Source organism: Bacillus sp. OTU530 (assembly GCF_038440375.1).
Map to the genome: position 1 here is coordinate 1 of NZ_JASATP010000018.1, position 57,671 is coordinate 57,671.

General features: G+C 38.0%; 59 protein-coding genes, 1 pseudogene and 2 riboswitches. Of the genes and pseudogenes, 43 read left to right on the forward strand and 17 right to left on the reverse strand.

Translation table 11 applies throughout. The features are described from left to right. Window positions 1-937 (forward strand): zinc-dependent alcohol dehydrogenase (locus AAHB12_RS14630; RefSeq protein ID WP_342045763.1); only part of this gene is annotated, 937 nt, incomplete at its 5' end. A 98-nt stretch (window positions 938-1,035) separates the two neighbouring features. Continuing rightward, a complete protein-coding gene (locus AAHB12_RS14635) occupies window positions 1,036-1,875 on the forward strand; it encodes a sugar phosphate isomerase/epimerase family protein (RefSeq protein WP_342045764.1) in 840 nt (279 codons plus the stop codon). A 154-nt stretch (window positions 1,876-2,029) separates the two neighbouring features. On the opposite strand, the gene AAHB12_RS14640 is transcribed toward AAHB12_RS14635, so the two are convergent. Continuing rightward, window positions 2,030-2,929 (reverse strand): AraC family transcriptional regulator, encoded by a 900-nt coding sequence (locus tag AAHB12_RS14640; protein ID WP_342045765.1) that lies wholly within the window; start codon window positions 2,927-2,929, stop codon window positions 2,030-2,032. A gap of 277 nt (window positions 2,930-3,206) precedes the next feature. Between AAHB12_RS14640 and AAHB12_RS14645 the strand changes: the two genes are divergently transcribed. From AAHB12_RS14645 to AAHB12_RS14665, 5 genes are all read left to right on the forward strand, one after another. Continuing rightward, window positions 3,207-4,223 (forward strand): Gfo/Idh/MocA family oxidoreductase, encoded by a 1,017-nt coding sequence (locus tag AAHB12_RS14645; RefSeq protein ID WP_342045766.1) that lies wholly within the window; start codon window positions 3,207-3,209, stop codon window positions 4,221-4,223. Window positions 4,224-4,325: 102 nt separating this feature from the next. After that, window positions 4,326-5,330: a Gfo/Idh/MocA family protein gene (locus AAHB12_RS14650; protein WP_342045767.1), complete on the forward strand. Its 1,005-nt coding sequence runs from the start codon at window positions 4,326-4,328 to the stop codon at window positions 5,328-5,330. A 66-nt stretch (window positions 5,331-5,396) separates the two neighbouring features. Continuing rightward, window positions 5,397-6,554 carry a Gfo/Idh/MocA family protein gene (locus AAHB12_RS14655; RefSeq protein ID WP_342045768.1) on the forward strand — a complete coding sequence of 386 codons (1,158 nt, stop codon included), beginning with the start codon at window positions 5,397-5,399 and terminating at the stop codon, window positions 6,552-6,554. Window positions 6,555-6,573: 19 nt separating this feature from the next. After that, window positions 6,574-7,455, forward strand: coding sequence for a sugar phosphate isomerase/epimerase family protein (locus AAHB12_RS14660; protein ID WP_342045769.1), 882 nt, complete (start codon window positions 6,574-6,576; stop codon window positions 7,453-7,455). Window positions 7,456-7,731: 276 nt separating this feature from the next. After that, window positions 7,732-8,793: an alkene reductase gene (locus AAHB12_RS14665; RefSeq protein WP_446715561.1), complete on the forward strand. Its 1,062-nt coding sequence runs from the start codon at window positions 7,732-7,734 to the stop codon at window positions 8,791-8,793. Window positions 8,794-9,041: 248 nt separating this feature from the next. Here AAHB12_RS14665 and AAHB12_RS14670 read toward each other — a convergent pair whose 3' ends face one another. From AAHB12_RS14670 to AAHB12_RS14690, 5 genes are all read right to left on the reverse strand, one after another. Next, window positions 9,042-9,704 carry an O-methyltransferase gene (locus AAHB12_RS14670; RefSeq protein WP_342045770.1) on the reverse strand — a complete coding sequence of 221 codons (663 nt, stop codon included), beginning with the start codon at window positions 9,702-9,704 and terminating at the stop codon, window positions 9,042-9,044. A 288-nt stretch (window positions 9,705-9,992) separates the two neighbouring features. Then, entirely contained in the window at window positions 9,993-10,742 is a 750-nt protein-coding gene (locus AAHB12_RS14675) for a formylglycine-generating enzyme family protein (RefSeq protein ID WP_342045771.1), read from the reverse strand. 567 nt (window positions 10,743-11,309) lie between these two features. Then, window positions 11,310-11,915 carry an aldo/keto reductase gene (locus tag AAHB12_RS14680; protein ID WP_342045772.1) on the reverse strand — a complete coding sequence of 202 codons (606 nt, stop codon included), beginning with the start codon at window positions 11,913-11,915 and terminating at the stop codon, window positions 11,310-11,312. Between the two features lie 53 nt (window positions 11,916-11,968). Further along, window positions 11,969-13,141, reverse strand: coding sequence for an MFS transporter (locus tag AAHB12_RS14685; protein WP_342045773.1), 1,173 nt, complete (start codon window positions 13,139-13,141; stop codon window positions 11,969-11,971). Between the two features lie 20 nt (window positions 13,142-13,161). Then, entirely contained in the window at window positions 13,162-13,941 is a 780-nt protein-coding gene (locus AAHB12_RS14690) for a carboxymuconolactone decarboxylase family protein (protein WP_342045774.1), read from the reverse strand. Window positions 13,942-14,165: 224 nt separating this feature from the next. On the opposite strand from AAHB12_RS14690, the gene AAHB12_RS14695 reads away from it, so the two are divergent. The 3 genes from AAHB12_RS14695 to AAHB12_RS14705 all read left to right on the forward strand — a co-directional run bounded on the left by AAHB12_RS14695 (window position 14,166) and on the right by AAHB12_RS14705 (window position 16,590). After that, window positions 14,166-14,711 (forward strand): TetR/AcrR family transcriptional regulator, encoded by a 546-nt coding sequence (locus AAHB12_RS14695; protein WP_342045775.1) that lies wholly within the window; start codon window positions 14,166-14,168, stop codon window positions 14,709-14,711. A 311-nt stretch (window positions 14,712-15,022) separates the two neighbouring features. Then, the gene (locus AAHB12_RS14700) at window positions 15,023-15,679 is read left to right on the forward strand and encodes a nitroreductase family protein (RefSeq protein ID WP_342045776.1); all 657 of its coding nucleotides are present in this window, start codon (window positions 15,023-15,025) and stop codon (window positions 15,677-15,679) included. 362 nt (window positions 15,680-16,041) lie between these two features. Further along, the gene (locus AAHB12_RS14705) at window positions 16,042-16,590 is read left to right on the forward strand and encodes an NADPH-dependent FMN reductase (RefSeq protein WP_342045777.1); all 549 of its coding nucleotides are present in this window, start codon (window positions 16,042-16,044) and stop codon (window positions 16,588-16,590) included. A gap of 147 nt (window positions 16,591-16,737) precedes the next feature. Here the strand turns inward: AAHB12_RS14705 and AAHB12_RS14710 are convergent, their stop codons facing one another. Beyond that, a complete protein-coding gene (locus AAHB12_RS14710; protein ID WP_446715562.1) occupies window positions 16,738-16,977 on the reverse strand; it encodes an aldo/keto reductase in 240 nt (79 codons plus the stop codon). A 69-nt stretch (window positions 16,978-17,046) separates the two neighbouring features. Here AAHB12_RS14710 and AAHB12_RS14715 point away from each other — a divergent pair, with 69 nt between their 5' ends. Continuing rightward, a complete protein-coding gene (locus tag AAHB12_RS14715) occupies window positions 17,047-17,475 on the forward strand; it encodes a YkvA family protein (RefSeq protein WP_342045778.1) in 429 nt (142 codons plus the stop codon). A gap of 174 nt (window positions 17,476-17,649) precedes the next feature. On the opposite strand, the gene AAHB12_RS14720 is transcribed toward AAHB12_RS14715, so the two are convergent. Next, window positions 17,650-18,156 (reverse strand): hypothetical protein, encoded by a 507-nt coding sequence (locus AAHB12_RS14720; RefSeq protein WP_342045779.1) that lies wholly within the window; start codon window positions 18,154-18,156, stop codon window positions 17,650-17,652. Window positions 18,157-18,387: 231 nt separating this feature from the next. Continuing rightward, the gene (locus AAHB12_RS14725; protein WP_342045780.1) at window positions 18,388-19,011 is read right to left on the reverse strand and encodes a YdhK family protein; all 624 of its coding nucleotides are present in this window, start codon (window positions 19,009-19,011) and stop codon (window positions 18,388-18,390) included. A 364-nt stretch (window positions 19,012-19,375) separates the two neighbouring features. Between AAHB12_RS14725 and AAHB12_RS14730 the strand changes: the two genes are divergently transcribed. Further along, window positions 19,376-20,050, forward strand: coding sequence for a response regulator transcription factor (locus AAHB12_RS14730; protein ID WP_342045781.1), 675 nt, complete (start codon window positions 19,376-19,378; stop codon window positions 20,048-20,050). 29 nt (window positions 20,051-20,079) lie between these two features. Then, window positions 20,080-21,450: a sensor histidine kinase gene (locus AAHB12_RS14735; RefSeq protein ID WP_342045782.1), complete on the forward strand. Its 1,371-nt coding sequence runs from the start codon at window positions 20,080-20,082 to the stop codon at window positions 21,448-21,450. 166 nt (window positions 21,451-21,616) lie between these two features. Here AAHB12_RS14735 and AAHB12_RS14740 read toward each other — a convergent pair whose 3' ends face one another. The 3 genes from AAHB12_RS14740 to AAHB12_RS14750 form a co-directional block, all read right to left on the reverse strand. Beyond that, window positions 21,617-22,165, reverse strand: a complete 549-nt coding sequence (locus AAHB12_RS14740; RefSeq protein WP_342045783.1) for a hypothetical protein — start codon at window positions 22,163-22,165, stop codon at window positions 21,617-21,619. Window positions 22,166-22,478: 313 nt separating this feature from the next. Then, window positions 22,479-23,579 (reverse strand): IS200/IS605 family element RNA-guided endonuclease TnpB, encoded by a 1,101-nt coding sequence (gene tnpB / locus AAHB12_RS14745; RefSeq protein ID WP_342045784.1) that lies wholly within the window; start codon window positions 23,577-23,579, stop codon window positions 22,479-22,481. Between the two features lie 213 nt (window positions 23,580-23,792). Next, window positions 23,793-25,598 carry a chloride channel protein gene (locus tag AAHB12_RS14750; protein ID WP_342045785.1) on the reverse strand — a complete coding sequence of 602 codons (1,806 nt, stop codon included), beginning with the start codon at window positions 25,596-25,598 and terminating at the stop codon, window positions 23,793-23,795. A 119-nt stretch (window positions 25,599-25,717) separates the two neighbouring features. On the opposite strand from AAHB12_RS14750, the gene AAHB12_RS14755 reads away from it, so the two are divergent. From AAHB12_RS14755 to AAHB12_RS14770, 4 genes are all read left to right on the forward strand, one after another. Further along, complete coding sequence (locus AAHB12_RS14755; RefSeq protein ID WP_129728944.1) at window positions 25,718-26,113, forward strand: MarR family winged helix-turn-helix transcriptional regulator; 396 nt, start codon at window positions 25,718-25,720, stop codon at window positions 26,111-26,113. Between the two features lie 241 nt (window positions 26,114-26,354). Further along, the gene (locus AAHB12_RS14760) at window positions 26,355-26,576 is read left to right on the forward strand and encodes a helix-turn-helix domain-containing protein (protein ID WP_129728945.1); all 222 of its coding nucleotides are present in this window, start codon (window positions 26,355-26,357) and stop codon (window positions 26,574-26,576) included. Window positions 26,577-26,885: 309 nt separating this feature from the next. Further along, the gene (locus tag AAHB12_RS14765) at window positions 26,886-27,341 is read left to right on the forward strand and encodes a DinB family protein (protein WP_342045786.1); all 456 of its coding nucleotides are present in this window, start codon (window positions 26,886-26,888) and stop codon (window positions 27,339-27,341) included. A 230-nt stretch (window positions 27,342-27,571) separates the two neighbouring features. Further along, window positions 27,572-27,871: a hypothetical protein gene (locus AAHB12_RS14770; protein WP_342045787.1), complete on the forward strand. Its 300-nt coding sequence runs from the start codon at window positions 27,572-27,574 to the stop codon at window positions 27,869-27,871. Window positions 27,872-28,044: 173 nt separating this feature from the next. Here the strand turns inward: AAHB12_RS14770 and AAHB12_RS14775 are convergent, their stop codons facing one another. Further along, window positions 28,045-28,200: a hypothetical protein gene (locus AAHB12_RS14775; RefSeq protein ID WP_342045788.1), complete on the reverse strand. Its 156-nt coding sequence runs from the start codon at window positions 28,198-28,200 to the stop codon at window positions 28,045-28,047. A 126-nt stretch (window positions 28,201-28,326) separates the two neighbouring features. Here AAHB12_RS14775 and AAHB12_RS14780 point away from each other — a divergent pair, with 126 nt between their 5' ends. The 4 genes from AAHB12_RS14780 (at window position 28,327) to crcB (AAHB12_RS14795) (ending at window position 32,390) form a co-directional block, all read left to right on the forward strand. Next, a complete protein-coding gene (locus AAHB12_RS14780) occupies window positions 28,327-28,683 on the forward strand; it encodes an ArsR/SmtB family transcription factor (protein WP_342045789.1) in 357 nt (118 codons plus the stop codon). Beyond that, window positions 28,640-31,276, forward strand: coding sequence for a heavy metal translocating P-type ATPase (locus tag AAHB12_RS14785; RefSeq protein WP_446715564.1), 2,637 nt, complete (start codon window positions 28,640-28,642; stop codon window positions 31,274-31,276). The genes AAHB12_RS14780 and AAHB12_RS14785 overlap by 44 nt, the downstream gene beginning before the upstream one ends. A gap of 215 nt (window positions 31,277-31,491) precedes the next feature. Continuing rightward, a riboswitch (Fluoride riboswitch) is annotated at window positions 31,492-31,551 on the forward strand. 54 nt (window positions 31,552-31,605) lie between these two features. After that, window positions 31,606-32,028, forward strand: a complete 423-nt coding sequence (gene crcB / locus AAHB12_RS14790) for a fluoride efflux transporter CrcB (RefSeq protein ID WP_342045849.1) — start codon at window positions 31,606-31,608, stop codon at window positions 32,026-32,028. Further along, complete coding sequence (crcB, locus tag AAHB12_RS14795; RefSeq protein WP_342045791.1) at window positions 32,025-32,390, forward strand: fluoride efflux transporter CrcB; 366 nt, start codon at window positions 32,025-32,027, stop codon at window positions 32,388-32,390. Before crcB (AAHB12_RS14790) ends, crcB (AAHB12_RS14795) begins: the two co-directional genes overlap by 4 nt. Window positions 32,391-32,643: 253 nt before the next feature. Here the strand turns inward: crcB (AAHB12_RS14795) and AAHB12_RS14800 are convergent, their stop codons facing one another. Continuing rightward, window positions 32,644-33,564: a LysR family transcriptional regulator gene (locus AAHB12_RS14800; RefSeq protein WP_342045792.1), complete on the reverse strand. Its 921-nt coding sequence runs from the start codon at window positions 33,562-33,564 to the stop codon at window positions 32,644-32,646. 148 nt (window positions 33,565-33,712) lie between these two features. On the opposite strand from AAHB12_RS14800, the gene AAHB12_RS14805 reads away from it, so the two are divergent. The 5 genes from AAHB12_RS14805 (at window position 33,713) to AAHB12_RS14820 (ending at window position 37,349) form a co-directional block, all read left to right on the forward strand. Continuing rightward, window positions 33,713-34,225 (forward strand): GNAT family N-acetyltransferase, encoded by a 513-nt coding sequence (locus tag AAHB12_RS14805; protein ID WP_342045793.1) that lies wholly within the window; start codon window positions 33,713-33,715, stop codon window positions 34,223-34,225. A 44-nt stretch (window positions 34,226-34,269) separates the two neighbouring features. Next, window positions 34,270-34,605 (forward strand): GlpM family protein, encoded by a 336-nt coding sequence (locus AAHB12_RS31785; protein WP_446715563.1) that lies wholly within the window; start codon window positions 34,270-34,272, stop codon window positions 34,603-34,605. 305 nt (window positions 34,606-34,910) lie between these two features. Beyond that, window positions 34,911-35,010, forward strand: a riboswitch (purine riboswitch). Between the two features lie 54 nt (window positions 35,011-35,064). Beyond that, the gene (locus AAHB12_RS14810) at window positions 35,065-35,646 is read left to right on the forward strand and encodes a hypothetical protein (protein WP_342045794.1); all 582 of its coding nucleotides are present in this window, start codon (window positions 35,065-35,067) and stop codon (window positions 35,644-35,646) included. Window positions 35,647-36,254: 608 nt separating this feature from the next. Further along, the gene (locus AAHB12_RS14815; RefSeq protein ID WP_342045795.1) at window positions 36,255-36,440 is read left to right on the forward strand and encodes a hypothetical protein; all 186 of its coding nucleotides are present in this window, start codon (window positions 36,255-36,257) and stop codon (window positions 36,438-36,440) included. Window positions 36,441-36,995: 555 nt separating this feature from the next. Beyond that, window positions 36,996-37,349: a hypothetical protein gene (locus tag AAHB12_RS14820; RefSeq protein ID WP_342045796.1), complete on the forward strand. Its 354-nt coding sequence runs from the start codon at window positions 36,996-36,998 to the stop codon at window positions 37,347-37,349. A gap of 584 nt (window positions 37,350-37,933) precedes the next feature. On the opposite strand, the gene melA is transcribed toward AAHB12_RS14820, so the two are convergent. Further along, on the reverse strand, window positions 37,934-39,259 hold the full coding sequence (melA, locus tag AAHB12_RS14825; protein WP_342045797.1) for an alpha-glucosidase/alpha-galactosidase: 1,326 nt from the start codon (window positions 39,257-39,259) through the stop codon (window positions 37,934-37,936). Window positions 39,260-39,720: 461 nt separating this feature from the next. Between melA and AAHB12_RS14830 the strand changes: the two genes are divergently transcribed. Beyond that, a complete protein-coding gene (locus AAHB12_RS14830) occupies window positions 39,721-40,227 on the forward strand; it encodes a DUF6843 domain-containing protein (protein ID WP_129728969.1) in 507 nt (168 codons plus the stop codon). Window positions 40,228-40,275: 48 nt separating this feature from the next. Here AAHB12_RS14830 and AAHB12_RS14835 read toward each other — a convergent pair whose 3' ends face one another. After that, complete coding sequence (locus AAHB12_RS14835; RefSeq protein ID WP_129728970.1) at window positions 40,276-40,500, reverse strand: hypothetical protein; 225 nt, start codon at window positions 40,498-40,500, stop codon at window positions 40,276-40,278. A gap of 230 nt (window positions 40,501-40,730) precedes the next feature. Beyond that, the gene (iolE, locus tag AAHB12_RS14840) at window positions 40,731-41,657 is read right to left on the reverse strand and encodes a myo-inosose-2 dehydratase (RefSeq protein WP_342045798.1); all 927 of its coding nucleotides are present in this window, start codon (window positions 41,655-41,657) and stop codon (window positions 40,731-40,733) included. 382 nt (window positions 41,658-42,039) lie between these two features. Here iolE and iolG point away from each other — a divergent pair, with 382 nt between their 5' ends. From iolG to AAHB12_RS14920, 16 genes and pseudogenes are all read left to right on the forward strand, one after another. Then, a complete protein-coding gene (gene iolG / locus AAHB12_RS14845) occupies window positions 42,040-43,065 on the forward strand; it encodes an inositol 2-dehydrogenase (RefSeq protein ID WP_342045799.1) in 1,026 nt (341 codons plus the stop codon). Window positions 43,066-43,179: 114 nt separating this feature from the next. Further along, the gene (locus AAHB12_RS14850; RefSeq protein ID WP_342045800.1) at window positions 43,180-44,031 is read left to right on the forward strand and encodes a transketolase; all 852 of its coding nucleotides are present in this window, start codon (window positions 43,180-43,182) and stop codon (window positions 44,029-44,031) included. A gap of 5 nt (window positions 44,032-44,036) precedes the next feature. Next, a complete protein-coding gene (locus AAHB12_RS14855) occupies window positions 44,037-44,990 on the forward strand; it encodes a transketolase family protein (RefSeq protein ID WP_342045801.1) in 954 nt (317 codons plus the stop codon). Between the two features lie 94 nt (window positions 44,991-45,084). Beyond that, on the forward strand, window positions 45,085-46,512 hold the full coding sequence (locus tag AAHB12_RS14860; RefSeq protein ID WP_342045802.1) for an aldehyde dehydrogenase family protein: 1,428 nt from the start codon (window positions 45,085-45,087) through the stop codon (window positions 46,510-46,512). Between the two features lie 156 nt (window positions 46,513-46,668). Next, window positions 46,669-47,739: a tartrate dehydrogenase gene (locus tag AAHB12_RS14865; protein ID WP_342045803.1), complete on the forward strand. Its 1,071-nt coding sequence runs from the start codon at window positions 46,669-46,671 to the stop codon at window positions 47,737-47,739. Window positions 47,740-47,919: 180 nt separating this feature from the next. Next, window positions 47,920-48,927 (forward strand): LacI family DNA-binding transcriptional regulator, encoded by a 1,008-nt coding sequence (locus tag AAHB12_RS14870; protein WP_342045804.1) that lies wholly within the window; start codon window positions 47,920-47,922, stop codon window positions 48,925-48,927. A 235-nt stretch (window positions 48,928-49,162) separates the two neighbouring features. Then, a complete protein-coding gene (locus AAHB12_RS14875) occupies window positions 49,163-50,176 on the forward strand; it encodes a LacI family DNA-binding transcriptional regulator (protein ID WP_342045805.1) in 1,014 nt (337 codons plus the stop codon). Window positions 50,177-50,331: 155 nt separating this feature from the next. After that, window positions 50,332-51,534 carry a 6-phosphofructokinase gene (locus AAHB12_RS14880; protein WP_342045806.1) on the forward strand — a complete coding sequence of 401 codons (1,203 nt, stop codon included), beginning with the start codon at window positions 50,332-50,334 and terminating at the stop codon, window positions 51,532-51,534. 90 nt (window positions 51,535-51,624) lie between these two features. Continuing rightward, window positions 51,625-52,299, forward strand: a complete 675-nt coding sequence (locus AAHB12_RS14885) for an HAD family hydrolase (RefSeq protein WP_342045807.1) — start codon at window positions 51,625-51,627, stop codon at window positions 52,297-52,299. Window positions 52,300-52,531: 232 nt separating this feature from the next. Next, window positions 52,532-52,708, forward strand: coding sequence for an aspartyl-phosphate phosphatase Spo0E family protein (locus AAHB12_RS14890; protein ID WP_342045808.1), 177 nt, complete (start codon window positions 52,532-52,534; stop codon window positions 52,706-52,708). A gap of 174 nt (window positions 52,709-52,882) precedes the next feature. Beyond that, window positions 52,883-53,035 (forward strand): hypothetical protein, encoded by a 153-nt coding sequence (locus AAHB12_RS14895; RefSeq protein ID WP_342045809.1) that lies wholly within the window; start codon window positions 52,883-52,885, stop codon window positions 53,033-53,035. Window positions 53,036-53,079: 44 nt separating this feature from the next. Beyond that, a complete protein-coding gene (rpiB, locus tag AAHB12_RS14900) occupies window positions 53,080-53,526 on the forward strand; it encodes a ribose 5-phosphate isomerase B (protein WP_342045810.1) in 447 nt (148 codons plus the stop codon). 176 nt (window positions 53,527-53,702) lie between these two features. After that, window positions 53,703-53,899 (forward strand): annotated as a pseudogene (locus AAHB12_RS31790) (DDE-type integrase/transposase/recombinase); the annotation flags it as partial. Window positions 53,900-54,329: 430 nt separating this feature from the next. After that, on the forward strand, window positions 54,330-55,397 hold the full coding sequence (locus AAHB12_RS14910; RefSeq protein WP_342045811.1) for a Gfo/Idh/MocA family protein: 1,068 nt from the start codon (window positions 54,330-54,332) through the stop codon (window positions 55,395-55,397). Between the two features lie 15 nt (window positions 55,398-55,412). Then, window positions 55,413-56,441 carry a Gfo/Idh/MocA family protein gene (locus tag AAHB12_RS14915; protein ID WP_342045812.1) on the forward strand — a complete coding sequence of 343 codons (1,029 nt, stop codon included), beginning with the start codon at window positions 55,413-55,415 and terminating at the stop codon, window positions 56,439-56,441. A 5-nt stretch (window positions 56,442-56,446) separates the two neighbouring features. Next, on the forward strand, window positions 56,447-57,547 hold the full coding sequence (locus tag AAHB12_RS14920) for a Gfo/Idh/MocA family protein (RefSeq protein ID WP_342045813.1): 1,101 nt from the start codon (window positions 56,447-56,449) through the stop codon (window positions 57,545-57,547). The last annotated feature ends 124 nt before the right edge of the window (window positions 57,548-57,671 follow it).

The window sequence follows — 57,671 nt, forward strand, 5'->3', positions numbered from 1 at the left end:
AGATGTAAAAGTTAAGGTACTAGCAGCTAGTATTTGTGGAACGGATGTCCATATTTTATCAGATCCGCCAGGTCATCCAGCTGCAGCTGGTATTATTCAAGGGCATGAATATATGGGAGAAGTAGTTGAGATCGGAAAAAATGTAAAAAATGTAAGTGTTGGCAATCGGGTAATTATTGATCCTACTACTACTTGCGGCTCTTGTTACTTTTGTGAAATCGGTAAACCGAACATGTGTGAACATAGTTCTGCTCTTGGAATTTTTCTTGATGGCGGTTGGGCCCCATATAGTGTTGTTCCTTCAAAAAATGTGTTTAAAATTTCAAACGAAGTAGCACCTGAAATAGCTGTGTTAGCGGAACCTTTATCATGTGTGATTCATGGCAGTGAAAGGGTAAATGTTCAGCCTGGTGATAGTGTTGTTATTGTGGGGGCGGGTCCAATGGGGCAGTTGTTTACACAGGTATTAAAAGCTGCGGGTGCAGCAAAAATCATCTGTGTTGATTTTTCAGACTACCGTCTCAACTATTCGAAAAATTCTGGAGCTACTCATATTGTTAATCCAAAGAACGAAGATCTCGTAAAAGCTGTCAAAGAAATAACCAAGGTTGGTGCAGATGTTGTCGTGGACTGTGTTGGCACATTACTTGACCAATGTATGTCTCTAGTTCGTCATGGGGGGCAGATTCTTTTAGTTGGAATGAATGAACATGCTAATCCACAAATTAAACAATACGATCTTGTAAGAAATGAAATCACTATTAAAGGAACATATATCCAAAGCTACGATTTTCCAAAAGTGGTTAAAATTCTTGAATCAAGCTTATTGAATTTAGAAAGCCTTATAACTCATAAAATTTCTTTAAGTAAAATAAATGATGGAATTGATACAATGAGAAAGGGAGAGGCGATTAAAATAATCGTATATCCGGACTGATAATGTATCCAGAAAAACTAGGTGGAAATAGCGATTGATCGGTCGAAATTTATTAATTCAGTTTTAGAAAAATTATGTAGTAAAAGGTGGTTAAACATATGAAAATAGCATTTAATCAGACGCTTAAGCAATCTACATTGGAAAAGGATCTAGAGCTTTGTGAAAAATATGGTTTTGATGCAATTGAATTACGTTTGGATAAACTAAAAGATTATTTGACAAGACATTCAATTAACGAGCTTGCAACTTATTTTAAAACTCATCATTTAAAGCCATATTCATTAAATTCGCTTGAATTCGTAACATTTTGTGATGATCAAAGCTATAGCACAATTAAAGAGGAGCTAGCCTTTTTATGTGAGGTAGGGAATAAGATTGACTGTGACACAATCGTTGTTGTTCCATCGTTCAATGTAGGTGATTACACAATTGAGGAAATTAAGAAAGAGTCCATTCGAGTATTAAACAATCTAGCGGATCAAGCAGAGCAAGCAAATATGAGGCTGGCCTATGAATTTGTCGGTCATCCGGACTGCTGTGTAAATACGTTCCATCAGTGTACTGAGATTTTAGAAGAATTGAACCGGGAAAGTGTCGGAATGGTGTTAGATTTTTTCCATTTCCATTCATTAGGCTCTAATATTGAAGACCTTAGGAAAATAGATGCCAAAAAAATATTCGTTATTCATATTGATGATGCAGATCATTTTCCACGTGGCTATTTAGAACAGAGTCGTCATCGCTTATTTCCAGGAGATGGTGCAATCAATTTAGATGAAATTCTCCTTGCATTAAAGGAAATTGGATACGATGATACTGTATCTGTTGAGCTGTTTCGAGAAGAATACTCCGAATGGGATGTAGAAGAGTTTATTAAGACTGCAAAGGAAAAGACAGCTTCAGTTGTAGGAAAACATTTCAATTTAACCGTTTGTTAAATCGTTGGAAGAACAAACTGAATATTTCCTAGTACTCGGTAAATACAAGATATGCTTTTTCAGGCTGTGGAGACAACCTTCTCTACAGCCTGCTTTTGCACTTTAAGAAAGTATAAATTTCTAGCTGAAGGCCAATTCAACGTAGTGAGAAATTTTAGGAATCTTGCTGCTTTGAGCGGTTCCGGAACTTTAATGGAGTCTGTCCAACAGCCTTAAGAAAAGTTTTACTGAAGTGTGCAGAAGATGAGAAATCAAGCTCACGAGCGATTTTTTCAATACTCCATTGCGTATCTACTAACAGGTTTTTTGCCTTTCGAATTCGAACATTTGTCAGGTAAACATGAGGCGGCATGCCATAAACATTTTTGAAACATCTGCTCAAGTAGGAGCGGTCTACATTTAATGTATTGGCTAATTCATTAATTTGTAAATTATCTTTAGCTTGTGTTTCGATTAGGTAAGCTGCTTCATGGGCTAGATTTATATGGGAAGGGTGAATAGATGTAGATTCCATTCTGTCTATTTTATGATAAAAGTAGTTTGAAATAAGACTAATGAGATGTAGAATGCATGACTGTATCTCCAGCAAAATGATAGCTGAGTACATCGAATCCGGATTTTTGATTGTTTCCTGTTCTTCTGTCTTTTTAAGAAAGTCTCCATATTTGTGAATGAATTCTTTGATAAAGTTTGCAATATCTATTTCAGGGGCTAAGTTGTTTTTTGTATGAATAACAGGATAGTGTATCATTTGGAGGAGTTCATGAATTCTTTTGTCTTCTACCTCAAAATGAAAGATAAGTAAGTCAGTGTCTTCCATAATTGGGGGCGTATGATGGTATATACCAGGTTTGATAAGAATCGCGTCTTCACTACGTAAGGTATAGGGAGATTGATTCACTAATTCTTCCATACCTCCTGATATAACATAAACAAATTCAAACATAACATGACGATGGGAATCGTATGACCAGCCTTTCGGTACTTTGATGTACTGAAAGTCAATAACGCGGATAGAATTAATGAGAGTTGGTATCCAAAATTTTTGTTCCATGCAACTTTTTAACTTCCTTTTTGTAATATTATAACACAATATCAGTCACAAAAGTATAAAAAAAGCACACAATTTGAAGTGTTTGTATGATTTGTTAAATGTTACTATTTAATTACCAACAAAGCAGTTTAGGAAAAGGAGATGATATTTTCTAAATGAATCTATTTTGACTGTGAGAGATTCCGGTAATCATAAAGTGTCTATTATCCTAGATTCTTTTGTTAGCGCTTTCAATAGGTAACAGGGGAATATTCTTATTTTAAAGGAGTGGTAGGAAATGAAGAATAAAATTCGTTGTGCAGCCATTGGAGTAGGGCATTTAGGTTATTTGCATGCTGAAAATTTGCATCAAAAAATTGACTCAGTAGAAATTACCAAAGTCGTTTCTTCTAGACTAGAGACTGCAGAAAAAGCAGCTAGGAAACTGGGGATTAGCGATTGGACAATAAATCCTGATGAAGTATTTAATGATCCAGATATCGATGCCGTCATCATTACTACACCTAATAATACGCACTCTCAATTAATCAAGGCTGCTGCCCGAGGTAAAAAACATATATTTGTAGAGAAGCCAATTACTCAAACGATTGAGGAAGCTCATGACATTGTTCAGACTATTAGAAAAAACGGTGTTTTTTGTCAGGTTGGTTTTATGAGAAGATTTGATCCAGCATATGCAGAAGCAAAAAGAAGGATTGAGGCTGGGGATATTGGAAAACCATTATACTTCAAAGGTGTAAGTAGAGACCCTGATTCTCCACCGGCATCCTATATTAGAAATAGTGGAAGTATTTTCTCAGACTTTACCATTCATGATTACGATATTGCTAGATACCTAATTGGTTCGGAAGTAAATTCTGTCAGGGCTATGGGCGGCATATTAATGAACCCCTATTTAGCGGAATTTAATGATCTTGACCAAGCAATGACGTATTTAACGTTTGAATCAGGAGCTGCAGGAGATATTGAAAGCAGTCGTAATGCAGGATACGGCTATGATATTAGAGGGGAAGTTATTGGTACGGAAGGTGTGATTCAGATTCGCTCCTTAAAGCACCATGATATCCAGGTATTAACTGCTAAAGGTAGTACACATGATATCATCCCGGAATATCAAAGTAGATTTAAGGATGCTTTTGTATTGGAGATGGAGCACTTTGTTGGTTGCTTAATTAGAGGTGTGAAACCGTCATGTAATGAATTGGATGGGTTACGTTCCTTGGAAATTGCACAGTCAGCAAGAGATTCCTTTCAATCTAATAGAGAAGTTTCTCTTGTGCATGCTACTGTATGAGATAGTGACAGTCTAAAATAGTTTAAGTTTCACACTATATAAACTTATTAATTGACTATAATAATTTATTGGTTTTTAAAAGATTTAGAATAAGGAGCGATCATGTTGGCTGATATAAAAGTTGGAATTTTGGGCGCTGGCGGTATTGCTAAATTGCATACTTCTATTCTGAAAAGGGATCCAAGGGTGGAGATTATTGGCGTAGCTGATATTGATGAAGGTAGAAGTGCTTCTCTAGCCAATGAGGCAGGGAATGCCAAGCCTGTTAAAACATTAGAGGAATTATTTGAGCTTGGGGTTGAAGCGGTTTATGTAACATTGCCAAATACCTTGCATGTAGAGTCTGTATTAAAATGCCTTGAGAATAATGTGAATGTATTCTCCGAAAAGCCAATGGCTACCTCTTCGATAGATGCAGCAAAAATTAAGGAGGCAGCATCTAAATCAAAAGGTGTATACAACCTTGGTATGAATCAAAGATATGCGTATGTTTTTAAAAAGGTGAAAGATGTAATGGTTTCAGGTGAATTTACTCCATTTTTGGCTAACATTAAACTGAACCGGGGGGAATTGTTAAACCCATCTTGGACGGCTAACCCACAGGTAACAGGTGGTTTTCTAAATGAAACTCCAATTCATCTCCTGGACCTCAGCAGATATCTATTTGGAGAAGTTCAAACTGTTAAATGTGAAGGAAGACAAAATATTTCTGAAACTGAAATGGATACCTTTGCAATTATGCTTACTTATGAATCAGGTATAATTGCCAATTTTGTAACGTATGCGCATGCTGGTTGGAGTTTTCCTTTTGAAAGTATGGAAGTATACGGAAAATATTCAACGATTACTACTCATGAGTTTGATAGAGTGATGTACTCACCCGGTTTACATCAGCCTGCTCAGGTTAGTGAGTTTTTTCAAGTAGGGGTTGATCATAAGTGGGGCTATGTAGAAGAGAACCGCCTCTATATTGATGCCATTCTTAACAGTACACAACCACCAGTAACGGCAGAAGACGGTTACTTGACAACCCGCTTAGTTGAAGCGGTATATGAAAGCGCTAAAACAGGAGAAGTAATTGATTTTCGTCAAACATTAAGTAAATAACCGTTGTCTGGTTGTCGGTATTATACGGCATTGTATATGAAAAATAGTAAAAAGGGAGTGTCTGGAATGAGAGAAGTAAGAATCGGTTTAGTTGGTGCTGGATGGATGGGTAAGGCACATACAAGTGCATTTATGAATGCATTAATGATGTTTGGCTCTGAATACGGGAAGCCAGTTTTTGAAGTAGTATCGGATGTTAATATAGACGCTGCAAAAGTAGCACAAAAGCAATTGGGCTATAAGCGGTGGGCAGAATGCTGGGAAGATGTTGTTATTGATAAACACGTGGATGTTGTCGATATTGCCACACCAAATGCCTTTCATTATGAGGTTGCGAAGGCGGCTTTGTTGAACGGTAAGCATGTTTATTGTGAGAAACCGCTCAGTCTTTCAGCCGAGCAATCTAAGGAACTTTCTGAATTAGCAAAGCAAGAAGGTGTTGTTAATTATGTTGGTTTCAACAATGTAATGAATCCTGCTAGTGCTTATATAAAGGAACTGGTCAGTTCAGGAAAATTAGGTGAAATCACGAGGTTTTCTGGAACGTATGATCAAGATGCACTGCTAGATCCTACTCTTCCAATTACATGGAGACATATAAACAAATTATCAGGGAGTGGAGCTCTAGGCGACCTCGGTTCTCATCTACTTAGTATTTCACAATTCATTCTTGGCGATATAAAAAGCGTTAACGCAATATCAAAAACTATTATTGAAAAGAGACCAAAAGATTCACATTCTAATGAATTAGCTACGGTAGAAAATGAAGATTTAATAGTTGTTCTTGCTGAATATGAAAATGGGGCAGTTGGTACACTCGGTTCAAGTCGAATAGCAACTGGAAGAAAAAATTATCTGTCGTATGAAATTCAAGGTACGGAAGGTTCCGTTTATTATTCCTTAGAAAATCTAAATGAAGTGCATGTGTATTTTACATCTGATAAAAGTGAGGACAGAGGGTTTAGAAGGGTTTTATTAGGTACGGATCATAAGGGTTATAGTGCTTTTCAACCACAATCTGGTATTGCAATTGGCTTTAATGATATGAAAATTTTAGAGGTGCATGAGTTATTATCTAGCATTACCTGTGGTACAGCTTACCATTGCGATTTCAATTTCGGATGGAAAATTGATCGTACGATTGGAGCAATTTTAAAATCTGCTGAACAAAAGCAGTGGGTTCAAGTAGATACAGCTGATGAAAAAATGATTGGTGTCAATTAACAGGAAAGGGGAATTCACCTTGCACGTTAAAATAGGTACAGCACCTACTTCATGGGGAGTATGGTTTCCTGAAAGTGATAAACAGATATCTTGGGAAAAATGTATGGATGAGATGGCTGAAGCAGGATATTCAGGTATTGAATTAGGACCGTGGGGATATTTTCCTAAAGAATATAATAGATTAAAGGACGAACTACAACAAAGAAATCTAGAGCTTGTTGCTACTACCTTAATGGATGATCTTACTTCTGATAGTACCACTAATGCAATGATTTCATTGCTTGATCAACTGGCATCCGTACAAGTTCAATTCGAAAGTGCGAAGTATATTGTATTAATTGATGCTTGCTACACAGATTTAGTAACTGGCAAATTAATAAGACCACAATATTTAAATGATGCTGAATGGGAAAATTTCGTTAAAAATATTATTAGGATAAGGGACTATGCGAAAGTAAACTATGATTTAGAAGTTGTTTTTCATCCTCACGCTCAAACTCATGTTGAAACAGAGACTCAAATGGAGCGGCTTCTAGAAGATACCGATATTAATCTTTGTTTTGATATAGGTCATCATGCTTATGTGGGTGGTGACCCAGTTGCATTTATGCGAAAACATTACAAACGTATCTCGTATCTGCATCTTAAAAACTGTGACATGAAGGTTCGGGAAAAGATGCTTCAGGAAAACTGGTCATTTGCAAAAGCCGTTAGTGAAGATATTATGGTGGAGCCTGAATTAGGAGTTATTGACATGGTCCAATTTTCAGAAGTACTAAAGGAAGTGGATTTTAACGGTTGGGTCATTGTGGAACAAGATATGTATCCAGCACCGATTGATAAACCTTTTCCGATATTAAAAAGAACGCGAGGATACTTGGAGAAAATTGGTTTAGGTTAGAATAGGGGGAGTTTCAAGGGTCGTAAGTTCATATGGTGACTTACGACCCTTTTTCTAAGAAGAGGCCGTCTCAGGAATGACTCCTGAAGAATGGATGCAACATACATAACAGTAAATGCAAAAATCTTACAATAAATATTTTTTAAATAAGCATCAGCTTTTTTGAGTGAGTATATAATTTGTAATTTTTTCTAAATATCGTTATCCTATGTAACATAGCTATTACTTAAAGTTAGCTGATGAAGATAAATAAGAAACAATCAGGAGGAGATCATAATGGCACATACAACGATCAATAAGCTTTTTGAACCTGTAACCATAGGTGCGTGGAAGTTGCGTACAAGAACAGCCATGGCACCGATGACACGCTGCTTTGCTGATGTTCAAACAGGAGTTGTTGGTGAAGATGTCGTGGAATATTACCGTCGACGTGCAGCGGATGGAATTGGTCTAATTATTACTGAAGGTATTGTCATTAGTCCTCGCGCAAAAGGTAACCCTGGTGTTCCGGGGCTGTATACTCAAAATCAAATTAATGCCTGGAAGAAGGTAACTGAAGCAGTGCACCAAGAAGGTGGAACGATCATCGCACAAATTTGGCATGTTGGAAGAGCAAGTCATCATGAGATTGCTGACAATCTACCACCACAGGCACCATCAGCTATACGAGCGGAAGGAAAAGTATCAAGATTTGGAAAACCTTTTGATATACCTGAAGAAATGAGTATCGACGATATTAAAGAAGTCATCGGCCAATATGCACAAGCTGCAAGAAATGCAATTGAAGCAGGTTTTGACGGGGTTGAAGTGCATGGTGCCCACGGATATTTAATTGATCAATTCAATTCAGATGTTTCCAATCACCGTACAGATAGATACGGAGGAGATCTTGCAGGCAGACTAACATTTATGAAAGAAGTCTTAAAGGAAGTTATTGATGCAGTGGGAGCTAATCGTACACTCATTCGATTTTCAGCACTAAAAATCGACCAGCCGAATTACATGTGGGAAGATCCGGAGGAAGCGATTCAAACTTTTATTGAAGCTTTCAAAGAGGTTGGTATGACAATGATTCATCCGTCAACTATGGAATTTACTAAAACAATTGCCGATGGAAAAACAATGCATCAGCTCGTCCGTAAATATTGGGATGGAGTTATTGTCGGAGTCGGAGATTTAGATGCTGAAATAGCCGAACAAGCAATAACAGAAGGAACGATTGATATTGCCGCTTTTGGACGTCCATTACTTTCCAATCCAAACTTTCTTCATCGAGTGGAAAAAGGAGAAGAAATTATTCCGTATGATGCGAAAACTCATCTGCAGGAATTAATTTAGTCCTGTTGGTTTCTTAAAAGCGGTTGTTTCATAAATCGTATCGTATAACAGGTGCCATTCCTAAATAAGAAGTGCGTCTTATGATAAGACAACGCTTGTTTTTTATTTAAGAATAGAGCGCTTTTCTGAAGTAATGAAAAAAGCCCAATTTCTCAGCATTAAATTGAGAAATTGGGCTTTTTAATATATTTTTTCCACAAACGTGCTCGATTATAGAAGAACCCTTGAGCTTTTATTAGTTGGTTCAGCTATTTTACAACCCCCAGAGCAAACCCATCATAGCCTTTTACACCTACAGTTTGAATGGCTGTTGAATCAATGCGTGACTCCTCTGATAACAAGTTAATAAATTGATGAATCCCTTGCACATTTGAGTCTTCAGGGTCATCTTCAATTACTTTTCCATTACGTACTACGTTATCTGTAATGATAACTGTTCCAGGTTTTGATAGTTCTAGCGCCCATTTCAAATATTCTGGGTTGTTTGGTTTATCTGCATCAATAAAAATGAGATCGAAGCTTAAGAGTCTCTTTTTTAGGATTGGAAGAGTTCCAAGCGCTGGACCTACCATGATTTCAATTTGATTCTCTAATCCTGCGTTTTTTATATTCTCATTTGCCACTTTTGCATGTTTTTCACTAAATTCAAGTGTTACGAGATGTCCATCCTCTGGTAATGCACGTGCGAGCCAAACACTGCTATAGCCGCCAAGAGTACCAATTTCAAGGATATTCTTTGCTCCTTTAAGCTTGGCAAGCAAGTAAAGTAACTTTCCCTGATTAGGTGACACATCAATAGCTGGTAATCCTGCTTCTGCATTTGCTTTCAGAATTGAATTCATAATTGGATCTGACTTTTGAAGTTTGCTGCTAAAATAAATATCTACATCATTCCATAAAGAAATATTCAAAGCGTTCCCTCCCTTTTTGGTAATAGCATCTATCTCCAATTGTAATTATTCTATTATTCCAGTTATTAGTTCAGTACTCTTTATCTTTTCAAAAAAGGACGTGTTCTTAAAGAGCAGCGTTCTTTAATGGAAGATCGTTAAACATTATTAAGAGCCTACGTAAGATATTGCAGAAAAGTACTCAGATACTTTAAACGAAATTATCCTCTCACACCGTCTTTTGGATTCCATGAACCATGTAAACTTCCTTATATTCCTAATAATATATCAATTCAGAATTTCAAATTATTAAACGATTGATCTAGCAATTCTAAAGCCGATATCATCGATATAAAAATCAGGCATACTCTTTCGACGACAAGTAGCTCCACATCCACGTTCTTCTTCTGCCCAACTTCCTCCGCGAATTATTCTGTAGTTACCAAATGTCGCTTCATCGTATAAGTCCCAGCACCATTCCCAAACATTTCCGATCATGTCATAAAAGCCCCAATCATTAGGCTTTTTCTCACCAACTTCGTGTACTCGTTCGTTAGAATTATCTTTATACCAAGCGATTTCATCAATTTCACCATACCGATATCCTGTTGATTTTGCCTTACATGCGTATTGCCATTCAGCATCTGTCGGTAAACGAAAACCATTAGTAGTAGTATAATTGCAAATAACTAATTTACTTTCATTATCAAAATCATAAAACTTGTCATAACCGAGCGCATCAGATAGTAAATTACAAAAATTCACTGCATCTATCCATGAAACATTAACAACTGGTTTTCGAGCCTCAGTTGTTGTTAAAAATTTCTTCTCCATAATAATGGCATAAAGTTCTTCTGTCACCGTATATTTGGCAAGATAAAATGGCTTAATCTCAACATTCCAACTAACTGCCTTTAAATTTTTTCTCATACCCGGCATTCCAAATTTATAGTTTGAACTCATCCATTTTTGCTCGTTTCGAAAATCTCGTAGGCGGATTTCTCCTTCAGGAATATACATCATTAAATCTTTTAAGTAGTCATTTAAGTTAGCTAACATTGTCCTCTCCTAGTCTTGAATTAATGATATTAGACACGACCTTTATATTAAGGTAGCTTTTAAGGATTATTGTTTAAGTATTTCTTTACAATCTCATACCAATATTAACATAAATATCCAGTTATGTTTGGATGTCTATTCAGGAATATGGCTCGTTTGTTGGATAACGAATAAGACATGATCTTCTCTCCTTAAACTCTCCGTTCAAGGATTATTACCGACATATGTGTTCAGAAAGTCATTATTTTCTGAACACATGAATTTCATTCTTAGCTTCGTATGTGACTTTAAGAGATAAATTGCATTCAAATGGATGTTAAGTGACAATAAAGTTGGCTAAAAAATAATACATTCCTTTAAAAACGCCAATCATATTATTCCATTAAAGGAGGCAGGTTGTGGAAGATTAACTTGAAGATGATGAAAATATTTTATTTGAATGTAAAGTATTACACTTAAACTAATGGATCAGATTAGTGAAAGGGAGATAAAAAGAGAAGGGTGCAGTTTGTACACCCTCTAGTTCTCCCACGATATTAATAGAACAAGGAACTCAGTTTGTTAGTCCTACGACCATTTACCAGTTAATACTTCTCCTCGGTCAGTTGCTGGAGCTGGTGTTCTTGACAAACGTGAAATTTCACTATACATTTCAGGTGTCAATTTAAAATCGGCAGCTGCTAACGAATCTTCCAACTGGTTTAAATTACGTGCACCAATGATAGGGGCAGTAACAGCGGGATTAGCCATTACCCAAGCAACTGCTAAAGTTGCAGGTTTTACATCATGTTTTTGTGCATATTTGGTGAACTGTTCAGCCGTAACAAAATCTTCATCGGCACCGTAACGGTCACCATAGCGGGCCTCATCTACAATCCTGCCATGTTCAGGACGTTTGTTGACTCCATATTTACCTGTAAGAAGTCCAGCTCCTAGAGGACTGTAAGTAATTACCCCAATTTGTTCGGAAGCAGCCATCGGCAAAATTTCCACCTCGGCTTGACGTTTAACTAGATTATACATCGGTTGGATTAATTCAAAGCGGGCAAGTTGTTCTTTTGCAGAAATGCCTAATGCTTTAGTTATTTGCCATGCCGCCCAGTTACTCACAGCAGGGTAGAGAATCTTTCCTTGCCGTTGCAAGTCGTCAAGTGCACGAAGGGTTTCTTCCATTGGCGTATTATGATCAAAGTCATGAACAAAATAAAAATCAATATAATCCGTTTTTAAACGACATTCTTATACTTTGCCACTTTTTTATTAATGCTAAATGAAATCGCAGCAATAATGGCAGCAATTGCGACTGATGTAGCCCCGATCCAGCTGATTGCAAGAATTGATGTACTTTTCACTGCAATACCTCCAATTCCAGCAGCCGCAGCTATGCCCAACTGTATGAAGGAGCCATATAGGCTAAGCATGATTCCTGAAGCTTCTGGAGCAAGCCAGACCAGGTTATACTGGAGACCTGGGCCAGACGACCATGCCGAGAAAGACCATAGCATAAGCAGCGGAATGACGACAAAGGTTGAATTAGCGATAGTAGATAGCAACACTAAAGCTATAACGTGGACAACCAAACCGCCGACAAGAGTTCTGGGGTTACCAATCCGATCCGTCATGAATCCACCAAACTTGGAACCTATTAAGGTAGCGATACCGAAGGCAAACAAAGCGCCGCTCACTTCTCGTTCACTCATTGCTGTTACGGTTAGCAGAAAGGGGGCAATATAGGAATACATTACCCCATATCCTAACTGCCAAAAGAACGTTACACCAAGACCCATTAAGATTTTTGGGTTCTTTAAAAAAGAGAGTTGCTTGCTTAGAGGGACTACCTCCTTGTTATTTGTGGCAGGAATCGTACGCATGATAACGAAGATTGCTAGTAGACTAAGAACACCGATGCCCACGAAGATTATCTTCCAATCGTAATCGGTAGCTATAACACGGCCAAGTGGTACGCCGATGATGATGGCAGCACTAAACCCAAGTATAACTGTGCCGATAGCCCCTGCTTGTTTTTCTGGGGGAGCTAATTTGGCTGCTGCAGTCTTGGCAGCAATGGCAAAAACGCCACTTCCTAGAGCAAGTACAATGCGCGAGACGATTAGAAAACCGAAGCCAGGAAGGGTGATTGTCATAAGGCTACCGAGTACCATTAAAACAAGCGAAAGCATTAATAACTTTCGCTGATTCATTTTTGTCGTCGCCATCACGACAAGTGGCGATCCGAATGCATTGGCAAGAGCAAATACGGTGATTAATTGCCCTGCCACCGATACCGAAATATTATTCGAGGCAGCAACTTTATCCAAAATACCTGCAATAACGTACTCCGATGTACTCACCATGAAGGTAATCAAGGCCAGCATGTATATTTTCCAGGTGTTTTTCATATTTATTTCTTTTCACCCCTCTATAAATTTCCATAAACAACTCCTTTATTATCAGGAATAACTTCGTTTACGCAATTTAATGCGTTTAGTGTTCTTGGAAAGCCCATATAGGGAAGACAATGAGTGATCACGGTAATCAATGTTTCCTTGTCATTGCCCACATTTAAGTTTCCTTGTACATGTGCCTTTACTTGGCCTTCAGCACCACCCAACGCACTTATGATGCAGAGTGTCAACAACTCCCGTGTTTTTAAATCCAGTCCACCACGGGTATAGAAGTCTCCAAAACAAAAAGAGGAAAGGTAATCCTGTATGTGTTTTAGGTTTGCCGGAGCACTTTCGTGCATTTTTGCAATGACATCACCAAATATCTCTACCTGCACTGCAAGTCCCTTATCAAAACGATTTTCTTCTTCAACCTGTTTTTGGCTTTCAACCGGTAAAGCAATATTCTTGGATTTGAAAACCTCATTTATCTCTGCGATGGCACTCAGCGTTTTGGGAAATCCAATGTATGGAGCACACTGGTAAACTGCCTCTTTAATTTCTACAGGTGTCAGCCCAACATTCAGAGCAGCACTAACATGTGCCTTGAGCTGGGGCAACGTCTGGTTTGTGGCAAGCACTACCAAAGTGATAAGCTCACGTTGTTTGTCATCCAGATTACCTTGATAAAAAACTTCCCCAAAAATGAAGCGGCTCAGGATGTCCTGAAAATCAGGGTCGGTAGCGTATGCGGCTGATACTCCATCGCCAAATAGCTGTTTGTATTTTTCTTTGCTCTTTTCAACGCGATCCATAAATAAGCCCCCTGTTTGAATTCAATTTACTCTTCTATTATGCTGAAGGCAGTTAAATTGATGTCCGTAGAAAATTTACATATTGATGCGATATCGCGCATCTGTGTATAATTTAAAACAGAAATAGAATATCTACAATGACCAAATAACCATGATTTGTGCCTTAAGGCACAAATTAATGAAATTTGTGTCATTATTTTTTAGAAAGCTTGGTGATGTTCACAATGGCTACAGAGGATAGAAGAGTACTCAAATCGCAAGAAGCGATAAAAAACGCTCTTATTGAGCTAATGCTTGAAAAAAACTTTGATCAAATTACACTACAGGATATTTCCGACAGAGCAAATGTTGGCCGAAGAACTATTTATCATCACTACATGGATAAATATGACCTGCTGGATAAGCTGATGGAAGAACATATAAACAAGCTTAGGGAAACAAGGGAATGGGCATGTGAAAAGGAATGGGTAGATGCAACCCAGATTTTTTTCGAATACTTTGAGAGTAATTATTTATTCTTCTCCACCATGTTAGCGAGTAAAGGAGCTCCTTCTTTTCGCAGTAAGTTCCTTGAGTTTCTTATCGAAGCGTTCAAGGATGAAGCGGACATAACAAAAGGAAAAAATTGCGGTCTAAATGAAGATATTATTGTTAAATTCGCCGCAAATGCTTACGTAGGGGTATTGGAATCGTGGTTAAAGGATGGAATGCCTTCTCCGACTCATGTTATGGCAAAAGAATTGGGCATTTTGTTAGAGAGGATTGTATAGATTTCTCCTATGAAAAATCTCTTTTATTTTATTGAGGAAGGAGGTTACTACTTAAAGTAATGTAAGCAGGTTCATTCAATAAGATGTAATAAAAGACAAGGATATTATCAGGTTAATGATTAAGAAACCTTTGTATTGGACAATTCGTTTCAATTTGTGTAAGTTAACTTTGTAAGCCACGAACATGAGTGGTAAAACGATCTTTTATCACATTTTTCATGCTAATGTAACGAACCCTTTCTACGTAAGAAATTTCCTAAAAATGTTCGTAGTAGGGATGAAGTAACCGATCATTACTAGGGGGAATTATTATGACAAACTCACAAAATATTCATACGCTCGAGCAACAATTGTTCTTGGATGTTATTACGGAACGTCGTTCTGTTCGTACATATGATCCAGCCGTGCACATTTCACGTGAAGAAATGACCGAAATATTAAAGCTAGCAACATTGGCTCCTTCATCTTCAAACCTGCAACCATGGCGTTTTCTAGTCATCGATAAGCCGGAGTTAAAGCAAAAGCTTCTACCAATTGCATATAATCAACAACAGGTAGTTGAGGCTTCTGCTGTTATTGCTGTGCTTGGCGACGTGGAAAGCTACAAGAAGGCTGAAAAAATTTATGGGCAGGCAGTTGAAGCAGGCTTTATGCCGGCGGATACCGCTAAATCATTCATCGAGCGTACGGTTGGAATGTACTCAAGCTTGCCGGCTGAAAAGGCTCGCCAAATCGTATATACGGATGGGGGTCTTATCTCGATGCAGCTCATGCTTGTTGCCCGATCTAAAGGTTACGACACCGTTCCAATGGGAGGGTACGATCAAGCAAAGTTCATTGAAGCGTTCGGAATCTCTGAACAGTATGTGCCGGTTATGCTTATTGCTATCGGAAAAGCAGCGAAACCAGGACATCCGACTACACGTCTTCCTATTGAGGATGTAGTGTTCTTTAACGAAATGTCTTAAGACATCATGCAAAAGAAACGACATTTATACCTGAATTACTCCGACGCTTGAAAGTCTTTAATAGGCTTTGATATTGAAGTAAATGGTGCTGTTAGTTCAACAAGAAAAAGTAGTTAAGATCTTCAACAATTGGGCGCAGGAATTGAACAAAGATGGACTGTTTGAGCAGTCCATTTTTCTTACTCTGTAAGAAAGTATAAATTCCCAGCTGCAAGTTCATTCGACGTAGTGGAGAATTTTAGGAATACACTATAAGTGCAACTACGCCTCTGTCTTCGCCCAAGGGCAGGGATCGCCAGTCGGCTAGTTTTCTTTAGCTCTTAATCGGTTAAATAGCAGTTTAGTTTAATGGAGGGTTATATATGGAAAACTTAAAATCAGAATTACATATCGTGGGAATATGCGGCAGTTTACGTAAAGAATCGTTTAATCGTGGCCTATTACGAGCATTTGAACAGCAGCTGCCAGATAAAATTAAATTCACAGAAGCTGATATTTCAGAACTCCCGTTTTTTAGTGAAGAGAGAGAACAGAACTTGCCAGAAACAGTATTGAAGCTTAAAGAATTAGTGGAGTCTGCTGATGCTTTAATAGTTAGTACACCCGAATACAATTTGTCCTATACAGCTGTACTGAAAAATGCTCTAGAATGGTTATCACGTAGTTCTTTACAAAGACCATTAACAGGCAAACCAGTTGCCGTTATGGGTGCTGCTTCCGTTCAGGTTGGGGTGTCTCTAAGTCATTTACGGGATGTTATGTATGCTTTAAATATGAAGTTGATCAATAGACCTATTATCCAGGTGGGAAATGCCCGTGAAAAGTTTGATGAGAAGGGAAATCTCATTGATAGTGGTGTAAAAGAGCTTTTGGGAAATTTAAAAGATGAATTAATAAACGCTTTAAAATAATACGCTGCAATCATTTTAGAATAAAGAAGCCGATTTCCATAGTTAAAATCGGCTTCTTTAAAGAATAAATCAATAGCTACACGAGCAATTGCCCCATTTAATTGAGAGTGGGCTGCAAATATACAGCCCACACAAAACCATATTAATCTAAACCAAGCGGTACATACGGCTCTTCCATAATGCAATTGCTTCAGGCGATAACCGAATTGAAAGGGAAGCTGCTGAATCTTCAAGGTGAGATGCTTTCGTAGACCCAATGATAGGAGAAGTAATAGGGTCTTTTTGCAACACCCAAGCAAGTGCAATTTGAGCTCTTGGTGCACCTCGTTTTTCCGCCACTTCTGATAATAGTCCATTATGTGAACCTGACATGTATAGAATATACATAATGTTTTTGTATATCTTCTCTGATAATATGGAATGACAAGAAAGAAATTGAAATGAGGGACAAGTGATTTGAACCAAGATAAACCGATGAAAACAGAAAAAAATCTGTCCATCATACAAAAATTGAAAACATGGGCTAAAAACTTAAAAAAACAACTCCTTGTACTCTATTTGGCATATCGAGATGAAAGGGTTCCTTGGTATGCCAAATTATTTACAATGCTTGTTGTTGCGTATGCTTTTAGTCCTATTGATTTAATTCCAGATTTCATTCCAATTTTGGGGTACCTGGACGATGTAATTCTTGTCCCGTTGGGTGTTTCTCTGGCATTAAAACTCATTCCTAAAGAAGTCTTGGAGGATTGTAAAAAGAAAGTAGAGGAAAGACAGACAACAAGCAAACCTAAAAATTGGGTGACGGGTGTGATTATCATTTCCAGCTGGATTCTTGTTTTTATATGGGTTGGAAAACTTGTCTTATCATATATGAACCATTGATAACTTCCTCTAACGAATCTTATGTCAACAGACAGCCTTTAAAGATAGTGATAATAAGAAAGATTCGGTTAAAAGTGTGTTAAAACCTTCATATGGCTGGGTTTATTGGGGTTTTTGAGGTGTCAGGATTTCCTGACACCTCAAATTTCCCAAAAAACATAGTTTGTCCTCTTTTTAGCGCAAGGAGGTTTTTAAACCTGCAAACTCATTTCTAATAACTCTAATATGAATTGGTAATAAAAGACCGAAGACGATAAGAAAAACAATAATTGATATTAACGAATTCCATCCTTTATATTTCATATAACCAACATAAACCATTCCAAGTTCTATTAGAAGTGATACTACAGTGAAGATGATTGTCAATTTCCATTTATTGTTTTTTGATAAGTAATTTAAATATAATATTGCAAGTGAGGATGGTACGAAGGTATAACAAATAGTATCTCCAAGTCCAGCTTTATTAGGGTTTCCTAAGTCCACAAGGTCAAATTCCCTAGCAACTAGACCATCACAAAACCAGGTAACAAACCCCACAACACTAAATGTAATATAGATTTCCCGCCAAGAAATATTTTTTTTGGGAATTATAATGACTGCTATAGCAAATATAATACTCACAGTAACTGGAAACCACAATCCCTTAGCTCCTAAGTCTAAATTCGAAATAAAATCCTGCATGCATCTTTTACCCCTTTAGTTTTGTATTTTATTCTTTGTTATTTATATTTGTATTTTATATTTTGTTATTTATAAGGGATATATACTATATATGGAAACCAAATATTTAATCAGCTACTGTATGGTTGTAATTACATAATGGTTGTAGGTCTTTTTACAAAGAGTAAGAAAAAGTTTAAATAACAAAAAGAGCTTTTCTACATAAGAATAAGCTCTTGAAGTTAAAAAGGTTTAATGGTTTTGATGTTCAGATGATGATGCTTCGTTTGACTGTTGAGCTGGTGATAGCTCGCTTTCTGTTACCCATTTATGATTGGTTACTTTTTCTCCACCAGTAGTTGGAGTAAAATCAATCATGTATACAGTTGTCTTTTCAGCAAAATCAATTGTTGCCTTTGCATCCTTCATTCCCGTCATATGATCTGCATTAACTGTTACTTCTGTTCCAGGCTTCAATTCATTTTGACCAGATTCTGGGATTTCTTCTTGAACAACCCACTTATGATTGGTTACTTTTTTTCCCCCATTTGTAGGAGTATAAGATATAGCATAAGCTATGGTATCATAAGCACCCACGATTGTTGCTTCTGCACCTTTCATGCCTTCCATATGACCTTCTTTGATAATTGCTTTACTTCCAACTTTATAAGTTGGGTTTTCTGCAACTTTCAAACCTTCAGGTACCTCACCTGAACTAGAATGCTCCATATCCATATTTGAGTGATCCATTGTTTTCTCTTCAGTTTGAGTTGTTCCTCCTTTGGGAGATGTGCTTTCATTACCACTTGCACATCCAGCTAATGTAAGTGCTGAGATCACTGAGATAATTCCCAAGGCTATTTTTTTATTTTTCATATTTTTCACCTCTTAAGAGTTTTTTCCCAACCAACTTTAATATATTTTCAAAAAAATCTTTCAAAACAATGTTCTATTTCAATAGAGTATTTTATATCAACGAACTAGTACCATTAAACAAATCAACAATATTCTTTAAATAGGTCCTTCTTATAAAATATAATTCTGGTATTTTTATTTAAACGAGCCTTTTTACACATAAAACAAAAATATGGATAGGGGTACCTTTTACCTTTCACATGTTACCACATAAATGTCGAGAAATTATGGAGATAAAAATGTTTAGAAAAAAATAGAACTGCATAATTTCTGCACGTTCTTACAGTACACTACTCTTTAGAACATATTAAAGGGGAGGATTTGTATGATTGAAATATTACTTGTCGATGATGAGCCGCGCATGCTGGACTTATTGTCGTTATATCTGATACCAAGAGGTTATCACTGTATAAAAGCAACGTCTGGACAGCAAGCGATTTCCTTGCTTGAGCAAAAATCGTTTCGGTTAGTGCTGTTAGATGTGATGATGCCGAAAATGGATGGTTGGGAAACATGCAGGAGAATCCGTGAATTCAGCAGCGTTCCCATTATCATGGTTACAGCACGTAATCAAATGCCAGATATCGTTCAGGGATTGAAACAAGGTGCGGATGATTACATCACGAAGCCATTTCATGAAGAGGAGTTATTAGCAAGAATTGAAGCAATTCTGCGCCGAATGCATAATCACTTAAAATTGGAGTTTAAGGGTCTCTTATGGGATGAGCTCAGGCACCTTGCATCTTTTCATGGAAAGGAATTAATCCTTACTCCCATTGAATTCTCACTGCTAGGACTATTTTTAAACAACAATTCATATGTATTCAGCCGTGAGCAACTGATAGAGCGCATTTGGGGAACCGAATCAGCTACAGAAGATCGTACTGTCGATTCTCATATACGAAACTTACGTGATAAATTAAGAAAAGTTGGCTTTCCAATTGAACAACATTTAAAAACTGTATATGGGATTGGTTATCGTTGGATGAGTGAAGAATAATAGTATTTAACCACAAGGATTGTGAAAATATGAAGCATATCTCCATTAAATTAGGGTTTTATTTTTTAGTTTGTGTGACATTCATCGAAATCGTATTATTTACTTTATTGTACTTCAGCCTAGTTAATACCAGAGTGGATGAAGAAGTCTCTTCCCTTCTTGCCCGAGGTAACAGTCACCGCGATGTGTTAGAAAAGTATTTCGATCCTCAAACGATTATGCATGTAGCATTAATGGAATCGGAAGCTGAAACGAAAGTGGTTATTACAGCAAAGGATGGGAAAATACTTGCGAAATCAAATAATGTGGACAGAGCGATGGAAGAACATCTATCTAAGAAAATGGGGCTTATGCCTAAAAGAGGAACTGTCATAGAAAATCACTGGAAAACGTCAAATTATATTTGTACGGTCAGCCCTATTCAAATTCAGGGAGAGATCAAGGGTTATGTCTACATGTTTTTGGGAACAGATTCCATTAAAGAAATGATCCAACGGTTAACAAATCAGTTTTTAGTCATTGCCGCTATTACGTTTTTATTAATGGTTGTGACCATGTTCCTCCTATCCCGTAGTCTTACGCAGCCATTAATACGCATGAAGAAAGCGACAGAAAAGATGAGTAAAGGGGATTTGTCCGTTTCCTTAAATATCAAAAGCAATGATGAAGTGGGAGAACTAGCACATTCCATTCAGACGCTAGCAAACGATTTAGATTACATAAAAAAAGAGAGAAGTGAATTCCTAGCAAGCGTGGCTCATGAACTCCGTACACCGTTAACCTATGTCAGAGGATACGCGGATATCGCAATGCGGGATACACTTTCCTTCGAAGAACGAAATACGTATTTGACTATCATCAAGGATGAGGCTGACCATGTCACAGGCTTAGTTCAAGATTTATTTGAACTCGCACAAATCGAGAAGCATAATTTCATTATTGAAAAGCAAGAAACTAACCTCTATGACTTTTTGGAGAAAATCGTAACAAAGGTACAACTTGCCTACGAAGATAAACAGATTCGCATTCTTTTATCTTGTCCGAAGGATATTATGGTCTCTATCGATCGAAAGCGATTTGAACAAGTTATAATAAACTTACTGAATAATGCATATTTCCATTCTCAGTCAAACTCCATCATATCTGTTACAGTGAAAAGCGATCAATCAAACGTACAAATTGTCATTCAAGATCAGGGAGAAGGCATTCCTCCCGAAGATCTCCCTCATATTTTTGAACGGTTTTACCGGGTTGATAAATCACGTACACGAGCAACCGGCGGTAGTGGTTTAGGACTTGCAATTGTAAAAGAAATTGTTGAATTTCATGGCGGAACAATAGATGCAACAAGCCAAGTTGGAAAAGGCTCTGTATTCACTGTTACGTTAAGAGAACAATAAGGTCCGTTTTATGAACTGATACAAACAGTTCCAAAGCCTCTAAAGGATAAGCTTATCCTTTAGAGGCTTTTTCTAGTAATGTTAACTAGTTTAATTGACTACCGCCTTCGAATATTATAAAAACAAAAGGACAAGAGAGCTTCTCTCTCCCTTGTCCCTTTTTGCATTACTGGATTGTATTTGCAATCCCTAATAGAATGTCTGACGAGGCTTGATTTAATCCCCCATCATCAAGCATGAGGCGGTATTGCCAACCATCCTTCTCAAGGATAAGGATATAAAGGGGCACGTCATCCCGAATACGATACAGGACAGCCTTTGCTTGATTTTGTAAAGTATAGACATGTTTAATTCGCTTTTGAATGAGCTTCATTCCAAACTTGGCAGGACGGACTGTGATGCTATAACGCACGCCACTCCTCTTCTCGTGCACATATTCTGCACTAAATTCGTTATTAACACCATTTTCATCAGTGTCATGATAGCAACGACCGAATTGGTGAGTAAATACCATAGGAGGAACCCTTGTTGGCAAGACAATATCTCGCTGAAAGAGTCTCCCACACGCTGTTAGAGCCTTCTCGATTGAGGTATACCCTAAATCGTACCAAGATTTTTCAAAAGGCTTTTGAGCTTGAGCCAAGCCAGTTGTTATACCCATTATCAGGGCAAATGAAAGCAGAAAAGATTGTAGAGATCTAAGCGATTCACTCATAGACATGCTATCCTCCTAATGTATATAAACGGGAATAGTATGCCTTTGAGTCACAATAGTATTCACACTGCCGATACACTTGATTATGTGAACACGAATACCCTCCAGATTGCTTAGCTGGAAGGCATTTTTATAGACACATTCTGTCTTGAATTACCCCCAGTTACTCACTACGTTCGTTGAACGTGGGGGATTCCTAAGTACAGAAGCCTCTCGGCTCCTAATGAATTAGGCGACGCCCGTCATTCCGACGCCCGTCATTCCGACGGTTGGCAGTCCAAACGACTTTGTAGCAAGTCTTCTGCAAGGTGAATCAGTTTGCGATTGCTAAGTCCTTTATATTTTTGGAAGCATTGATGTCAGCGTTGTCTTCATGACCGCAAGATACACACTTGAAGGAGGCTTGTGTTTTGCGGTTCTCTTTCGCTGTATGACCGCATACATTGCATGTTTGTGACGTACAATGTGGATTCACAGCTATGACTTGCTTCCCATACCACTTTGCTTTGTATTCCAGCATCTTGCGAAATTGCGACCATGATACTTCACTAATTGCTTTTGCAAGATTGCCGTTTTTGAGCATGTTCGCTACCTGTAAATCTTCAATCGCTATGACATCGTGGTTTTTGATGATGTGCGTTGAAATTTTGTCCAAGTAGTCCTTTCTCGCATGAGCAATCCGTTCATGAATGCGTGCTACCTTGATACGTTGTTTATTCCAATTGGAAGAACCTTTCTTACGTCTGGACAGAATGCGCTGTGCATGAGCCAACTTCTCCTCTAATGTGCGAAACCATTTTGGATTGGTAAACACTTCACCATTGGAAAGGATGGCAAAGTTTTTTAAACCCACATCAATTCCAACACTGGAATGAGTTTTAGACAGTTCCTGTACTTCTGTTTCGACTAACAAGGATACAAAGTACTTGCCGGAAGGAGTTCGTCTGACCGTAGCGTTCAGGATACGCCCTTGCACCTCACGACTATTTGCAAAACGAACCCAACCTAACTTCGGCAATTTCATGCGATTGCCTGTAATACTTACTTCAGGAAGTTGATTCTTCTTTTCAATATTTGTCGTGTAAGATTGCACCTTATTTTTCTTACTTTTAAAACGTGGGGCTTCATTTTGCTTCTTAAAGAAACGGTCAAAGGAGTCTGCAAGATGTTTCAAGGATGATTGCAGAGAATGTGAATCAACCTCTTGTAACCAAGTGAATTCTTTTTTCAGTTGTGTAAGTTGAGAAGAGCAAGCACTATATGATAATCCTTTTCCTGTTGCTTGATATGTCTCATTCCACAAAGAAAGGAAACGATTGAAGACAAAACGACTGTAGCCAATTGTTTTCGCAATCAGCACTTCTTGTTCTTGATTTGGATATAAACGAAACTTATAGGCTTTGTTGATGAACATCCTCTTCACCTCGTCTCTTTCCAAGATAACAAACGATCATACGTTCTGTTTATATTTTAACAAATTCCAGTACACAATGAAAGAATTTTTTGCTTCGCAAAGCTGAAATTCACCCCCTACTTATTTCTGGGCTCATTCCCTTCAAGAAATTGAAGTAGGGGTACTCTTTCAGCAAAATCTGATAGAAGCATTATGAATTGAAGGTGGAGTCCATTAAATGTCAGCCTTCACTGGATTTTTGAGGTACTCTTTATTCACATTGTCTTTGTTAAAAAGCCGAATATGTTTTTCTTGCATATTTTCTTCTTCAAGATATTTTCGTTTAGCTTTTAACAAATCACCATATGTTACAATTCCAACTGGTTTGAAAGTCTTATCTAGTACAACAACGTGATCAACACCATGATAAATCATTTGTTCAACGGTGTCTTTTCCAGTATTATTTTGTGAAATTGTGATCACATTTTTCGAGAACTGATCACCAACTTCAATCTCACTTACTCTTGGATTAGTAATCCAAGGTAATAACTCAGAACGGGTAAGCATTCCCACAAGATTTTTATCCATTGTCACAATTGGATAGGTTTCATACTTGTATACGTGGTTTTGCTGAAGTATGTTTTCAATTACCTCTGCGATTGTGCTATCTTTCGGAACCGTAAGTAGGGATTTTGACATAATTTCGGAAACCTGGCAGAGTTCTAATGGATCTACCATATAGTCACGACTAATATGAATGTTTCGTCGGGCAATCTTTTCAGTGAGTATGGAGCGAGGTAAAATCAGTGCTGAGATCCCAGCACTAATTGCGCAAGTAATTAAAGTTGGAAGCAACATATCAATATCATGGGTCAGTTCTAGTAGAAAGATCACTGTAGTGAAGGGTGAACGAGTAACTCCGCAAAATGTGGCAGCCATACCTAAGAATGCCCAGAAAGCTACATTTTGGGCATGAAATAAGACCGCCAGTACGTTGCCAAGTGAACCGCCTATAATCAAAAGGGGAGCTAAGATTCCACCTGATGTACCGGAGCCAAGGGCAATTATCCAAATGATTGTTTTTACAATTAACATTTTGATAGCTAGCGAGTAATCGAATTGTCCCTGAACAAGGCTGTGAATTGAATCGTATCCTACACCTAAGACTTGTGGTACAAAAAAACCACCTATACCAATAGCTATTGCTCCAAATGCAGGCCACCACATCCAATGTAAAGGCAACTTACGAAATAAATCCTCTGTACCATAGATACATTTTGTTAGGATATATGCAAGTACAGCACTAATTATCCCAAACATTACGGGAATCAATAGCGCCTCAATAGTGGTGGAGGGAATCGCTTTACTTGGAAACATGGTTTTGTTACCTAGTAAATAGAAGTGTACAAATGCTGCAGCACCACTTGCAAGGGCAATCGGTACTACACTACGAGGACGCATTTCAAAGGCAAGTAGTTCGACAACGAACAAAACTGACGCAATGGGTGCATTAAAAGTAGCACACATACCCGCAGCGGCGCCTGAAAGGAGAAGTACCTTTCTTTCTGCTGCTGTTATATGTAATAGTTGCCCAATGATAGAACCAATCGAGCCCCCAGTCATGATAATGGGTCCTTCTGCACCAAATGGACCACCACTACCAATCGATATAGCTGCTGAGATGGGCTTCAGAATCGCAACTTTTGGAGCGATGATACTCTTTCCCAGTAAAATAGCCTCCATAGCTTCAGGGATACCGTGCCCCCGAATTTTTTCTGACCCAAATCGGGCCATTAAACCAATGATGATTCCTCCGATTATTGGAACAACAATTACCCAAGCCCCTAATGAATTAGGATAATCTAAAACAAATGCCAGAGAAAATCGTTGATAAAAAAATAGGTTTGTAAAAAAATTGATCATTTTCATTAGAATGACAGCGATTAAAGCCCCAATTACTCCCACAATTAGCGCTAAGGTTGAAAGATAAAAAATTCTTTTGGTGAGAATAAAATCAGATAAAGTTCTAGCATGTTTCATTTTCATCCCCCTTTTGGATAATATGGAAAAATAAAAGTGCATCTTAATGAGATATATTTTTGCTTTCAAAATATATCTCATTAAGATATACTTATTAGTATTATTAAGGGGGATTAAACATGACAAAATCCAGGATATCAAAATCCACATATGAACGTTTAGCTAATTTTAGATATGAGTTGAGAAAATTCATCCACTTTAGTGAAGCTGCAGCTAGACAAATAGGAATTACACCTCAACAACACCAATTGTTACTAGCTATCAAAGGGTTTCCCGAACGCGACGTTGCTACCCCGCGGGAATTAGCTGAACGGTTGCGACTTAGTCATAATGCCTGTGTAGGTTTGATTGATCGATGCGAACAGTTGGGGCTAGTTTGTCGTATGCCAAATCCTAAAGATAAACGAAGCGTTTATGTAGGAATAACTGAGCATGGAACGGGGATTTTGGAACAATTATCAGAGATACATCTTGAAGAAATCAAACGCATAGGTTTATTTAAATATCTCGAGTAGGGCATTTTTAAATGGATTGGGAATCAATTGAATCAAAAATGGCATATTTAATAGCTTCCTTCCTTTGTAACAATAATCTAATGAATTATCGATATATACCCGGTCTCTATATTCTGAAAAGCTATTTGGAATGAGCAATGATCAGAAAAATCTCCTTAGATGAACGTAATGAAGAAGATGTGATGGATTCAACAAAGTCATGGGCATTGCCTTATAATGTGATGTATTAAGGGGGGTCTAAATGGAAAAGGAATTATTAATAAAAATAGGAAAAACGATTAAAACAACAAGGGTGAGTAATGGGCTTTCTCAGGCTGATCTTGCCGAAAAATCTCACCTGCATAAAAATTTTATTGGAATGGTTGAGCGAGGCGAGCGTGGTGCAACAATTTTATCCCTGCAGAAGATTTGTCTAGCATTAGGATTTTCCCTAACAGAATTCTTTCAATCTTTGAACCTATAGATTATTTTCAGCCTCTTTATAGAAATACTTTCGACCAGAAGTCCTCATACTTACAGTAAAAGGGGATCTTCGCTACAACCTCAGTGTTCGACCTTATGGAAATGATGGGGGAGTGGGGATGATCTATCGCTTTTTCACCGCACTTCGGGTTTATCTAGATGGTTCTAAGTTTGATAGGACAAGCTTCTGAGGGTAGAGGCAATGAAAAGGGGGGAAGTACGAAGTACAGTCATCATTGAGAATGCAATTTGGAGTCGACCTAATGATAAACAAAGCCTGATATAATCATTGGTAAGGGAGTGATGTTAAATGGAACAACTAGTTGAGCAATACAAACAAGGATACCCTAAGATTCTTAAAGAGCTTGAAGGGCTTACAGAAGAACAATTATTGTTTAAACCATCTGAAAAAAGCTGGAGCATCAGGGAAATTATCATCCACGTTTCAGATGCAGAACTCGTACATATTCACCGAATGAAAGCTGTTTTATCGGAAGATAATCCTATCCTAACTGCCTTTGATCAGGATTTATGGACAACCCGTTTAAATTCTCAGCATGTTGATCATCAATTATATCTTCAACTGTTTAAATCTATGCGTGAAAGTTTTCTACCTATCCTTCATCATTTAACTGAACAGGATTATCTACGAATTGGGACACATAATCAAGCTGGTCAACTCACTTTTAAAGAGATCCTTGAACACTCCATTGAACATGTTGATACTCATATTAGACAAATAAGACGAATAAAAAATCTTTTTTGATAACGTTAACTGAATGTAAAGTGAAAATGACTTGAAATAGTAGCCGGAGGTAGGGAAAACTCGTTTCGACCTTCCTGCGTTTGGAAAGGCAGGGTTTTATCTTATTACTTCATCAAAAGGCGCGCTTTTTTTCCACTTTAAGAAAGTATAAATTTCTTGCGGGAAGACAATTCGACGTAGGGAGAAATTTTAGGAACAAAGTATAAGTGGGCTATGGAGGGGAATATGCAATGATAGATGCAAAGTTAATTAATTATATCTATAAAGGGCTTAGAGCTGATTATAATGCCCTCTATAAGCGTATGGAAGAAGATACAATATTCACTAAAAAGGAATTCAAAAAGCGTTTTGATGAGTTACAAGAAGGTTTATCTGCTTATCGTAGTCTTATAAGTGAGATAGAATATGAACATCCTTCTATTTTTCGTGAGATTATGTTCCGTCATTCCGTAGTTAGATATCTTCAAAATGAGATTAGCTCTTTAGAAGAGCGAGGAGAAAGGAGATTTGATGGAGGAATTGATATGTGATGTTGCATGAAGTACTAAAGATGGCTCACACCGCCATCTTTTTTGGTATACATACATGAGAAGCATAAGTGTCCTTTGTCTAGCAATGAAGTTGCTTTTCTTTTTTGATCATATTTGTATTTTATTGATAGAACCCAAAGATGAAATGAATGTTATTCTATTATTTACTGTCTCTAACCTTTTAGTTTTTTGGCATCCCAGTTTTTCACCTTCCGCTTTTTACATTTCGTTCCGTTGTTACAACAATCATCTTTAGCCGTTTTCCTAATCCATATAAACATCAAAAGAGGAAATAAAAACAAAGCCAGTATACCGATCAACCAATCCATTGCTTTACCTCCTCTCCGATTCGTATTAATTTATTAAAAAGTTTTGACTCACGAATTAGTCATTGCTAATATGAATATAACATAAATATATTAGTAATAACTAATATATGATGGAGGCGTATAAAGATGTTACCATCTACTCTTGATGTAAAAACAAAATTTATTCAAGGATTTGCTGATAAAACCCGATTGCGAATTCTTTCTTGCCTGATGGATGGAGAAAAAACCGTATCCGAGATTGTGGAACGTATCCAAGGTAACCAATCGAATGTATCTCAACATCTAAGCTGCTTAAAAGGGTGCGGAATTATTAAGGGGAGACCGGAAGGGAAGTACGTGCACTATTCTTTGCGCAACGATCAAATTAAAGAACTTCTTACAATGTTTGATACGGTGTTCGAAGAAGTACAAAATGAGGTAGCTGCCTGTGACAAAAACGATGGCTGCCTATCTCCAAAAGGGGAGGAGACCATTGTCGAATAAGAAGGAGAAGCAAGGAAGTTGCTGTCAAACTTCTTCTGGTGGGGATGCTGTTATAACAATAGCCAAAGAAGAACGAGAAATACCTTCTTCATTGGAACCAAAGAAAACATCTTGTTGCTCATCTAAGGAACCTGTTTTGATTCCTATTGTGGAAGTAAAGCAGGAAGCTTCATGTTGCAGCAGCAAGACACACCATACAGAACAGAAATTAGATTCCTCTGATTCCTGTTGTGATCCGATTCCTTCGAAGACCAGCTCTTGTTGCTCTTCTTCAACGACTGTAACCGTGCAGAAAGAAAAGGATGCAACGGATAGTTCTTGTTGTAGTAGCAAAACAAATGAAAAAAAACAGGAATTGGTCTTTTCTGACTCTTGTTGTGGCCCTGATTCCCCACAGGTAAGTTCTTGCTGTTCTTCATCGACTACACTTGCACAAGGAGAGGCTGCTGCAAAGGTAAGCTCGTGTTGCAGTAGTGAGAAACCAGCAGAGCAGCCACCAGTTACAGGTGACGGAGTGCAGACATATCTGATTGAAGGAATGGATTGCGGGGCTTGTGCAGTAACGATTGAAAAGCATTTGCAACACGTTCCTGGTGTGGAAGAGGTTCGTGTAAACTTTTCCACTGGAAAAATGCAAATTCGCCATACTCGTGATGTAGAGGATATTGCGAAAGAAGTGTCCAAAGCTGGATTTCATGCTACTTTGGCAGGGAGGAGATCTAAAGACGTTCCTTCTAGGAAGTCAATGGAAACCCCGCTGCTTTTGTCAGGAATATTGTTAGCGTTTGGATTTTTTGGTTCATTTACAGACACGTCACCACTTCTGATTACGTTATGTTACGGGGCTAGTATTGTTATTGGAGGATATAAACCAGCGAAAAGTGCCTTTTACGCCATTCGAAGTAAATCATTGGATATGAATGTCCTCATGACAACTGCTGCTGTTGGCGCAGCCCTCATTGGAGAGTGGCTAGAGGGAGCAACGGTTGTATGGTTATTCGCACTTGGAGCAGCGTTGCAAAATAGATCGATTGAGCGTACACGTGAATCCATTCGTGGATTGATGGATTTGGCATCTTCTGAAGCATGGGTCAAAGTTGGAACAGAACTCGTAAAAACATCCGTAGACGATATTACCGTAGGAACGGTGATTGTGGTAAAACCAGGTGAAAAAATTCCGCTGGATGGTACTATTGTGGCAGGATACTCTACCGTCAATCAAGCCCCGATTACAGGTGAATCCATTCCAGCCGACAAGCAAACCGGAGACGCGGTATATGCCGGTACTATCAACGAAGAGGGTTCACTGGAGATTCACGTAACAAAACTGGTAAAGGACACAACCATTGCACGAATCATTTATTTAGTTGAAGAAGCACAGGAAAAAAAGGCTCCTACGCAAGCCTTCGTAGATCGGTTCGCACGCATCTATACACCGATTGTTTTTGCATTAGCATGGGCTGTCATCGTGATTCCGCCTCTTGCAGGAATGGGAGAATGGATGGAGTGGGTCTATAAGGGATTGGAACTGCTTGTTGTTGCATGTCCATGCGCCTTAGTTATTTCTACACCGGTTGCGATTGTATCCGCTATCGGAAACGCGGCAAAAAATGGTGTGTTAATCAAAGGGGGTACTGCTTTAGAAGTGGCGGGAGCCTTACGTGTGATTGCGTTTGACAAAACCGGTACATTGACAGAGGGAAAGCCAAAGGTTGTACAGGTGACTGCTCTGGAGGGCTCTGAAGTAGAACTATTGTCTTTTGCCCGAACCATTGAAGAATATTCCAATCATCCGATTGCAAAGGCCATCGCAGCATATTCACAAGAACGTAACATTCCTTTACAAGAAGGAACAGATTTCCGAGCTATTGTAGGAAAAGGTGCACAGGTGACTATTCAAGGAGAAGTCTACTACGCTGGGAATGCTGCCTTGTTTGAAGAACAGGGTGTATCTACGGAAACTTGGCAAGAGATGATGCAAAGCATGCAACGACTGGGACAGACGGTTGTCATTGTTGGTACCAAGCAGACCATTTTGGGTATTATTGCAGTAGCTGATTCTATCCGTTTCACGACTTTAGAGACAGTGCAAGAATTGAAACGGGCAGGAATTCAAGAAACGGTGATGCTCACAGGAGATAATGAAGGAACAGCGCAACATATTGCTCAGCAAGCAAAGATTGATCGATACTTTGCTCATTTGCTTCCAGAAGATAAAGTGCGTGCCGTAGAGCAGCTGCAAGCAGGAGGGAAAACAGTGGCCATGATTGGAGATGGTATCAATGATGCACCTGCACTTGCCACGGCGAACTTAGGGATTGCTATGGGTGGGGCCGGAACAGATACTGCAATGGAGACGGCGGATATTGTTCTGATGGCAGATAACCTAGAGAAATTGCCATACACGATACGCCTCAGTCGAAAGGCATTAAGCATCATCAAACAGAATATTTGGTTCTCTCTTATTATAAAACTTATTGCGCTTGTCTTAATTTTCCCAGGGTGGTTGACGCTTTGGATTGCTGTACTCAGTGATACAGGCGCTGCGCTTCTCGTCATTCTCAACAGTATGCGTTTGTTGCGGAACAAATAAGTTTGTATGGGGCTACTTCTTAGCTCCATACCTTACATAAAAAACAGAAAAAATAACAGGGAGAAAGGGGATATATATGGAAATCACTCGTATAAAAAATTCCCCTTCTTTTGGAGGGCACTGAAAAACTAAAATGAAGAAGTTTTTTTGATTACTATGAGAAGTTTTAAGACGACCTCTGGATTATTAGACGCCCCTGCATTATAATGATTGTATAACGAATAGGCGATGGAGTTCGCCTTAATTGCCCTAGAGCTGATGACTCCTACCAGTATTTATTTTACTGGTAGGAGTCTATTTTTTTGAGAAAATTACAAAAGAGGTGGAAAATGGTTTATATCTTTGTCGGCATAGCTGGGATTTTAGGTGCCTTATCACGTTATTATTTAGGATTATCTATTAGTACAGGGTGGCAGCATGATTTTCCGTTTGCAACATTAGCAATTAATCTTATCGGTTGCTTTGTTCTTAGTTGGCTCACGATGTACATATCCCGATTAAATATTCTTCATCCATACCTTGTCACTGGGATAGGTACAGGATTTATTGGATCCTTTACAACCTTTTCTACATTTAGCGTGGAAACCGTTAAATTAATTCACGCCTCACATTGGGGAGTGGCTCTGTTATATGTATTAAATAGCTTATGGGGTGGTCTTTTCATGTCTTGGTTAGGTTTTAAAGTTGGTGACTCTTTCTTCAAGAAACAAACACAGCGTACATTGCGACCAAAGGGAGGACAAAACTCATGATAGGAAATCCAGCTTTGTTAGTAGCAATTGGTGGTTTCTTTGGGGCAATATCCCGTTTTGGCATCAGCAATTGGTTTAAAACAAGATATCCTTCATCTTTTCCTATTGGGACCCTTCTTATAAATTTACTCGGTTCATTTTTACTGGGATATATCATCGGAAAAGGAATCGATGAAAGCTGGCAGCTTTTATTCGGTACAGGTTTCATGGGGGCTTTCACAACTTTCTCTACGTTTAAATTGGAAAACATCCAGCTATACGCCAATAAGAAGTGGAAAGCACTTGCTTTGTATTTAGGAATAAGTTATACATTTGGTATTCTGTTAGCTTTTTTAGGTATGAAATTGGGACATATCTTATAAGGTCAGTCTTATCAAAAATCTTCAGCAAACAACATGAAGGTTTTTGATAAACTTCTAGATATATTGGCTTCTGTATTCTTGGATTGCGTAAAGAGGGACAAAAAGGGGGAGCGCTTTGCGCTCCCCTTTTTTTATAACTTTTTGGGGTGATGTCTAGCTTCCAAGGTCCAAAATGGCAGGCCTTGTCCGCTTTTCTTATTATTCGGTGGCAAAGAGTACGTTTTCAAAGAAGGAAGAGCCTATTACACTGACTTTATACGCTCTTCGGCATAGATTTTTCTAAAGCTACTTTCAAAAAGTCAATATACACCAGAATTTCTTCTGACAAAAATACATCGTTTCGTTTCACCAACCCCACTTGAATCAGACTGTTGCTTTCCAAAGGAATAGAAATAATATTGGGGTTCATGTAATTGTTCACAATACAGCCTGTTCCCAGATTGTAGCCATCTGTATTTGATAGAAGATTATTCATGGTGCCTCTATCCTTCAGATAGACTAGTTTTCTGATATTGTCCACATTGATGGCTTCTTCCGCAAAATGGAGCAGTACATCATCCTGCTGGTAGGTCAGATAAGGATAGTCTCTTAACTGCTCCAAAGTAATGCATGTAAGATGAGCCAAAGGATGCTCTCTTCGGAGAAAGACGTGTTGCCTCAACGAAGCTAGGGGAGTAAACATTAGTGATTTTGAAATAAAATAACGCTCAAAAAAACTTTTATTTAGATTGGTCAGAGATAAAATTCCAAGAACACTTCTGCTCGCATACACATCATCAATCACATCGGTTGTCTTTCCTTCCCGAATCGTCAGCTCATATTTCCGCTCGGCAAAATAATCCATTAAATTTGCAACAGCCTCTATAACAAAGCCGTAATGTTGAGAAGAAATAGAAACCTTTGTTAAGTCCATTGTCTTCTCCTTATTAAAATGATAAACGACGGACTCCATTTGTTCCAAAAGCATTCTAGCATAGAATAATAATTCCGTGCCTTCCTTTGTAAAGAGAACCCCTTTGTTCGTTCTATCTAAAATGGTAATCCCTAAATCAGCTTCCAGTTCACGCACTGCTTTGCTGATACTAGGTTGTGTCACGTAAAGGGCAGAGGCTGCTTTACTGATAGAATTATGCTTGGCAATCTCCACTATATACCGAATTTGTTGAAACGTCATGTTCTCACCGTCCATTTTTCGATTCTGCCAAATGTTTTGCTATAACCGCATTCTATGGCAAATGATGAAAAAGTTCAATTTTACGTTATGTATAGAGAGTTCTAAAATAAATATAGAAAATCAAATTTATTGTGAAAGGAAGAAAAAAATGATAAGAGAAGCAACTGAAAAGGATTTAATAGATATGTTAGAGATATATAATGATGCAATTCTGAATACCACCGCTGTATACACTTATAAACCCCAGACTCTTGAAAGCAGACAAGTTTGGTATAACCAAAAGTTAGAAGAAGGTTATCCAATATTAGTATGCGAACAAGATGACAAAGTAGTTGGATTTGCTACATTTGGTCCTTTTAGACCTTGGCCAGCTTATAAATATACAATAGAACATTCTGTATATGTTCATAAGGATTATAGGAATCAGCGTATTGCAACAAAATTAATGCAAGAGCTAATAAAAATCGCTAATGAAAGAGAATATGCAACACTTGTTGCTGGAATTGATGCAGCAAATAAAGGTAGTATAAAAATGCATGAGAGAATGGGATTTGAATGTTCTGGTGTAATTAAAAAAGCTGGATTTAAATTTGATAAATGGCTGGATCTTGCTTTTTATCAATTGGATTTAAAAGGACATAAAATGCCCTCAGAAGAATAGATCAGTAACAATCAGTAACTAGAAAGAAGGGATTGGATTTTTAGTTGAATTTACTTATAAAATGTATTGTAGCTGTTATTATTATGGTTATTGTTCATTATATCTCAAAGACAAATAATTATTATATTGCTGGATTAATATTAAGTTTTCCTGGTTTAAGCATTATTGCGTATTATTTCATGTATTTAGAACAAGGAGCTTCAAAAGTCCGAGTAACAACATATTTTGCTATGTTATCGGCCATAACCTTTGTAATTTTTCTTTTAATATTAAATTTCACCTTAAAAAAATACAATATATATAATTCGCTTTTAATAGCAAGTCTGGTTTGGGTAACTACTTCATCATTATTAATCGTAATATGGAAAAGTTGGAATTAATCGAATGAAACAGATATTCTATGATAATAGCATTGTTTTAAACGTTTTTGGTACTCCTCTTGCTTTTGGGCAGAGTGTTGGACAGCTTCTTCTTCGTTCTAATAGTAAGAAAAAAACAATTGACAATGATTATCACTATCGTATATTATTATCTTGTTGATAATTGTTCTCATGAAAGTTGTCCGTCTTCTCAATACACATTCCAAAGGGACTGATTATTGTTCCCTTTGGAGTCCCTTTTCATAAATAAGTTCGTAACACTTGAAACATTCTGGATGATTCGCTTCATTACGATCATCAGTTTAAATGAAAACATAGAGTTGAATAGTATAACCTCGTTAATAGGGTATGAGGGTGTCTACCAGGAACCGTAAAATCCTGATTACAAAAATGTGTGTTTTTGGCATTGCTTTGTAATCAGGATTTTTTAATTTTTAGTTTTTGAAAAAGGAGAAAGACATGAGAGTAGGAAAGTGTATCACAACTTATACAGGAATTGAATTTTATCCATTAGACCCACGAGTACAAGAGGTTTCAACAAGGGATATCGCACACGCCTTGTCATTGTTGTGTAGAGCAAATGGACATTATCGTCATTTTTATAGTGTGGGACAACATTCTCTAAATTGTGCCAAGGAAGCTAGATTTAGAGGCTATTCGGAACGGTTGCAGTTAGCATGTTTATTGCACGATGCTTCTGAAGCATATATTTCCGACATTACCAGACCAGTTAAACAGGAATTAAGTCAATATTTAGAAATGGAACAACGTCTCCAACAGTTCATCTACACTGTTTATGGATTATCTGACTTAACGCAGTATGAATGTAGTCTTATCAAGGAAATTGATGATGATATGCTTGCATATGAAATGAGACTATTGCTACATTCTCATGAGGTATGCAAGGGGGAACTAATTGGACAACATAACTTTCAGTTTGTGATGATGAAAGAGGTAGAGGATGAATTTGTAAGGCTTGTGAAGGAGTTACAAAACAAATTATCTCTTACATCAACAATGGAATCCCTAAGTACACCATAGTAATAGTACGGTTAATAATGAGAATGATGTGAACAAGGAATTCCCCCTGGCTAAGTGATCCGGGGGGGATTTTTATAGGACTCTTATTTTAATTTTCTTTCTACAACGGGAATTATGGTAATAACATGGAAAATATTTTTGTTAAAGTTAAGGGAATGAAAAATTTTTTTCTTTTTACAACTGTAAAACGCTTTCTATTTGCTATAATCTTACCAAAAGTTATTTCGGAATCATGGAGGTTACAACAGCTGCAAATAAGCTGCTGGAAGTTCGCAAAAACGATTAAATATGATTTCAAACGGAGGTGAAGACTGGTTGCAAAATAACACTAAAAGCGGAAAAATTATACAAAAAGAATTGATAGCTTGTGGATACAGGATGTAGAATAAGATTACCGTTTAACTGGAACATCGTGAAGAAGGTTGCGGTTATCTTTACAGAGATAGGTTACACCTATAATAAGGAACGAGAATATCCCTTATTGACTGAGCGAGAGCGGTCCTCTAGTGTGCGAATCCTGTGAGGCACACGTTTCCGAAAGGAGATGCAAAGCTTGTAAGTTCAATGTTGAATTGTAACTTTTAGTAAGTTTTGTGAACCAGGCAGAAATGGATTGTGGAGATACTATCCTTTACAGAGGAAAACAATATGTAGTTGTTCATATCTTTAATGATGGATTTGTAGAGATTGGGATTCCCCAATTTAATAATTGGTTATCTGTTGAAACCATTCCAATCACAAAGGTTGAACATATTATTGCAAGAAGTAAGAAACAAAAAACCATCTTAAAGTAAGTAAAGCGACTTCTGCTTTCGAGGATTATGTTAATATGCACCCTCCAGATCACTTAACTGGAGGGTGTTTTTATAGGTTTCTAGATGCATTGACTCCCGGTAATGCACGATTATGTCCACTTACCATGTATAGGATATACAGGAAAATTTCCCTACAATCCCATTGTTAAGATGGTAAAATAAAGGAAAGAGAGGTGAATAAGTTATGAGTTTTTTGATAGATATATTGACATACGGAACTTGTATCATAGTCGTCGTAAGCATTGTGATTGCTGTTCGATATAGAAATTATATAGATTGGTTTTACTTAATTTTTCTCCTCTGCACGGCTGGGGGAGGCGTTTCTTCAGCAAAAAATCATTTTCCTTTAGGGATGATGATTTGTAACATATTCGCTGTTATATCCCTTTTCTGTGCAGTTCGGCAGGCGAAGAAGTGTATTGGTAGTAAAACTGCCTCTTAAATAACGGGAGGGGGTTGCTGTATAGATTTATAATTGTTCCAAGTCCGCAGAGCCACAATAATAGGACAATGCGTTCATGAAAGGAAAAGAGTATGATTATTTTTTGGGTTATAAGCATGGTTGCGATGATGATTTTTGGTTTGTTCGGGAGTATCGTAATTATTACGACAGGGTATAAGCTTAAAAAGTTAGACCTGATTTTATTAGGCTTGCTTACCCTGCTTATGGTGTTTATTCCAATAGTAGGTGGATTCATTGGAATAGATACACAGCAGTACACAAAGTTATCTAATCAATCGTACTGGTTCATTTTTGCTCTTTTAGCAGTTTGTATAACTCTTAATGGCATGATACGAAAAACAAAGGTTATATCTGCCACTGGTGGAACTATGGTTTGTATGACCATAATTCAGTTAGCGTTATTTTTCTTAATATGGACTCACTGAGTGAGATGAACGTATCTGTAAAAGGCCGAAAAGAGGAACTTTCTATGTCGAATCTTATGTTAACTAAAGCTATGCGCGATATATACGAGCAAAGGAGAAAAACATGAGTAATCCTTTACTTTTTACCGCAATAGATACGAGTTTTACTCGTCAAGAACAACTAAAAAAGAGAATGAACTAGATCCGTTTCAGTTATTGAAATCTTATAAAGATTTATTGAAAAGGTAGTAAATTTAACTACCGATAACGCCTGATTATGTTAGCCTGACGTGAGTACCATATACATCCGATCTTTATAACAAATCGCTTCTTCTAAAGGGTACAATTAGGGAAAAGGAGTAGGGATATGGATAAAAGTAACTCCTTACTATATAAAAAAAGATGCGTCATGAAGAGGCATCTTTTTTATATACTTACAATTATTCATTTTGCTTTTCATATTTAAGCTAATCAATTTATCTAGTTGTTAACTGCATTGGATGGTTCGGAAGTTGTTAAAACCATATATTCTGTTTAAATGAATTTTTTGACTTCTCTTTTCCTCGATTAAAATTATAAGGTTTGACATGTGTAATGATTTTTTGTTATACGAACGAAATTGTTTTACGATCTTCAAATTTTGGAATCCAATCACCGTGTGCTTCAATTAAATCATCGCACATCGCAATGATATCGTCCATTGATAATTCTGCGGCTGTATGAGGGTCAAGCATTGCTGCCTGATAGATGTGTTCTCTTTTTTTCGTTACCGCTGCTTCAATTGTTAAAAGCTGTGTATTAATATTTGTACGGTTAAGGGCTGCTAACTGTTCTGGAAGATCTCCTACATAGCAAGGAATGATTCCACTGCGGTCAGCAACGCATGATACCTCAACAACAGCCTTTTCCGGTAAATTGCTAATTAGGTGTCCTGTATTGAGAATGTTACCGCCGAATTTAAATGGAACATTGGTCTCAATCGCTTCAATAATGCGGGAACCATATTCATGAGAACGAGTATGGGTAAGCTGTGTATTGTTGACCATCTCGTCACGCATTTTTCCCCAGCGTTCAATCTGCTCTACACAACGGCGCGGATACTCATCAAGAGGGATATTGAATTTCTCGATTAGCTCCGGATAATTGCGTTTAATGAAGTACGGATGATACTCGGCATTATGCTCAGATGATTCTGTTACGTAATATCCGAATTTATCCATTAATTCGAAGCGGACCATATCATCATGCTTGGTTTGTTGTTTTTCCCTCGCACGACGTTTAATTTCCGGATACAAATCTTTGCCGTCACGTTTAATTTCAAGGAGCCAGGCCATATGGTTAATACCGGCGATTTTTTCCTCGACGCCTTCATGATCCATTCCTAAAGACTTGAACAGGTGCTCGCTGCAAACTTGTACGCTGTGGCATAATCCGACTGTTTTGACATTTGTATAGCGCAGCATTGCTCCTGTTAATGTTGCCATCGGATTTGTGTAGTTTAAAAACAGAGCATCCGGACAAACCTCTTCGATATCCTTGGCGAAATCCCACATAACCGGAATGGTGCGAAGCGAACGGAAAATTCCGCCAATCCCCAGTGTGTCAGCAATTGTTTGACGAAGGCCATATTTTTTAGGAATTTCAAAATCTATAATGGTGCTTGGTTTGTAGCCGCCGACTTGAATCGCATTAATAATGTATTTTGCTCCTCGCAATGCTTCTTTGCGGTCCGAATAGGCTTTCACTACTATGTTTGCCTGTAAGCTTTGTTTTAAATTGTTTAACATATTTTCTGAGTCTTTCAAGCGTTGTTCATCTATATCAAATAATGCGAACTCGAAACCAGCTAATGCCGGAACATACATGCAGTCACCAAGAATATTTTTTGCAAAAACTGTACTTCCTGCTCCAATAAACGTGATCTTTGACATAAATTTACCTCCTGTAAAGTGAAACCGGGACTGTCCATCTAATCTTCTAGTAGGTAAAAAATTGTTTTGAAAACCAATTACTTTCCCGGATTCAATTTTGTGTTTTTTTGTTGTTATAATCATATTAAAACGTTATCATAACAACATCAACGGTAAGTTAGTGCGATTGAAGGGTAAAATATTGTGTTTGATTTATGGGGAAGATTTTGGAATATACAGTTCTCGTTTTCAAGATGTGCTGCCTAACGATCTGGAGAGCATTTCAGTGATCAGGTCGGGAAGAAAGAATGCCGGTACACTCTATGATTTGCATAGGATAAAGCGGAGTTTAGTTGATTTCCTATAATTATTTATTATGTAAACCTGATATGTATGGAATATACATCCAAAAATCCGAACAGGTCGCTTCTTTTGAATGGTACAATAAGGAAACTTGTTTTTATTTTAAAGGAGTGTTGTTTATGAGACAGGTAATATATGTGCTTATTTTTTTACTTTTCTTTTCAGCAGGATGTGCAATGAACGAAAGTAGCAAAACAAACGATATTTATCTAATACCTGAAGGTTATGAAGGATATGTTTATGCTTTTTACAACGTAAAAGGTGCTTCTGAAGTACAAAGAGAAGGGGATTATGAAGTTCATACAATCAATGATAAAGGCTATTTTGTTACTTCTACTTCTAACATGGACTACGGTACTGTAACAGATAAATATTACTATATAGATAAAAGTGGTAAGAGAACAAAAATTAACTCAAGTTGTATCAGGGGTATGGGGACAGGAAGTACAGAAAGATATGGAGGAGGAAATTCAGAAAAAAAGATTGAAATTCATTACACAGGAATTGAAGTAAGAACAAAAGGATGTAGTAAAGAGTTTACTGTTTCAAGTAACGGGATGGACAGTGCAGATACGGAGCGTGCGTTGAAGGAGATATTACTTCAATACTACAATATTACTGAATAATACATAGAGAAACGTTAGATACATTGACTTCCGGTAACGGACTTTACGTTAACTAGTGCTATTTTTATTATTGTATAGGGTAGGATCATTTATATCTACTGGGACATTTTTTTCATCAGTGCAATCATCATCTGTATTTTCTTTGAACTGAAGCATCTGTTTGGATTCAGGTTTATTTACTGCAGGATCAAAAACAGCAAAAGCCAATCCTAATGCAGTGCCAAAGGACACGAACCCCTTTTTTGACCGTTTCCAGCTGAAAAATTTTTTCATAGTGTTTAATAGCTCCTTTATCCTTGTGATACACCACTGAATAAATCAAATTATACAATAGATCTTAGTACTAACAAAGTAATGACTCCCGATGAAATTCAAAAAAATGGAGAGAGTAAAAGTCTCTTTACCCTCTCGTGTTAGTTGTTTAGAATTTAATTTTTAAAATTGGCTAATGGATTAAGTGCCGATTTACCTTTTGGAATAGCTTCTAGTTTATTAAAATGTCATTAGATCGTGGTCTTTTGCACCTGCAGATTTGTCACAATGTCTTCAATATACGCTTTTGCTTTTTTGGCATATTCGTAAGGGTTGCAAATTAAAGGATCCTGTTCACCCTCGATTAGGGCCCAACCATCGTATCCTCGGTCTAATAATTCACTAAAGATTGGCTTGAAGTCTAAACAGCCGTCACCAGGTACAGTGAACATTCCTTTTGATATACATTCTCTAATACTATATTTATTTTGAAGCGCTTCCACTAATATCTCTTGGCGTACATCTTTTAAGTGAATATACTTAATTCTGTGATAGTACTTCTTTAATAGTGTTAAAGGATCATTTCCGCCATAATACCCGTGTCCTGTATCAAATAGTAAGTGAACGAGATTTGGATCACTCATTTCCATTAATCGGTCAATTTCTTCAGGTTGTTCCACCACTGTACCTGCATGGTGATGATAGACAAGGTACATGCCATTCTCACGACAAATTTCACCTGCTTTATTCAGTCCTTCAACCATGTACTTCCAGCCGTCATTGTCCAAGCGGATCACATCAGTTTCATCTTGGCCTCGTCTTGGGTCCTGATTCAAAATGGATCCGCCAATTTCTGCAGTGCTGACCACCTTACAACCAAACTGTTTGAGGAATTCCACGTGATGACGATACGCTTCTAACTCTTGTTTATGATTATTAGCTTCAGAAAAAAGTACTGATTTCCATTGGGTAGTTAACTGAAGATTGTATTTTGATAAAGCATCCTGTAATTCTTTTGCATTTTTGGGGAACTTTCTACTAACCTCTGTTCCTTTAAATCCAAGAGATGCTATCTCGGACATAACCTGCTCGTAAGAATAATGATCACCGTGTTCTAAAACATCTTCTCCAACCCAATTGATAGGGTGAATTCCTAAATGGAATGGAAGATTTCCCATTGTTAGTGCCTCCTCATTAATTGTCGTTTTCATTAGAATAAGTAAGCAATAGTTCTTCTATGGTGTAAGATGATGGAAAATTAAGAAGTTTCATAGTGATGAATTAAGCGCTTAACTGTTTAAACGCTTAACCTATTTGCTTACTATTAATGTGAATTTTAAACGAGTTGAATTCATAATGCAATTAAATTTATAGGTAAATCAGATAATTTTTTCGTGAAAAAAATGAATTTTACAAAAAAAAGTTAGAGAAACCCCTTTCAAAAATAAAATATTTAGAATATAATGAACCCAAGTAGTAAAGGGCTTAACCAAAAAGGTGGTTCTATAGTAGTTCTATGATGAATTGATAATTAGACCAACATTTAGGTGGTGACTTTCATTGGGAGAAAAAATTACGATAGGGATTATTGGAGCGGGCAGGATTGGACGGTTACATGCGGAAAATATTGTTCATATTCCAAAAGTCAGAATTAAGGCAATTTCTGATATTTTTATCGAAAATGTAAAAGAATGGGCTCATCAAATTGGGATTGAAAGTGTAACTGCGGATTACCATGATATTTTAAATGATCCGGAAATTGATGCAGTCTTGGTTTGCTCTCCAACAAGTACACATGTTGCGATTATTCGCGAAGCTGCGGGAGCGGGAAAACACATTTTCTGCGAAAAACCAATTAGTTTTTCAGTTGAAGAAACAAAAGAAGTACTTGAGGTGGTAAAAGAAGCTGGGGTTAAGCTGCAGGTTGGATTTAACCGGCGTTTTGATCCGAATTTTAAAAAAGTGCATGATACTGTAAGGGAAGATACAATCGGAGAAGTTCATATTGTAAAAATCACATCGCGTGATCCTGAACCTCCTTCGGCAGAGTATATTAAGAGTTCTGGAGGCCTGTTTTTCGATATGGCTATTCATGATTATGATATGGCTCGTTTCGTGACAGGAAGCGAGGTTGAAGAGGTTTATGTCCAAGCAGCAAATTTAGTCGATCCTGTCATTGGAGAGCTGGGTGATATAGATACTGCTTTTACTGTCCTAAAGTTTGAAAACGGGGCGCTTGGTGTTATTGATAATAGCCGAAAAGCTGTATATGGTTATGATCAGCGCCTTGAAGTGTTTGGAGCAAAAGGAAGCGTGACAGCCCAAAATGAACATCCAACAAACGTAGAGATTAGCACAGCAGATGGGGTTTTGAAAGACACATTAAAGCACTTCTTTTTAGATCGCTATAAAGATGCTTACATGAACGAAACGCATGCATTTATTGATTCGGTATTATATGATAAACCACTAGTTTGCAGAGGAAATGATGGATTACAAGCAGAATTAATTGCTAAAGCGGCAAAAGAATCTTTTGAAACAAAGAAGCCTGTAAAAATTAAAAGAGAAACATCTAGGTCATTCTAGTAATTTTTTATCGTTTGATTAAGCGCTTCATCTATTTTATCTATAAACTATGTATGCTTATAAATTTTATTTGAATCCATTCAAAACTCATGTTCATTATTAAGGAGGAAGCCAATGAGTACATTACTTGATCAAGAAAAGGTGGTAGTTTTAAAGCAAAAGGCTGCTGAAACAAGGAAGCTTATCCTTGAAACAGTTCATCATGCAGGAGCTGGTCATATTGGCGGACCAATGTCTGCTGTGGAAACACTAGTTAGCCTGTTTTTTGAAGAAATGAATATTAACCCGGAAGATCCACGTTCAGAAAATCGTGATCGCTTTGTCTTATCAAAAGGGCATTCAGCCATTGCGCTATACACAGTTATGGCCCAGCGTGGTTATTTTCCTCTAGAAGAATTAAATACATTTGATGCGATAGGTTCTCGCTTGCAAGGTCATCCTGATATGAAGATTTTGCCTGGCGTTGATATGTCAACCGGTTCATTAGGACAGGGAATCTCTGCTGCAGTTGGCATTGCACTTGGAGGAAAATTGTGCAACAAAGATTTTCGTACCTATTGCATGATTGGTGATGGGGAGTCACAAGAAGGGCAAGTATGGGAAGCTGCGGATATTGCAGCAAGATATAATTTAGATAACCTCGTTGTGATTATGGATTACAACAAGCTTCAACAGTATGGATGGGCAGGGGTAGAAACTGAGCGAGACATTCCTGTATATTCACCAGAAAAGCGTTGGGAAGCTTTTGGGTGGAATGTCATTAGCATTAACGGACATGACTTCCAAGAAATCACGAAAGCTTTTGATCAGGCAAAAGCTTTCAAAGGAAAGCCTACTATTATTATCGCCAATACGATTAAAGGAAAAGGTGTAAGTTTTATGGAGAATTCTTACTCATGGCATGCGCGTATCCCAACAGATGAAGAGCTAAAAGCAGCAATTAAAGAAATTGGAATGGGGGTTTAAGATAGATGGTAACTGTAAAAAGTGCTGAAAAAGTAGCGATGCGTGATGTGTTTGGTGATACATTGCTTCATTTATCCCAAATTGACTCAAGAGTGTATGCTTTAGACGGCGATTTAGCAACTTCAACAAAAGTGAATGTTGTTGCCGAGAAAAATGCACCTAAATTTTTACAGATGGGAATTGCAGAGCAAAATATGATGAGCGTTGCAGCTGGTCTCGCAACAACAGGATTACAGCCATGGGCAACGACCTTTGCAGCATTTCTTTCAAAACGTGCCATTGACCAAATTCAAGTTCAAATTGCTCAACCAAATCTGGACGTGAAAATGATTGGGGCCTACAGCGGACTTTTAACTGGTCTAACAGGCAAGACACACCAAGCATTAGAAGATATTGCGATCTTCCGCAGTCTTGCTAATATGGTTGTTCTTGCGCCAGCTGACGGTGTGGAAACAAAGAAAATGATGGAGTTTGCAAATGAGTACCATGGTCCTGTGTATATCCGCTTAGCGCGTGATCCACTTCCAACGGTCTTTTCTGAAGATTACAAGTTTGAACTTGGAAAAGCAGTAAAGGTAAGAGAAGGGAAAGATGTGACAATCATCTCAACAGGCACACAAACAGGCCGATCCCTTGAAGCAGCGGAAAAACTTGCTGAAGAAGGAATTGATGTAGCTGTTTTGCATATGCCATCCATTAAACCGCTTGATAAGGAAGCTATCATTCAAGCAGCTGAGGAAACCGGTGCAATCGTAACATCAGAAGAACATAGCATCTATGGCGGCTTAGGAAGTGCAGTTGCAGAAGTACTTGTTGAGGAAAAGCCAGTTCCAATGCTTCGAATTGGGGTTAAAGATCGTAATTCAGAGTCAGCTTCAAACGAGGCTCTTCTTCAAAAATATGAAATATCATCAAATCATATTGTAGCTCGTGTAAGAGAGGTCTTAAAGAAGAAGTAATAGTATACAATTTTGCACTAGAGGAATTGCTTTGGTGAAAGATTAAGCGCTTAAGTAATTCCTCTAGGAGATGAGAGTAATTGGAGGATATAAGATGGTACAATTAGTTGAAAAACAAAAACTGTTTGTGAATGGTGAATGGATAGAAACAGATGATATGTATAAAATTTATAATAAATATACGGGAGAGGTTTTTTCAGAAGTCCCTATGGCAAGCCCAGAGCTTGTTGACAAAGTAGTGGGAGCAGCAGTGTATGCCTATAAAAAGGTGCCATTTACGCCTGAGTATCGTCATTCAGTATTACTCCGTGTAGCGGAATTACTTAAGCAGAATCGTAATGATTTCGCAGAGACGATTGCACAAGAAGGCGGTAAGCCAATCACGGATGCACATCTAGAAGTCAATCGCTCTATAGCAACCTTTGAAATGGCGGCTGATGAAGCAAAAAAACTCGTTGGAGAAATTATTCCAAATTACAATGTGCAAGGCCGTTTCTTATATACAGTGAAAAAGCCCGTGGGTGTTGTCGCAGCGATTACACCATTTAACTTCCCTTTAAATCTTGTCGTTCATAAAGTAGCCCCTGCACTGGCGGCAGGAAACCCAGTCATTATAAAACCAGCATCTGATACAGCTACTACTGCTTTAAAATTATGTAAGCTGTTAGAAACAGCAGGTGTTCCAAAAGGTTATGTACAATGTGTAACAGGCGGCGGGAGTACAGTAGGTGAACAATTGTTAAACGATCAGCGCATTGCCCATTATACATTTACGGGTTCACCAGGGGTAGGGAAACATATACAAAAAACGATTGGCTTGCGTAAAGCAACATTAGAGCTGGGCTCTAACTCCGCAACAATTGTTCATCATGATGGAGATATTGAACAAGCAGCGGCAAAATTAGCGAAAATGTCATTTGCGAATGCAGGACAAATCTGTATTTCCGTTCAGCGTATTTTTGTTCAAAAATCAGTAGCAGAGCGTTTCATGGAACTTTTTCTCCAGCATGTGGCAGAACTTAAGGTTGGTGACCCTCTAAATCCGGAAACAAATGTTGGACCGATGATTAGTGAAAAAGAAGCCATCCGAATTGAAGAGTGGGTGAATGAGGCTAAGGAGGCAGGTGCCCTTGTTTTAACAGGTGGTAAGCGAAGCGGTAACATATATTATCCAACTGTTCTCACCAATGTGGCAAAGAGTATGAAGGTTGTGGCTGAGGAAGTATTCGCGCCGGTTGTATCTGTCACAGTGTATGATAATATTGAAGAAGCAATTGAATTAGTAAATGACTCGAAATATGGATTGCAGGCGGGGATCTATACAAAAGACTTAAACCTATCCTTTAAAATTCCTTACTTACTTGAAGTTGGGGGAGTTATCGTTAACGATACATGCTGCTTCCGGACAGACCAAATGCCGTACGGTGGTGTAAAGGAAAGCGGAAATGGCAAAGAAGGACCAGCTTACGCAATTCAGGAACTGGTTGAAACCGTTACGGTTGTAGTAAATATAGAAGGTTAATCTGCTAACCGTTTCATATGATCCAAAACATAACATCCATGAAAACATATGTAGCAGAGTAAGCTGCGGCACTAGAAAGTGGTTGAAGGAAGATTCATTGTAATTCTTACAGTGAATCTTCCTATATAATAGAAAACTCAAAGGGTGTTGATAGCGATGAAGGTTTATAAAATTGCAGTAATTCCAGGGGATGGGATTGGGCCCGAGGTCATTGAAGAAGGCGTTAAGGTGTTAAAGAAGGTAGCTGCACTGGATAAACGTTTTCAATTTGAGTTCACATACTTTCCTTGGGGATGTGAATTTTATTTAGAGCACGGTAAAATGATGGATGATAACGGGATGGAGATATTACAAGAATTTGATGCAATTTATTTAGGAGCAGTAGGGTATCCCGGTGTTCCAGATCATGTATCGCTTTGGGATTTACTGCTTCGCATTCGAAAGGGCTTCGACCAATATGTAAATATTCGTCCAATTACCTTGCTGAAAGGAGCTCCATGTCCGTTAAAGGACGTAAAGCGTGAAGATATTGATATGCTTGTGATTCGAGAGAATAGTGAAGGGGAATATGCGGGAGCAGGAGATTGGCTTTTTAAAGGGAAGCCAGAAGAAGTCGTCCTTCAAACAGGTGTCTTTTCTCGAAAGGGAACAGAACGGATTATTCGTTATGCATATGAGACAGCCCGACACATGAATAAGTCTCTAACAAGCATTAGTAAAGGGAATGCATTAAATTATTCAATGGTTTTTTGGGATGAAATCTTTGAAGAGGTTGGGAAAGATTACACTGATGTCAAAACGTATTCCTATCTTGTTGATGCTGCTGCGATGTTTATGGTGAAACAGCCTGAACGTTTTGAGGTAGTGGTAACTTCAAACTTATTTGGTGATATTTTAACTGACTTAGGTGCAGCCCTCGCAGGTGGACTTGGTTTAGCTGCTGGAGCAAATATTAACCCAGAGAAAACATATCCGTCGATGTTTGAACCTATTCATGGTTCGGCACCAGACATTGCTGGGAAGAACATTGCAAATCCACTTGCCGCAATTTGGTCAGCGAGTCAAATATTAGATTTTTTCGGATATCAAGATTTAGGAGAAAAAGTGCTTAAGGCAGTAGAACAGGTGATGGTTGAGAAAGTAGCGTTAACACCTGATATGGAAGGGACAGCCTCCACGTCAGAGGTTGGTGATAGAGTTCATTTCTTACTATCCGAGATTTTGTAGGATGTCGAAAGCTTGTCGTCATAAGAAATGAAGGAGATAAACAAATATAAGTATTTTTGTTGGCTAAACTCATAATTAAGCTCACCAAATTCCTCTTTTAAAAGCTTTGTTCTTTTAACTTGTTATATTAAAAATGCTATAATACTGAGTAAATGAAGTTTGCGAAATGAGGAATAGAACATGAAGCCAACAATTTACGATGTAGCCAAGGAGGCAGGAGTTTCGATTGCAACCGTTTCCATGGTTATTAATAATACGGGTCGGATAAGTACCAAAACAAGAAAAAAAGTGTTAAAAGTAATGGATGAATTAAAGTACTATCCAAGTGCTGCTGCGTCAACTCTTACAGGGAAAAGTACACGCACTCTTGGATTATTAATGCCCAATATTGCGAATCCATTTTATTCAGAATTAGCACGAAGTATGGAAGACCGAGCAGATGAGCTAGGGTATAGTGTTATCGTATGTAGTACGGATTATAAGGAGGAGAGGGAACAAAAGTATATTTCTTTATTCTTACGAAAGCAGGTTGATGGGTTTATTATAACCTCAGGGTTCAATAGTGTTGATTTAATAAAAGAATTAGTAGATCAACAGATCCCTATTATATTGGTTGCTTATAATATTAGCAAGTTTTCTCTTGATACGGTTTCAGTTGATGATTATACAGGAGGATATCAAGCAACAGCTTATCTAGCTGAGCTAGGTCATCAGCGTATTGCGGTGATTACTGAAACTGTTCAGAGTAGTGTTGAGCGGGTTCGCGGGTATCGTAATGCACTTCAAGATTATCAATTGGCTTATGATGATGAGCTTTGCTTAGAAACATCAGCTACAGTAGCAAACGGTGCAAAAGTAACTGAAGAATTTCTAGATTTAAAAGAACCTCCTACTGCTATTTTTGCTTTTAATGATATTTTAGCAATTGGTGCTATGGAGGCTGTACGCAAACGAGGTCTCTCAATTCCTGAAGATATATCGATTATTGGCTTTGATGACACACCTTTAGCTAGTTATTCTAATCCTCCTCTAACAACTATGGCACAACCGCTTGAGGATATTGGGTATCAAGCAATTGATTTAATTGTTGCAGAAATCGAAGGAGCAAAAAGAACGTCACAGCGTATTATGCTGCCAGCAAAACTTGTTGTACGAAAGTCGACAGGATCTTTAAAGAAAACTCGCTGACTGGCGAGCCGTTAGGCGAAGACAGAGGCGTAGTGGTACTTACACTTTGTTCCTAAAATTTCTTTCTGCGTCGAATTCGCTTCTAGCTGAAAATTTATACTTTCTTAAAGTGCAAAAAAGTAAATATCGGAACAGAAATCCCAAAGATTTCTCCTATATAATAAATTTTAATTTTATCTAGAATAATGTGATGGGGCAACTTTGATTATTTGAAGTTGAGGTAGGGAGGTGGAATGTGATAGTTACTATCTACGATGTTGCAAAAACAGCTGGAGTTTCCATTGCAACTGTTTCTAAGGTTCTTAATAATACAGGGAGAATTAGCGAGAAGACCAGAAAAAAAGTATTGTGTGTGGTAAAAAATTTGGATTATCAGCCAAATATAATGGCTTCTGCACTTATGGGCAAAAAAACAAAGACAATCGGCCTATTGATCCCAGACCTAGCAAATCCATTTTTTTCTGAACTTGCAAGAACTATCGAAGATAGTGCACAGGAGCTGGGGTACAGTTTATTTATTTGTAGCACAGATTATTTGTCAGAAAAAGAAAACAAATATATATCACTCTTAAGACAAAAAAATGTGGATGGCTTTATTCTGGCATCTGGATTTGAAGATTTACAGAAGGTAGAGGATTTAATAAAAGAAGACATTCCTGTATCAATCGTTGCACGTGATTTTCCAATGTTTCCTGTAAATACAGTTGCAGTTGATGACTTTATAGGGGGATATCAAGCAACTTCATATTTAATAAATTTGGGCCATGAAAATATTGGAATCATAGCGCGTGATGTTTGGAGCAACAGGGAAAGATTTAGAGGGTATAAACAGGCTTTAGAAGAAAATAATTTAAAGGTACCAAGTTATTTTGAATATGCAGAGGAGTCAAATATAATTTGGGGGAAAAGAATTACAAACAAATATTTGAAGCATGATCATGCCCCAACTGCTATCTTTGCCTGTAATGACCTACTTACGATTGGAGCCATTCAAGCCGCAAAGGAGAATGGACTTATCGTTCCAGAGCAATTATCCGTTGTTGGTTTTGATGACACTGCCATTGCCACTATCGTAGATCCTCCACTAACAACGATTGCTCAGCCTATACAAGTTATGGGGCGGGAAGTTATGAAATTAATGATAGATATGATTGAAAATCAGAAGATGGATAAAATTCGAGTCACATTAATGCCTGAACTAGTTGAAAGAAAATCCACTGCCAAGATAAAAAGAGAAGTAACCTCATAAGGAAATCTTTCTAAGGTAGAATGCAGCAAAGTTCATTAAGATTCCTAATATTTTTTTTATTAATTTGATAAAGCGCTTAACTGAAATGTTGTGTATAAGCTTTATAGAGACGCCTGATACCATAATTTGAAATTAATAATGAATGGAGACTAAAAATGAATGGTCATTGTCTGATAGTTCAATCTGGAGGTCCAACGGCTGTTATTAATAATTCTCTAATCGGAATCGTAGATGAAGCCCTTAAATCATCTTTTAGCAGGAAAATTTATGGAGCTGCAGGAGGATTACATGGATTACTCAATGGTTGTTTTGTAGATTTACATCATCTGTCAACAGAGGAACGTTATCGTTTACGTTGGACACCTGGTGCTGCACTTGGATCGTGGCGTTACAAGCTAACGTTAAGTGATATTGAAAAAATTGTGGAGATATTAAAGAAAAAAGATATCCGCTATCTCTTCCTTATTGGTGGAAATGGATCAATGAATGTGGCGCAAATGATTCATGAACAGGCTAAAAGAATCAGATATGAATTAAGAGTTATTGGAGTTCCTAAATCAATAGATAATGATTTGATGGGAACAGATCATACACCGGGTTTTGGAAGTGCTGCAAAATTTCTAGCTACCTGTATGTTAGATATCAAGATAGACATGAAAAGCTATATGGCGAGTAACCGTATTACAATTCTAGAAACAATGGGCCGCCATGCTGGATGGTTAGCGGGCGCTTGCTCATTGGTAGAAGGTGTAGAGGATAGTTGTGAACATCTCATTTATATTCCTGAAGTCCCATTTGATATGAACAGTTTTTTAGAGAAAATACGAGTTTTAAATGCTGAAAAGAAAAGTGCCGTTGTAGTGGTATCTGAGGGAATTCGTGATAGTAAAAATCAAGCGATTTCAAGGAATGGCCTTGCTCATGATATTATGGGGCGGCTTCAACTTGGGGGGGTCTCTTCATATTTAACAGAAGTCATAGAAGAGGAACTGGGAATATCAGCCCGATATATCGTTCCGAGTACTTGGCAGCGCAGTAGTATGCTATTTGCATCCAAAACAGATGTCAGGGAAGCCTACCAAGTTGGGCAAAAGGCATGGGGATTTGCAATGAGTCATCACTCGGGAGTTATGGTTGGATTGAGACGAAACCAAAATAGTGAAAAATATAAAGTTTCATATGAAACAGTGTTGTTAGAAGAGGTAGCTGGAACGGAACGATTTGTCCCAAAAGAATGGTATGACCAAGAAAAATGTTCAATGTCTACAGAATTTAAAGAATATGTTCGTCCTATTATTCAGGGGGAAATGCTATTGCCAACACAGGATGGTCTTCCTGCTTATGCTCATGTGATATAAAAATGAGTTATCATTAGGAGTATGGGATTGGCAGTTATTAAGTAATTAACTTTCATTTGTATATGATAATTGAACGGGGGGAATGAGGTAATGAAGGAGCTAGCTGTTATTTTTGATATGGATGGTGTGATTGTAGATAGTGAGCCAATTTATAGAAGACTAAATGAAGATATATTTAAAATCCTCAAGATCCAAGTAGATGAAAATACTAAGCTTAGTTTTATGGGAGGAACAACTAAGCGAAAATGGACAATATTGAAAGAAAAATTTTCATTGTCACAAAGCTTGGAGGAACTCATCGCCTTACAAAATAGTATATTCACAAAACAAGAATGGGATTTTAAACAGATTTTGTTTTCTGAAGCCATTCCTCTTTTAAAATCATTAAAGGAACAAGAGATTCCTACTGTATTGGCGACCTCCTCTGATAAAAAAAGAATACAAGCTGTGTTAGAGCAATGTGAATTGAGATCTTATTTTAACGAAATCGTGTGTGGTGTTGATTTTGAAAGAGGAAAGCCTGACCCGGAAATTTTCCTTCATGCTGCAGATAAAGTAGGGGTTTCGGCGAAAAATTGTGTAGTAATAGAAGATTCTTATAATGGTGTAACAGCTGCTAAAAGAGCCGATATATATTGTATTGGTGTAAGGCATAAGCTAATAGACATGGACTTATCTCAGGCGGACAGAGTTGTAGACTCCTTATCAGAGGTTCGTATAGCAGAACTGAAGCAACTCTTTGAAAGGCCCTCACACATTTTGTGATGTATATTTATTTGAAAAAACGTATGATTATCAAAGTTAGTTAAGGAAGTGATTTTGACAGTTCATCAAGATAACTACTCAGCTGTTTCGCGAAAATACAAGATAGCTAGACGAAATAAACATGTATTTTGGGTGAAACGCTAATAAATAAAGAATGTGGCTTAACAAACACTGAAATTAAGGAGAAGGGCTGAGTAGTTACAATTACTAATTATGAAAGTGACGGGAGTTTATGATTTTAAAAGATGTGGTACAGCTTAGTAACTCTATAGAAGAATGCAAAAATAAAATGTACGAACTAGTAAAAAGTAAGGATTTTTCTAATATAGAAATTATAAAGATTAGTCAACAACTAGATATAAAAATTGCTATGTTACAAAAAATAATTAACAAACGTCATCTTCATTAACAGAAGAATGCAAGTTGAATGTAACCAATTGGTTTGTTAGTTAATGTCAGTTTAGCATCTAGACAAAATGTGTGGGCTATATGGATGAACATTGTGTCACATCCTGTTTGGATATCGTTAGGAGATATAGCCAGTTTATCATACATTACTTTCATGCACGTGGAGGATTAAACAATGAAGCAATTCATAAATATGCGTTATCCAGTGGAATTATTAAAACGTATTGATAATTTTAAGGAAGAAAATGATTTTACAACTCGTACACAAGCTATTATTTATCTTATTCAATTCTCGCTTAAGAAATTAGAAAAGCCAGGTTTAAAATAATGGAATGTAAATGAGTTAAAAAGAGGATAGGAGGAGGAGGAAGAATGAAAGTAGCTATTGCATCTGATCATGGTGGTATGAATATTCGTAAAGAGATCATCTTATTGATGGAAGAGATGAATATTGAATATGTAGATTTGGGGTGTGAGTGCAATGCTTCTGTTGACTATCCGGATTATGCTATTCCGGTAGCTGAAAAGGTAGCAAGAGGTGAAGTAAATCGCGGGATTCTCATTTGTGGAACAGGTATTGGGATGAGCATAGCAGCTAATAAAGTAAGAGGAATCCGTTGTGCGCTTGTACATGATACATTTAGTGCAAAGGCAACAAGAGAACATAATAATACAAATATATTAGCGATGGGAGAGCGTGTCATTGGTCCGGGGCTCGCTCGTGATATCGCAAAAATATGGTTAACAACACCTTTTGAAGGCGGCAGGCACGAAAATCGTGTTAATAAAATAACAGTATATGAAGCGACCAATGAGTGAAATCATAATTTCTGTCATGCGGGGGAGCGGACAGGAATTTTTGAAAGCGTTAACTAGATAACAGGTGAAAAGTAACGATAGCATCTATAAAAGTTTGTAGAATCTCAGTATCCTTTTTGCCTTATGATACCGCTCCAATAGATTACACTATTAGAAAATTTATTGGGTTATATGAAAGGCATTTGAAATGGAGGGGAGAAAAAGAGGTGCATGTGATACTAGAAACGATGTATCTGTGTCATACAGTAGCTTTTGAAGGAAACACTATTGATTTTTATCTTAGCAAAAATAGAAATGCCAGATTAGCCAAGTGCTTTTTCAAAAAGCCTTGGCTTCTTCGCATGTATCTTCTTCTCGTGCAACCACAGTTGATGTAATTACAACGCCCCATAAAAGAGGAATCTCGATCGTGATGGAATTTCAGTTCTTTACTTTGCATATAAATTTGCCATTATCCCCCGATTAACTTGTAGATTCTTACACTTTAAGAAAGTATAAATTTCTGGCTGGAAGGCAATTCGACGTAGTGAGAAATTTTAGGAATAAGTATACGAGCAACTACGACTCTGTCTTCACCCAAGGGCAGGGCTCGCCAGTCGACGAGTTTTCTTTATTATATTTTGAAAGGATTTGTGCATTACTCTTATATAAAACTAAATGTAAGCGTTTTATAATTTGATTAAACATACAATTATACATTACTGAAAGGGCTGTAATGAAGATTTCTTTCAGGCATCAGGATGGGACACAGCGACTTGAAATCTAGCTTCGGCTCATAATTGAAATGAGAGGGGAACTGTGAAATGAATTGTGAATTCAGATTTGCCATTATCGGCTGTGGAGTCATCAGTCAAACTCATCAAGAGCAAATTGCTGCGATTGATGGTGCTTCCTTAGTAGCTGTTTCAGATATCAATGAAGAAAAAGCAAGAAGAGTGGCGGAAAAGACCGGAGCAGACTGGTACGTGGATTATCGTGAAATGCTGAAACGGGAGGATATCGATATTGTCAATATCTTGACACCTAGTGGCATGCATGCCGAAATGGCCATTGAAGCAGCAAGGGCTGGAAAACATGTGATCGTGGAAAAGCCGATGGATATCACTTTGGAAAAGGCAAAAATGATGATACAAGAATGTAGGCAAGCGGGTGTTAAGCTTGCAGTTATCTCACAGCATCGTTTTGATCCGTCAACTGCAAGAGTGAAAGCTGATGTGGAGGCTGGAAAGTTTGGCGATATGGTATTAGGTCAGGCAGCTGTGAATTGGTACAGAACGCAGGGCTATTATGACAGCGGAGATTGGCGCGGTACTTGGTCTTTAGATGGCGGCGGCGCCCTTATGAATCAATCCATCCATACAATTGATCTGCTTCAATATTTAATGGGACCAGTGGACAGCATCCAAGCTTATACCGCAACATTGGCTCATGAACGAATTGAGGTAGAGGATGTGGCTGTGGCATCCATTCGCTTCAAAAATGGTGCGTTGGGTACAATTACAGGCACAACTAGTGCTTATCCAGGTTTATCTGCACGACTGGAGGTTTTTGGTACGCATGGCACAGCAGTAATTGATAATGACCAGTTAACGCATCATTATTTACGTGCTGCTGATGAGCAGGGGGCGATGTACGGAGGTGGAGAAGCTGTCAATTTGGCTGCACAGGAGTCAGCAGCTGATGGAAGTGGCGCAGCAGATCCTGCAGCTATTAACGGCTATGCACATCGGCTGCAGATCCTTGATATGATGGCTGCCATCCGTGAAGATCGGGAACCATTGGTTAACGGTGAGGAAGGTTTAAAGCCATTAGAAATTATTCTTGCTATCTATAAATCTGCACAAACTAGAGAGACGATCACTATAGGATAGAAGGTGAAGATACCTATGAAATCTTCTCCATTGCACTTTGGTGTAATAGGGACAAGCGGTATAGCAAGTACACATCTGGAAGAACTGAACAAACTCGTAGCATTGGGAGAAGCAAAAATTGTAGCGGTTGCCGATCTAGATGAAAAGAAGGGAAAGCTTGCTGCTGAAGTTTATCAATGTGATTATTACCAAGATTATCGGGAGCTATTAAAACGCAGGGATATTGCTGTAATTAATATTTGCGTACCTAGTGGTTTGCATAGTGAGGTAACCATTGAGGCGGCACGCTCGGGAAAGCATGTGATTGTGGAAAAGCCGATGGATATTTCTTTGGCAAAAGCGGAGAAGATGATTCGGGAATGTAATAAGGCGGGAGTGACCCTTTCAGTCGTTATGCAGAATCGGTTTGCGCCGGCTGTGCAACAAGTGAAAAGCGCCTTGGAACAAGGGCGGTTAGGGCAGCCATTGCTGATTAATGCCTCCGTAAATTGGTACCGCTCTCAATCGTATTATGATGTCTCCTCTTGGCGCGGCACATGGGCTATGGATGGAGGTGGAGCGGTCCTAAATCAGGGGATTCATACCGTAGATCTTGTGCTCTATTTGATGGGTCAACACAAGGAAATGTCAGGTTTTATTGCCACTAGAGGTCATGAACGAATCGAGGTTGAAGACGTTGCCTCATGCACCATGAAGTTTGAAAATGGGGCGCTTGGTGTTTTTAGTAGTACTACCTGTGCATATCCCGGTTTTTATGTACGGATTGAGATTTTTGGAAGCAACGGAAGTGTGGTGCTTGAAGACAACCAGATTATGCAATGGCATATCGGGGGTGAGGTGGATTCTGCACAAGAGTCTCTCCAACCCTATCCGCATTTGTCCTTGCATGGAATTCAATTTTTAGATGTGATTCAATCCATCAGAGAAGGACGAGCTCCTAGCATTTCGGGTGAAGAAGGAATACGATCGTTGCGGTTTATTGATGAGTTATATCATCTGAATCGTCATGTAAGTGATGTCGAAATCCATAGAGAGGGAAAGTGATTGATATGCAAAAGAACAATGGAATGAATTATGCACCAAAAGGAAAACCGAACCCTGTCGTAGGAGAGGGAGAGTTTAGATTTGCTGCTATCAGTCTCGATCATGGGCATATTTATGGGATGTGCAACGGTCTGATTGAGGCTGGAGCTACGCTCAAATGGGTGTATGATCCGGATCAGGAAAAAGTAGCTGCATTTTTAAAAACATATCCGGGGGTAAAGGCCGCTCAATCGGCAGAGGAAATCCTGCAGGATCCTTCCGTGAGTCTCGTTGCAGGTGCTGCTATCCCTTCCAAGCGTTGCGAGTTAGGCTTGAAGGTAATGGATTATGGAAAGCATTATTTTACTGATAAGTCACCATTTACTTCACTAGAGCAACTGGAGGCTGCTAGACAAAAAACAGCAGAGACAGGCTTGAAGTGGGCGGTATACTATAGTGAAAGGCTGCATGTAGAAAGTGCAGTGTATGCAGGACAATTAATTGAGCAAGGGGCTATTGGCCGTGTTGTTCAAGTGATTGGAACAGGTCCGCATCGTCTGAATGCGAAGAGCAGACCAGACTGGTTTTTTAAAAAGGAATATTACGGTGGTATTTTATGCGATATCGGAAGCCATCAAATCGAACAATTCTTGTATTATACCGGTGCTAAAGATGCCAAGGTTGTACACAGCAAAGTGGGCACATACAAGCATAAGGAGTATCCTGAATTAGAGGATTTTGGTGATGCAAGCTTAATTGGGGATAACGGAGCCACTGGTTATTTCCGTGTGGATTGGCTGACTCCGGATGGACTGCGTACATGGGGAGATGGCAGAACGCTCATTTTAGGTACAGATGGGTATATAGAGCTCAGAAAATATATAGATGTCGCAAGGGACACGTCAGGAGATCACCTATTCTTAGTCAATCATGAGGGAGAAAAGCAGTTTTCACTGCAGGGGCAGGTTGGTTTTCCTTACTTCGGTCAACTGATTTTGGATTGTCTCCATGGAACTGAAAAGGCTATGACGCAAGATCATACGTTTAAAGCAGCTGAATTATGTCTCATTGCCCAAAAAGACGCGATTTGTGTAGAGGATGGACAACTAGTGGATCAATCTTTATAAAATTTCTAAGGTGAGACGATACATGATGCAAGCTTAGTAGAAAAACATATTCAGCCCCCAATTTTATAAAAGGCATCCTTACTTATAAGTTGGGGTGGCTGTCTCTTTTATACGAATAATCTAC

Bases quoted from the DNA above. Each gene is read 5' to 3' on its own strand.
- AAHB12_RS14635 (WP_342045764.1), top strand. From the start codon at position 1,036: ATGAAAATAGCATTTAATCAGACGCTTAAGCAATCTACATTGGAAAAG.
- AAHB12_RS14640 (WP_342045765.1), bottom strand. From the start codon at position 2,929: ATGGAACAAAAATTTTGGATACCAACTCTCATTAATTCTATCCGCGTT.
- AAHB12_RS14645 (WP_342045766.1), top strand. From the start codon at position 3,207: ATGAAGAATAAAATTCGTTGTGCAGCCATTGGAGTAGGGCATTTAGGT.
- AAHB12_RS14650 (WP_342045767.1), top strand. From the start codon at position 4,326: ATGTTGGCTGATATAAAAGTTGGAATTTTGGGCGCTGGCGGTATTGCT.
- AAHB12_RS14655 (WP_342045768.1), top strand. From the start codon at position 5,397: ATGAGAGAAGTAAGAATCGGTTTAGTTGGTGCTGGATGGATGGGTAAG.
- AAHB12_RS14665 (WP_446715561.1), top strand. From the start codon at position 7,732: ATGGCACATACAACGATCAATAAGCTTTTTGAACCTGTAACCATAGGT.
- AAHB12_RS14675 (WP_342045771.1), bottom strand. From the start codon at position 10,742: ATGTTAGCTAACTTAAATGACTACTTAAAAGATTTAATGATGTATATT.
- AAHB12_RS14680 (WP_342045772.1), bottom strand. From the start codon at position 11,915: ATGGAAGAAACCCTTCGTGCACTTGACGACTTGCAACGGCAAGGAAAG.
- AAHB12_RS14685 (WP_342045773.1), bottom strand. From the start codon at position 13,141: ATGAAAAACACCTGGAAAATATACATGCTGGCCTTGATTACCTTCATG.
- AAHB12_RS14690 (WP_342045774.1), bottom strand. From the start codon at position 13,941: ATGGATCGCGTTGAAAAGAGCAAAGAAAAATACAAACAGCTATTTGGC.
- AAHB12_RS14695 (WP_342045775.1), top strand. From the start codon at position 14,166: ATGGCTACAGAGGATAGAAGAGTACTCAAATCGCAAGAAGCGATAAAA.
- AAHB12_RS14700 (WP_342045776.1), top strand. From the start codon at position 15,023: ATGACAAACTCACAAAATATTCATACGCTCGAGCAACAATTGTTCTTG.
- AAHB12_RS14705 (WP_342045777.1), top strand. From the start codon at position 16,042: ATGGAAAACTTAAAATCAGAATTACATATCGTGGGAATATGCGGCAGT.
- AAHB12_RS14710 (WP_446715562.1), bottom strand. From the start codon at position 16,977: ATGTATATTCTATACATGTCAGGTTCACATAATGGACTATTATCAGAA.
- AAHB12_RS14720 (WP_342045779.1), bottom strand. From the start codon at position 18,156: ATGCAGGATTTTATTTCGAATTTAGACTTAGGAGCTAAGGGATTGTGG.
- AAHB12_RS14725 (WP_342045780.1), bottom strand. From the start codon at position 19,011: ATGAAAAATAAAAAAATAGCCTTGGGAATTATCTCAGTGATCTCAGCA.
- AAHB12_RS14730 (WP_342045781.1), top strand. From the start codon at position 19,376: ATGATTGAAATATTACTTGTCGATGATGAGCCGCGCATGCTGGACTTA.
- AAHB12_RS14735 (WP_342045782.1), top strand. From the start codon at position 20,080: ATGAAGCATATCTCCATTAAATTAGGGTTTTATTTTTTAGTTTGTGTG.
- AAHB12_RS14740 (WP_342045783.1), bottom strand. From the start codon at position 22,165: ATGAGTGAATCGCTTAGATCTCTACAATCTTTTCTGCTTTCATTTGCC.
- tnpB (WP_342045784.1), bottom strand. From the start codon at position 23,579: ATGTTCATCAACAAAGCCTATAAGTTTCGTTTATATCCAAATCAAGAA.
- AAHB12_RS14750 (WP_342045785.1), bottom strand. From the start codon at position 25,598: ATGAAACATGCTAGAACTTTATCTGATTTTATTCTCACCAAAAGAATT.
- AAHB12_RS14755 (WP_129728944.1), top strand. From the start codon at position 25,718: ATGACAAAATCCAGGATATCAAAATCCACATATGAACGTTTAGCTAAT.
- AAHB12_RS14760 (WP_129728945.1), top strand. From the start codon at position 26,355: ATGGAAAAGGAATTATTAATAAAAATAGGAAAAACGATTAAAACAACA.
- AAHB12_RS14765 (WP_342045786.1), top strand. From the start codon at position 26,886: ATGGAACAACTAGTTGAGCAATACAAACAAGGATACCCTAAGATTCTT.
- AAHB12_RS14770 (WP_342045787.1), top strand. From the start codon at position 27,572: ATGATAGATGCAAAGTTAATTAATTATATCTATAAAGGGCTTAGAGCT.
- AAHB12_RS14775 (WP_342045788.1), bottom strand. From the start codon at position 28,200: ATGGATTGGTTGATCGGTATACTGGCTTTGTTTTTATTTCCTCTTTTG.
- AAHB12_RS14780 (WP_342045789.1), top strand. From the start codon at position 28,327: ATGTTACCATCTACTCTTGATGTAAAAACAAAATTTATTCAAGGATTT.
- AAHB12_RS14785 (WP_446715564.1), top strand. From the start codon at position 28,640: ATGGCTGCCTATCTCCAAAAGGGGAGGAGACCATTGTCGAATAAGAAG.
- crcB (WP_342045849.1), top strand. From the start codon at position 31,606: ATGGTTTATATCTTTGTCGGCATAGCTGGGATTTTAGGTGCCTTATCA.
- crcB (WP_342045791.1), top strand. From the start codon at position 32,025: ATGATAGGAAATCCAGCTTTGTTAGTAGCAATTGGTGGTTTCTTTGGG.
- AAHB12_RS14800 (WP_342045792.1), bottom strand. From the start codon at position 33,564: ATGACGTTTCAACAAATTCGGTATATAGTGGAGATTGCCAAGCATAAT.
- AAHB12_RS14805 (WP_342045793.1), top strand. From the start codon at position 33,713: ATGATAAGAGAAGCAACTGAAAAGGATTTAATAGATATGTTAGAGATA.
- AAHB12_RS14810 (WP_342045794.1), top strand. From the start codon at position 35,065: ATGAGAGTAGGAAAGTGTATCACAACTTATACAGGAATTGAATTTTAT.
- AAHB12_RS14815 (WP_342045795.1), top strand. From the start codon at position 36,255: ATGGATTGTGGAGATACTATCCTTTACAGAGGAAAACAATATGTAGTT.
- AAHB12_RS14820 (WP_342045796.1), top strand. From the start codon at position 36,996: ATGATTATTTTTTGGGTTATAAGCATGGTTGCGATGATGATTTTTGGT.
- melA (WP_342045797.1), bottom strand. From the start codon at position 39,259: ATGTCAAAGATCACGTTTATTGGAGCAGGAAGTACAGTTTTTGCAAAA.
- AAHB12_RS14830 (WP_129728969.1), top strand. From the start codon at position 39,721: ATGAGACAGGTAATATATGTGCTTATTTTTTTACTTTTCTTTTCAGCA.
- AAHB12_RS14835 (WP_129728970.1), bottom strand. From the start codon at position 40,500: ATGAAAAAATTTTTCAGCTGGAAACGGTCAAAAAAGGGGTTCGTGTCC.
- iolE (WP_342045798.1), bottom strand. From the start codon at position 41,657: ATGGGAAATCTTCCATTCCATTTAGGAATTCACCCTATCAATTGGGTT.
- AAHB12_RS14850 (WP_342045800.1), top strand. From the start codon at position 43,180: ATGAGTACATTACTTGATCAAGAAAAGGTGGTAGTTTTAAAGCAAAAG.
- AAHB12_RS14855 (WP_342045801.1), top strand. From the start codon at position 44,037: ATGGTAACTGTAAAAAGTGCTGAAAAAGTAGCGATGCGTGATGTGTTT.
- AAHB12_RS14860 (WP_342045802.1), top strand. From the start codon at position 45,085: ATGGTACAATTAGTTGAAAAACAAAAACTGTTTGTGAATGGTGAATGG.
- AAHB12_RS14865 (WP_342045803.1), top strand. From the start codon at position 46,669: ATGAAGGTTTATAAAATTGCAGTAATTCCAGGGGATGGGATTGGGCCC.
- AAHB12_RS14870 (WP_342045804.1), top strand. From the start codon at position 47,920: ATGAAGCCAACAATTTACGATGTAGCCAAGGAGGCAGGAGTTTCGATT.
- AAHB12_RS14880 (WP_342045806.1), top strand. From the start codon at position 50,332: ATGAATGGTCATTGTCTGATAGTTCAATCTGGAGGTCCAACGGCTGTT.
- AAHB12_RS14885 (WP_342045807.1), top strand. From the start codon at position 51,625: ATGAAGGAGCTAGCTGTTATTTTTGATATGGATGGTGTGATTGTAGAT.
- AAHB12_RS14890 (WP_342045808.1), top strand. From the start codon at position 52,532: ATGATTTTAAAAGATGTGGTACAGCTTAGTAACTCTATAGAAGAATGC.
- AAHB12_RS14895 (WP_342045809.1), top strand. From the start codon at position 52,883: ATGAAGCAATTCATAAATATGCGTTATCCAGTGGAATTATTAAAACGT.
- rpiB (WP_342045810.1), top strand. From the start codon at position 53,080: ATGAAAGTAGCTATTGCATCTGATCATGGTGGTATGAATATTCGTAAA.
- AAHB12_RS14910 (WP_342045811.1), top strand. From the start codon at position 54,330: ATGAATTGTGAATTCAGATTTGCCATTATCGGCTGTGGAGTCATCAGT.
- AAHB12_RS14915 (WP_342045812.1), top strand. From the start codon at position 55,413: ATGAAATCTTCTCCATTGCACTTTGGTGTAATAGGGACAAGCGGTATA.
- AAHB12_RS14920 (WP_342045813.1), top strand. From the start codon at position 56,447: ATGCAAAAGAACAATGGAATGAATTATGCACCAAAAGGAAAACCGAAC.